49 protein-coding genes and 2 pseudogenes are annotated in these 50,207 nt (G+C 34.9%); 43 read left to right on the top strand and 8 right to left on the bottom strand.

Features of this window, described 5'->3' with window-relative positions; genetic code table 11:
• Positions 1-545 precede the first annotated feature (545 nt).
• From ABE048_RS09050 to ABE048_RS09040, 3 genes are all read left to right on the top strand, one after another.
• Entirely contained in the window at positions 546-869 is a 324-nt protein-coding gene (locus tag ABE048_RS09050) for an ArsR/SmtB family transcription factor (RefSeq protein WP_430310764.1), read from the top strand.
• Between the two features lie 20 nt (positions 870-889).
• A complete protein-coding gene (locus ABE048_RS09045) occupies positions 890-1,849 on the top strand; it encodes a cation diffusion facilitator family transporter (RefSeq protein ID WP_430310762.1) in 960 nt (319 codons plus the stop codon).
• A 176-nt stretch (positions 1,850-2,025) separates the two neighbouring features.
• Entirely contained in the window at positions 2,026-2,742 is a 717-nt protein-coding gene (locus tag ABE048_RS09040) for a class I SAM-dependent methyltransferase (RefSeq protein ID WP_430310760.1), read from the top strand.
• Positions 2,743-3,200: 458 nt separating this feature from the next.
• On the opposite strand, the gene ABE048_RS09035 is transcribed toward ABE048_RS09040, so the two are convergent.
• Positions 3,201-4,043, bottom strand: a complete 843-nt coding sequence (locus ABE048_RS09035; RefSeq protein ID WP_430310758.1) for a DUF2268 domain-containing protein — start codon at positions 4,041-4,043, stop codon at positions 3,201-3,203.
• A gap of 180 nt (positions 4,044-4,223) precedes the next feature.
• Between ABE048_RS09035 and ABE048_RS09030 the strand changes: the two genes are divergently transcribed.
• The 4 genes from ABE048_RS09030 to ABE048_RS09015 all read left to right on the top strand — a co-directional run bounded on the left by ABE048_RS09030 (position 4,224) and on the right by ABE048_RS09015 (position 8,009).
• A complete protein-coding gene (locus tag ABE048_RS09030; RefSeq protein ID WP_430310757.1) occupies positions 4,224-4,526 on the top strand; it encodes a hypothetical protein in 303 nt (100 codons plus the stop codon).
• Positions 4,527-5,022: 496 nt separating this feature from the next.
• The gene (locus ABE048_RS09025; RefSeq protein ID WP_430310756.1) at positions 5,023-5,607 is read left to right on the top strand and encodes a TetR/AcrR family transcriptional regulator; all 585 of its coding nucleotides are present in this window, start codon (positions 5,023-5,025) and stop codon (positions 5,605-5,607) included.
• 31 nt (positions 5,608-5,638) lie between these two features.
• The gene (locus tag ABE048_RS09020) at positions 5,639-7,135 is read left to right on the top strand and encodes a class I adenylate-forming enzyme family protein (protein WP_430310755.1); all 1,497 of its coding nucleotides are present in this window, start codon (positions 5,639-5,641) and stop codon (positions 7,133-7,135) included.
• 31 nt (positions 7,136-7,166) lie between these two features.
• A complete protein-coding gene (locus tag ABE048_RS09015) occupies positions 7,167-8,009 on the top strand; it encodes a 3-hydroxyacyl-CoA dehydrogenase NAD-binding domain-containing protein (RefSeq protein ID WP_430310753.1) in 843 nt (280 codons plus the stop codon).
• A 279-nt stretch (positions 8,010-8,288) separates the two neighbouring features.
• On the opposite strand, the gene ABE048_RS09010 is transcribed toward ABE048_RS09015, so the two are convergent.
• From ABE048_RS09010 to ABE048_RS08995, 4 genes are all read right to left on the bottom strand, one after another.
• A complete protein-coding gene (locus ABE048_RS09010) occupies positions 8,289-8,474 on the bottom strand; it encodes a FeoB-associated Cys-rich membrane protein (RefSeq protein WP_430310752.1) in 186 nt (61 codons plus the stop codon).
• Between the two features lie 18 nt (positions 8,475-8,492).
• Positions 8,493-10,505, bottom strand: a complete 2,013-nt coding sequence (feoB, locus tag ABE048_RS09005) for a ferrous iron transport protein B (protein WP_430310751.1) — start codon at positions 10,503-10,505, stop codon at positions 8,493-8,495.
• Positions 10,502-10,729 (bottom strand): FeoA family protein, encoded by a 228-nt coding sequence (locus ABE048_RS09000; protein ID WP_430310749.1) that lies wholly within the window; start codon positions 10,727-10,729, stop codon positions 10,502-10,504. Before ABE048_RS09000 ends, feoB begins: the two co-directional genes overlap by 4 nt.
• A 209-nt stretch (positions 10,730-10,938) precedes the next feature.
• Positions 10,939-12,321: a glycine--tRNA ligase gene (locus ABE048_RS08995; protein ID WP_430310748.1), complete on the bottom strand. Its 1,383-nt coding sequence runs from the start codon at positions 12,319-12,321 to the stop codon at positions 10,939-10,941.
• 333 nt (positions 12,322-12,654) lie between these two features.
• Here ABE048_RS08995 and ABE048_RS08990 point away from each other — a divergent pair, with 333 nt between their 5' ends.
• From ABE048_RS08990 to ABE048_RS08950, 9 genes and pseudogenes are all read left to right on the top strand, one after another.
• Positions 12,655-13,293, top strand: coding sequence for a helix-turn-helix transcriptional regulator (locus tag ABE048_RS08990; RefSeq protein ID WP_430310747.1), 639 nt, complete (start codon positions 12,655-12,657; stop codon positions 13,291-13,293).
• A gap of 12 nt (positions 13,294-13,305) precedes the next feature.
• On the top strand, positions 13,306-14,121 hold the full coding sequence (locus tag ABE048_RS08985) for a pyruvate, water dikinase regulatory protein (RefSeq protein WP_430310745.1): 816 nt from the start codon (positions 13,306-13,308) through the stop codon (positions 14,119-14,121).
• 230 nt (positions 14,122-14,351) lie between these two features.
• Positions 14,352-16,175, top strand: a complete 1,824-nt coding sequence (gene dnaG, locus ABE048_RS08980; RefSeq protein WP_430310744.1) for a DNA primase — start codon at positions 14,352-14,354, stop codon at positions 16,173-16,175.
• Positions 16,176-16,208: 33 nt separating this feature from the next.
• The gene (gene rpoD, locus ABE048_RS08975; RefSeq protein WP_430310743.1) at positions 16,209-17,354 is read left to right on the top strand and encodes an RNA polymerase sigma factor RpoD; all 1,146 of its coding nucleotides are present in this window, start codon (positions 16,209-16,211) and stop codon (positions 17,352-17,354) included.
• A 90-nt stretch (positions 17,355-17,444) separates the two neighbouring features.
• Positions 17,445-18,005 carry a hypothetical protein gene (locus ABE048_RS08970; protein WP_430310741.1) on the top strand — a complete coding sequence of 187 codons (561 nt, stop codon included), beginning with the start codon at positions 17,445-17,447 and terminating at the stop codon, positions 18,003-18,005.
• A 709-nt stretch (positions 18,006-18,714) separates the two neighbouring features.
• Positions 18,715-18,921 (top strand): annotated as a pseudogene (locus ABE048_RS08965) (acyl-CoA dehydrogenase family protein); the annotation flags it as partial.
• A 644-nt stretch (positions 18,922-19,565) separates the two neighbouring features.
• Positions 19,566-19,940 carry a cytochrome c550 gene (gene cccA / locus ABE048_RS08960; protein WP_430310739.1) on the top strand — a complete coding sequence of 125 codons (375 nt, stop codon included), beginning with the start codon at positions 19,566-19,568 and terminating at the stop codon, positions 19,938-19,940.
• Positions 19,941-20,425: 485 nt separating this feature from the next.
• Positions 20,426-21,118: a tRNA (adenine(22)-N(1))-methyltransferase gene (locus ABE048_RS08955; RefSeq protein WP_430310737.1), complete on the top strand. Its 693-nt coding sequence runs from the start codon at positions 20,426-20,428 to the stop codon at positions 21,116-21,118.
• Position 21,119: 1 nt separating this feature from the next.
• Entirely contained in the window at positions 21,120-22,238 is a 1,119-nt protein-coding gene (locus tag ABE048_RS08950; RefSeq protein WP_430310735.1) for a Nif3-like dinuclear metal center hexameric protein, read from the top strand.
• Positions 22,239-22,334: 96 nt separating this feature from the next.
• Here the strand turns inward: ABE048_RS08950 and ABE048_RS08945 are convergent, their stop codons facing one another.
• Both ABE048_RS08945 and vrrA read right to left on the bottom strand, forming a co-directional pair.
• Positions 22,335-23,318: a 4-hydroxy-3-methylbut-2-enyl diphosphate reductase gene (locus ABE048_RS08945; protein WP_430310733.1), complete on the bottom strand. Its 984-nt coding sequence runs from the start codon at positions 23,316-23,318 to the stop codon at positions 22,335-22,337.
• 78 nt (positions 23,319-23,396) lie between these two features.
• The gene (gene vrrA / locus ABE048_RS08940) at positions 23,397-24,356 is read right to left on the bottom strand and encodes a VrrA/YqfQ family protein (RefSeq protein WP_430310731.1); all 960 of its coding nucleotides are present in this window, start codon (positions 24,354-24,356) and stop codon (positions 23,397-23,399) included.
• Between the two features lie 310 nt (positions 24,357-24,666).
• On the opposite strand from vrrA, the gene ABE048_RS08935 reads away from it, so the two are divergent.
• The 10 genes and pseudogenes from ABE048_RS08935 to ABE048_RS08890 all read left to right on the top strand — a co-directional run bounded on the left by ABE048_RS08935 (position 24,667) and on the right by ABE048_RS08890 (position 33,362).
• On the top strand, positions 24,667-25,965 hold the full coding sequence (locus ABE048_RS08935; RefSeq protein ID WP_430310729.1) for a DEAD/DEAH box helicase: 1,299 nt from the start codon (positions 24,667-24,669) through the stop codon (positions 25,963-25,965).
• 17 nt (positions 25,966-25,982) lie between these two features.
• Positions 25,983-26,873, top strand: a complete 891-nt coding sequence (locus ABE048_RS08930; RefSeq protein WP_430310727.1) for a deoxyribonuclease IV — start codon at positions 25,983-25,985, stop codon at positions 26,871-26,873.
• Between the two features lie 237 nt (positions 26,874-27,110).
• Positions 27,111-28,697 carry an amidohydrolase gene (locus ABE048_RS08925; RefSeq protein WP_430310726.1) on the top strand — a complete coding sequence of 529 codons (1,587 nt, stop codon included), beginning with the start codon at positions 27,111-27,113 and terminating at the stop codon, positions 28,695-28,697.
• Positions 28,698-28,897: 200 nt separating this feature from the next.
• The gene (locus ABE048_RS08920; protein WP_430310724.1) at positions 28,898-29,656 is read left to right on the top strand and encodes an aminoglycoside phosphotransferase family protein; all 759 of its coding nucleotides are present in this window, start codon (positions 28,898-28,900) and stop codon (positions 29,654-29,656) included.
• 83 nt (positions 29,657-29,739) lie between these two features.
• Positions 29,740-30,207: a GNAT family N-acetyltransferase gene (locus ABE048_RS08915; protein WP_430310722.1), complete on the top strand. Its 468-nt coding sequence runs from the start codon at positions 29,740-29,742 to the stop codon at positions 30,205-30,207.
• Between the two features lie 22 nt (positions 30,208-30,229).
• Positions 30,230-30,922 carry a Type 1 glutamine amidotransferase-like domain-containing protein gene (locus ABE048_RS08910; protein ID WP_430310721.1) on the top strand — a complete coding sequence of 231 codons (693 nt, stop codon included), beginning with the start codon at positions 30,230-30,232 and terminating at the stop codon, positions 30,920-30,922.
• Positions 30,919-31,329: pseudogene (locus ABE048_RS08905) on the top strand (NUDIX hydrolase); the annotation flags it as partial. The gene ABE048_RS08910 and the pseudogene ABE048_RS08905, both read left to right, overlap by 4 nt.
• Positions 31,330-31,428: 99 nt before the next feature.
• Positions 31,429-32,136 (top strand): class I SAM-dependent methyltransferase, encoded by a 708-nt coding sequence (locus ABE048_RS08900; RefSeq protein WP_430310763.1) that lies wholly within the window; start codon positions 31,429-31,431, stop codon positions 32,134-32,136.
• An 84-nt stretch (positions 32,137-32,220) separates the two neighbouring features.
• Positions 32,221-32,685, top strand: a complete 465-nt coding sequence (locus tag ABE048_RS08895) for a DinB family protein (protein WP_430310719.1) — start codon at positions 32,221-32,223, stop codon at positions 32,683-32,685.
• Between the two features lie 11 nt (positions 32,686-32,696).
• Positions 32,697-33,362, top strand: coding sequence for a hypothetical protein (locus tag ABE048_RS08890; protein WP_430310718.1), 666 nt, complete (start codon positions 32,697-32,699; stop codon positions 33,360-33,362).
• Between the two features lie 368 nt (positions 33,363-33,730).
• On the opposite strand, the gene ABE048_RS08885 is transcribed toward ABE048_RS08890, so the two are convergent.
• A complete protein-coding gene (locus ABE048_RS08885; protein WP_430310716.1) occupies positions 33,731-34,072 on the bottom strand; it encodes a zinc ribbon domain-containing protein YjdM in 342 nt (113 codons plus the stop codon).
• Positions 34,073-34,531: 459 nt separating this feature from the next.
• Between ABE048_RS08885 and ABE048_RS08880 the strand changes: the two genes are divergently transcribed.
• The 17 genes from ABE048_RS08880 (at position 34,532) to ABE048_RS08800 (ending at position 49,777) form a co-directional block, all read left to right on the top strand.
• Complete coding sequence (locus ABE048_RS08880) at positions 34,532-34,942, top strand: DUF5082 domain-containing protein (protein WP_430310714.1); 411 nt, start codon at positions 34,532-34,534, stop codon at positions 34,940-34,942.
• Positions 34,943-34,948: 6 nt separating this feature from the next.
• The gene (locus ABE048_RS08875; protein ID WP_430310713.1) at positions 34,949-35,224 is read left to right on the top strand and encodes a TIGR04197 family type VII secretion effector; all 276 of its coding nucleotides are present in this window, start codon (positions 34,949-34,951) and stop codon (positions 35,222-35,224) included.
• Between the two features lie 20 nt (positions 35,225-35,244).
• Positions 35,245-36,834, top strand: coding sequence for a T7SS effector LXG polymorphic toxin (locus ABE048_RS08870; RefSeq protein WP_430310711.1), 1,590 nt, complete (start codon positions 35,245-35,247; stop codon positions 36,832-36,834).
• Between the two features lie 18 nt (positions 36,835-36,852).
• Positions 36,853-37,617, top strand: a complete 765-nt coding sequence (locus tag ABE048_RS08865) for a hypothetical protein (RefSeq protein ID WP_430310709.1) — start codon at positions 36,853-36,855, stop codon at positions 37,615-37,617.
• A gap of 455 nt (positions 37,618-38,072) precedes the next feature.
• Complete coding sequence (locus tag ABE048_RS08860) at positions 38,073-38,882, top strand: hypothetical protein (protein ID WP_430310708.1); 810 nt, start codon at positions 38,073-38,075, stop codon at positions 38,880-38,882.
• A gap of 41 nt (positions 38,883-38,923) precedes the next feature.
• Positions 38,924-39,082, top strand: a complete 159-nt coding sequence (locus ABE048_RS08855) for a hypothetical protein (RefSeq protein WP_430310706.1) — start codon at positions 38,924-38,926, stop codon at positions 39,080-39,082.
• Positions 39,079-39,711 (top strand): hypothetical protein, encoded by a 633-nt coding sequence (locus tag ABE048_RS08850; RefSeq protein WP_430310705.1) that lies wholly within the window; start codon positions 39,079-39,081, stop codon positions 39,709-39,711. The genes ABE048_RS08855 and ABE048_RS08850 overlap by 4 nt, the downstream gene beginning before the upstream one ends.
• A gap of 45 nt (positions 39,712-39,756) precedes the next feature.
• The gene (locus ABE048_RS08845; RefSeq protein ID WP_430310703.1) at positions 39,757-40,200 is read left to right on the top strand and encodes a DUF5085 family protein; all 444 of its coding nucleotides are present in this window, start codon (positions 39,757-39,759) and stop codon (positions 40,198-40,200) included.
• 3 nt (positions 40,201-40,203) lie between these two features.
• The gene (locus ABE048_RS08840; RefSeq protein ID WP_430310702.1) at positions 40,204-40,656 is read left to right on the top strand and encodes a DUF5085 family protein; all 453 of its coding nucleotides are present in this window, start codon (positions 40,204-40,206) and stop codon (positions 40,654-40,656) included.
• Positions 40,657-41,361: 705 nt separating this feature from the next.
• Positions 41,362-41,997, top strand: a complete 636-nt coding sequence (locus ABE048_RS08835; RefSeq protein WP_430310700.1) for a TetR/AcrR family transcriptional regulator — start codon at positions 41,362-41,364, stop codon at positions 41,995-41,997.
• A gap of 74 nt (positions 41,998-42,071) precedes the next feature.
• Complete coding sequence (locus tag ABE048_RS08830) at positions 42,072-43,214, top strand: acyl-CoA dehydrogenase family protein (protein ID WP_430310699.1); 1,143 nt, start codon at positions 42,072-42,074, stop codon at positions 43,212-43,214.
• A gap of 38 nt (positions 43,215-43,252) precedes the next feature.
• On the top strand, positions 43,253-44,896 hold the full coding sequence (locus ABE048_RS08825; protein ID WP_430310698.1) for an AMP-binding protein: 1,644 nt from the start codon (positions 43,253-43,255) through the stop codon (positions 44,894-44,896).
• A gap of 11 nt (positions 44,897-44,907) precedes the next feature.
• A complete protein-coding gene (locus ABE048_RS08820; RefSeq protein ID WP_430310697.1) occupies positions 44,908-46,269 on the top strand; it encodes an acetyl-CoA carboxylase biotin carboxylase subunit in 1,362 nt (453 codons plus the stop codon).
• A gap of 53 nt (positions 46,270-46,322) precedes the next feature.
• Positions 46,323-46,535 carry an acetyl-CoA carboxylase biotin carboxyl carrier protein subunit gene (locus ABE048_RS08815; RefSeq protein WP_430310696.1) on the top strand — a complete coding sequence of 71 codons (213 nt, stop codon included), beginning with the start codon at positions 46,323-46,325 and terminating at the stop codon, positions 46,533-46,535.
• Positions 46,535-47,443, top strand: coding sequence for a hydroxymethylglutaryl-CoA lyase (locus tag ABE048_RS08810; protein ID WP_430310695.1), 909 nt, complete (start codon positions 46,535-46,537; stop codon positions 47,441-47,443). Before ABE048_RS08815 ends, ABE048_RS08810 begins: the two co-directional genes overlap by 1 nt.
• On the top strand, positions 47,443-48,222 hold the full coding sequence (locus ABE048_RS08805; RefSeq protein ID WP_430310694.1) for an enoyl-CoA hydratase: 780 nt from the start codon (positions 47,443-47,445) through the stop codon (positions 48,220-48,222). The genes ABE048_RS08810 and ABE048_RS08805 overlap by 1 nt, the downstream gene beginning before the upstream one ends.
• A 16-nt stretch (positions 48,223-48,238) precedes the next feature.
• Positions 48,239-49,777, top strand: coding sequence for an acyl-CoA carboxylase subunit beta (locus ABE048_RS08800; protein WP_430310692.1), 1,539 nt, complete (start codon positions 48,239-48,241; stop codon positions 49,775-49,777).
• The last annotated feature ends 430 nt before the right edge of the window (positions 49,778-50,207 follow it).

Raw genomic sequence — 50,207 nt, 5'->3', positions numbered from 1 at the left:
CGCTTTCCCGCAGGAGTCTTCGCTAATTCCACATCAACAAAGTTAGCTATACAAAATTTTTATTATTAATTTTGATTTTTTTCCTTAATAAGCGCCTTCAACGTAGTGTTACTAAGTCAAAACTACTAGGCAAGCGTGCTAGACTTATTTAAAAAAAGAAAATGGATTAATGAGATTGATTCATTTAGATATTCAAAGATTGATGCCATATACTGATGAATAGTTCTCAATTGAGCGAAAGGCAGGCGACTCCTGCGGGAAGAGCAAGCAAATCAAGACCCCGCACGAACGAAGTGAGGAGGAGGCTTGATGCTTGCCCGCGGAAAGCGCCTGTCTGTAGCGAAATATCCAAATCAGAATAGTGAAAAGTTCATGTGCTGAAATATTCGTATTAAAAACTGGAAATTGATTTATGAAATTGATTCGCTTGATTATCTTTTAGTAATTATTTTGACATTTTTCAAATGAAGCACATATAATATGAATATATGAATAGATAATCATATATTCAATTAGTACTGTAACATTTATTGAAGGGAGCTGTTATTTTGAACGAAGAAAAAATACCGTTTGAAACTGAAGACTTAGATGAAGAAATATTATTTCTAGTTTCACAAACATTTAAAGCTATTAGTGATCCTACTCGTATTCGGATTTTAAATTTATTATGTAAAAGAGAGCATTCTGTAAATGAGATAAGTGAAACATTAAATTTAAAACAATCTACCGTGTCTCATCAATTGAGTTTTTTAAAAAATTTAAGATTAGTGAAATTCCGTCGTGAGGGAACTACACTTTATTATTCACAAGATGATGAACATGTCATGGCTATCTTACATCAAACCATTGATCATGCTAAACATAATTAGAGTAGAGGGGGAATGAGTATATGGGGCATTCACATGACGGTCATGGGCATGATCATACACATGGGGCAAACAAAAAAACTTTATTGATTGCTTTTATCATCATTACAGCTTATATGTTTGTTGAAGTTGTTGGAGGTTTTATCACAAATAGCTTGGCATTATTATCAGATGCTGGACACATGTTAAGTGATGCGATTTCGCTTGGTATAGGCGTTCTAGCATTTTCTATTAGCGAAAGGGTAGCTAATTATCAAAATACCTATGGTTATAAACGATTTGAAATTTTAGCTGCCGTATTTAATGGTGTAACATTAATTTTGATCGCAATATTTATATTTGTTGAAGCAATTCAACGCTTTGTTAATCCACCAGAAGTAGCATCAAATGGCATGTTGATTATAGCAATTATTGGACTATTAGTTAATATTCTAGTTGCATGGATCTTAATGCGAGGTGGCGATACACACGATAATTTGAATATGCGTGCAGCCTTTTTACATGTAATTAGTGATATGCTTGGTTCAGTTGGAGCTATTATAGCAGCATTGTTCATCATGTTTTTTGGCTGGGAATGGGCAGATCCTCTAGCAAGTATCATTGTCGCGGTACTTGTATTATTGAGTGGATGGCGCGTTACAAAAGATTCCGTTCATGTGTTAATGGAAGGTACGCCTTCTAATGTAGAAATAGACAATATTATTCGGACATTCCGTGAAACAGAAGGTGTCATTGACTTACATGATTTACACATTTGGACGATTACAAGTGGGCAAAACGCACTTTCTTGCCATATTGTCGTTGACGGATCATTAACCATCAAAGAGAGCCAAGATATACTTCAATCACTCGAGCATAAATTACATCATTTGGGAATTGGGCATATGACTGTTCAACTTGAAATGGATTCGCATAAACATGAAAATACAATTTTATGTAATTTGGATTCAAAACACGAGCATACTCACGACCATGAGCATTAAATCAGTTATGAATATATTGAAAAAGAATCTATCTGGAAATTATTCCGAATAGATTTTTTTTTATGATTCTCACTTGAAATGATTATATGATTTAACAGCTGCCATTAAGGTTCATTGCCTATCGATACACATCTACTACGTGCATACAATAGATGTAAAATGTGAGGGGGATATGAATGTCTAATAGCTATTTAGATTTATTGGCCTACTTTGGAATAGGCGGTGCTCATCCAGGTGGTTTTTCACTGACATTAGAAATTTTTGAAAATGAAAAAATTCAGCCACATCATCATGTGCTTGATATAGGTTGTGGTACAGGACAAACGGCAGCTTTTTTAGCAAAGAATTTTGGCTGTAAAGTGACGGCAATAGATGTAAATCAAATCATGATTGAGAAAGCAAAAAAACGTTTTGAAAATGATGGACTTGAAATCGATGTCATTTTAGGAGATGTGCAAAATATGAATATTGCAGATCATACATTCGATTTCATCATTAGTGAATCGGTTATATCCTTTACAAATATTGATAAGACACTACATGAACTATCGAGAGTATTGAAAGAAGATGGAAGCATGATCATGATTGAAATGACGGCAGAACAAATCTTATCAGAAAAATTACAAAGAAAGGTAAGTAAGCTTTATGGGATTGATAAAGTTTTAAATGAAAAAGAGTGGGTTTTACGGTTAGAACAAAATGGATTCCAGAAAATTCGAAAAATCAGCACACCTTCCATATTAGTTCCAAGTGATATAGAAGAAATGGACATATCTGAAAATATTTCGATTGATTTTTATGATTTATGGGAAGAACATATTCACTTTATTGAGCAATATGGTCATCTCATTAAGTATCGTGTATTAGAATGTCAACATGCCGCAGGAACGTAGTGAGGGTACTGAAAAAGTGTTTAAATACAAATATTAATAGTTATTAATCTGTTTTCTGCATGATGTGGAATTAGCTTCGCTTTCCGCGGGCGAACTAACGAGCCTCCTCGCTAGTGCTCCTGCATCGCTTCGCTAGCTTCGTCGCAGAGAAAATCTCGCTGTGGGGTCTCGTCTGGCTCGCTTTCCCACAGGAGTCTTCGCTAATTCCACATCAACAAATATAGCTATACAAGATATTTATATAATCTTTCATCTTTTTTTCCATTTTAAGTACCTTCAACTTAGTGCTACTAAGTCGAAGCTAGCATAGCGATGCAGAAATCAAGAAGGATACTTGCACGTGGAAAGCACCGTTTGTAGCGGAACATCCTAATCTTTATAGCGAAAAGTTAATATTTGATAATGTTCGTATTAAAAAACAGAATTGGATCTATGAAATAGATTCGATAGTAAAACCATTATTCTTTGTTAGGAAATTTCGATCCAGCTATAAGAGTGTCAGCTGATTTCTTATATAATTCATTATTTTTGAATGGACCATTTTTTTCCTGATAAGTATTCACAATTTGGTAACCGATATGATAACCAATCCATTTAGGGAGATGTCTACTTTTTTGACCATATAAAAAAGGATGATGATTGTTTAAGCCTTTCATATTTAGAGAAGGTAAAAAATGGCGCTTCCAAATATCAACAGCTTGATCAAATGGATAAAGATTTGTCCATGGTGCTAACAACTTTTCGCCATACAATTCCTTTACCGCATACTCTCCAAGGCCTTCGATGATAAGAGAATCTTTTAAAGGTGTTCTTTCGGGAGCAAGTTTGATCAGATTTATTCGGCAAACATGGTTGTATTCATGTGCAAACATGGCTTTTACTTCTTCTTTTGAGAGATCGGTAGATAAAAATAAAAAAACCGCTTCTTTATAAGCAACGCCATTTTTACGTAAATTCTTTCCAAACCCCAACATCCCTTTTTTTATCGGAAAAATATAAATTGGTACATCAGGTCCATTCCATATGTTTTTTAAGTATTGAAACTCTTTTTCTACTATTTTCCAAACGTTTTGTTTTTCGAGCTCTTTAACAACTGCCTCTATTTTATACCATTCAAATGGCCCGAATAATCCATGAATAAATAATTCATTTTGCATAGCTTGTGGATGTACTTTCGGAAATACCTTTTTTAAAGGATTACAAAGGGTTTCACATTGAATAGTAGCAAAATCTACCATTGATTTCCCACTACATTGATTCACAAATTCATATAGCCACTTTTGAGTTTGAATGACTGACAAGTACCTCATCCTTTTTTGCTTTTTATTTGTATCATATGTAGCAGTAACCGTATTGTTTTTGGAATTTTAGAAGGGTTACAACTTAAATTAATATAGACCGTTGTCCATTGGTAACAATCCGCCGCTTCATATAATAGCAAGGCATACTCGTATGTAAAAAAACTGGGAGGGGGGATAAGAATGAATCCGTCAGATGTATACAATTTATGTAGTCGTTATCACGGGAAAATGGTAAGAATTAGATGCAGAGATGGCAGTGTTCATATGGGAGAAATTACACGTGTTAATCGCGATATGGTATGGATTCGCCCACATGGGAATATGGGGGGATATGGTTTAGGATTTGGCTTTGACGGACCGGGATTCGGTTTTAATAGACCATTTTTTGGTTTCCGTAGACGTCGTGTTATTGGTGCATTCGGTATTGGTATAGCACTTGGTACAATTATTGGAATTGGTTTAGCTTCAGCATTTTTCTGGTAAGTTTACAGGAGAATTACCCATAATGTAGTTTAAGATGTAACATCCGCTTTAACACCCCTAATTTGTTTAATAAACTATATATCAATCTTCAAAGTTTGTTATTAAAGCTATTTATTTGAGAGTGTGTAATATAACCAGCGTCCGATTTATTATTTGGGGTGTTTTAAAAAAGTATAATAAACGCTTTTAAAACACCCCATATTTATATATTGCAAATATAATTACTGATTGGGAACCCCAGTTACCAGTAGTTAAGGAATTGTCCATAAGAACCATTTGGACAATTTTTTTTGTTCAAATGATATTCAATTTTCAAACAGAAACATCGCAAATTCACTTAAGGCTAATTAGATACAACAATGAACTTAGTTAGTAGTATTCAAAATTTAAACAATATCCAAAAAGTTGACATACTTAAGATGCATCATAAGTATAATAGTTCCAAAATAGAAAACTTCATATTGAATGGAGGTTATCTCACGAAAGGAGAGTCAAAATGAAGCTCTCAGAAAAAAAGTTACAAAAAAAGAAAGAAGAAATCATTTTGTCTGCTGTAAAAATTGTAAACGAAAAGGGATACCAAGGTGCAACGATGGAAGAAATTGCTGCAGAGCTTCTAATGACGAAAGGCTCACTCTATTATTATTTTAAAAACAAGGAAGATTTAATTTTCCAATGTCATGTGTTGGTTCTTGATCAAGGGATAAAAGAGTTGGAAGTAATTTTCAATAGAGAAATATCGAACGAGCAAAAGTTAAAGCTGATGATAGCTTCACATATTCGATTTGCCATTGAAAAAAAGGAAACATTTAATATGATCATTAAACCGGAAAAGACGTTTCATTCGGAGCAATTAAACCCTATTCTTCAAAAGAGAAACGAATACTCTAGTTGGTTTGATCAAGTAATTGAAGAAGGGGTAAAAGTAGGGGAATTTAAGATAAAAGAATTGAAAATTGTTCGTATGATTTTACTAGGTGCTATGAATTGGATTCAACAATGGTACAAACCAAATGGTGAAAAGAAAATTGAAGAGGTACAAGAGATTTATGAAGAGTATTTAATGAAAGTAGTTAAGTAAACCAATGTATTAAAAAAAAGGAGGAACAACAATGTCAGTTGCTGAAAAATTAGCATACCATGCAAAACAACAGCCAAATCATTTAATTACACAATTTAACGGAAGAAATACGACTTATGCAGAGTTTTATGAGCAAGCAAAACGATTAGCTGGTTATTTTCAGTTAAAAGGCTATCAAAAAGAAGATATTATTGCAGTTTACTTGAATAACTCTGATTATTTTCTTGTTTGTTATTACGCATGTCAATTAGGTGGGTTTAGTGTCATGCCAGTGAATACAAAGCTTGCAGCTCCAGAAGTAGAATATATTTTTACACATTCTGAAGCGAAAGCATTGATTTATGATACTGAAATGGAATCAATTCTAAATGAAGTGCCAGAAGCATTCACAAGATTTAAGGATTATCTACAGGTTGGTGGTAAAGATACTTTCGCAGAAGTAATAGTAGATAAATCCATCCAGTTTAAAGAACAGAAGATTGAGGATGATACAACAACGGTAGTTTTCTATACATCTGGAACAACTGGGAAGCCAAAAGGTGTCATGTTGACAGTTGGAAATGTCGAAGCAGCTGCAGAAATTTGGGGCGAATCAATGGGCTTAAATGGAGACGATCGAATGCAAATTGTCACGCCATTATTCCATTGTGCAGCAAGTCATGTATTAAGTATTCCAGTTATTTATGCTGGGGGAACCATCGTAATAGAAGAGGCTTTCTCGAAAGAATTGACGATGAATACGCTGGAACAAGAGAATATAACCATCTTTTTTGGTGTACCAGCGATGTACAGTATTTTATTGAATACACCTAGAATGAGAGAGTTACAACTACCAAATCTTCGTCTCTTTACTTATGGAGCTGCTCCAATGCCTTATGAATTAGTGAAAAAAGTAAAAACTCTTTATCCTAATGTGAAAGTTCAAAATTTATATGGACAAACTGAAAATTCTCCTGCTGCAACATCCCTACTAGACCATCAAGCACTTGAAAAAATTGGTTCAGTGGGAGCACCTCTTCCAAGAACACAAGTTCAGGTAGTTGATGAGTTTGGTAAACCATTGCCAGTTGGATTGGTAGGGGAAATCGTTGTAAAAGGTCCACAAGTGATGAAAGGATACTTGAAGAACGAAGAAGCTACCACAAGAACTTTAAAAGATGGCTGGTTATACAGTGGAGATTTGGGAAGATTTGATGAGGATGGTTTGCTTTACATTGTCGATCGGAAAAAAGACATGATTAACCGTAGTGGAGAAAATGTTTATCCAGTTGAAGTAGAGGAAGTATTGTATCAAATCCCAGAATTGTTGGAAGGCGCTGTGATAGGGATTCCACACGAAATTTACGGTGAAGTTCCAAAAGCTTTCGTTGTATTAAAAGAAGGACAACAACTATCAGAACAAGATATTATCGCTTTTTGCTCTAAACGATTAGCAAAATATAAGCTACCACATGAAGTTGAGTTGGTAGGAAGCCTTCCTCGAAATGCAAGCGGAAAAGTATTGAAGAATGTATTGCGCAACAAATAAAACTATCTATCATGATACGAGGTGCTAGAATATGAAAATGGGCGTCATAGGTTCAGGTACTATGGGAAACGGTATTGCACAAGTAATGGCAACCGCTGGTTATCAAGTTGTTTTATGTGATAATAATTCAGTAGCTCTTGAAAAGGCTAAAAATACGATTGATACGAATCTCATAAGAGTGTTTAAGAGACAAAAAAAGGATGTAAATGAAATTGGTGAAGTAATTGAGAGAATTACTTTTACCACTGACATCACAGAAATGCGAGGACAAGATTTAGTTATAGAAGCAATCATAGAAAACATTGATGCAAAAAAATCACTATTTGCAGAATTAGATAAAATATGTAAAGACAATACAATCATAGCTTCGAATACATCAGGATTAAGCATTACAGAATTAGGTGCAGTAACCAAAAGAGCAGACAAAGTAATCGGTATGCATTTTTTCAATCCGGTACCAGTGATGGGCTTAGTAGAAGTCATCCGAGGCTCTAATACATCAGATCCTACCTATGAATTTGTAATTGGATTAGTAGAATCAATCGGAAAAGAAAGTATTTCAATTTTGGATACACCGTTATTTGTAGTAAATCGAATACTTGTACCAATGATCAATGAAGCTATATTTTTGCTTAGTGAAGGAGTAGTTTCAGCGGAAGACATAGACAAAGGTATGAAGCTTGGTGCAAGCCATGCGATTGGACCTTTGGCACTTGCTGATATGATTGGTCTTGATACAATGTTATTTGTTGCCGAGACGTTATTTGAAGAGACTGGGGATCCAAAATATAGAGTTCCACCTCTTTTACGAAAACATGTACGAGCAGGTAATTTAGGTAGAAAAAGTGGTAAAGGGTTTTATGAGTATTACTAAAAATTAGATTTTAAGGTTCCATATTATTTGTTGGGGTTTCAAGTAGAAAAGTGAAGGTGATTGCCCCGACACTCCTGCCGAAATACTGGCTACCGAGCTCACGCAAAAAGCGTAATAGAATGAGGAGACTCTGTATTCGGTTGGCGGAAAGGGAGTGACATTCCTTTGTAGATATATCAAAGTATCGCCCCAAATATTTGTCATAGAAACCAATTTAAAAACTTAAAAATCCCCCATCTTACAAAAAGATGGGGGATTTAATATTAAAAGCTGATTTGCTTACGAATGTAGATTCAAATTTTGTTTCTCTTTAGGATTAATGCTTGTTAAATCACAACCAGATTGGCAGTTTTTTTTCAATTCACAAGCTGCACATTTACCTTCTTTACTTTTTTGAACATGTCGGTAGATTGTCCAACCAGCATATCCAAAAATAACGATACCAATAATTATACTTGCTGCCATTGTTCATCTTCCTTTCATTTAAAATCCTAATAATTTGCCAAATTGGTAAATGATGAACGTAATAATATAGGCTAATATTAACGCATAAATGATTGAGAAGAAGGTCCATTTGTTTGAACCCGTTTCTTTTTTTATTGTCCCAACAGTAGCCAAACATGGAATATACAATAGAATAAATACTGTAAAAGCGAATGCCGAAAGTGGCGTATAAGCTTGTGTTAATAATCCTTGTAGACTATCCATGTTCGGTGCATGATAAATAATGTTCATACTGGATACAACCACTTCTTTAGCCAAAAATCCAGTTAATAGTGATGCTCCTGCCTGCCATGTACCAAATCCTAATGGTGCAAGAATAGGAGCAAATAATCCTCCGATTATTGCTAGAAAACTATGATCCATATCAACACCAAGTCCACTAGGACCTGCGTACGAAAGCAACCAAATAATGACTGAACCACCAAAAATAAACGTACCTGCTTTACGAATAAAACCTTTACCTTTATCCCATGTGCTTCGAATCAATGTTTTTGCTTGTGGAACGCGATAAGGTGGCAGTTCCACAACAAAAATAGATGTTTCGTTTTTTAGCAATATCTTAGAAAATAATTTAGCCATTAGAAGTGCTAAAACAATACCTAAAACATAAAGAGAAAAGACAATCATCGTTTGATATTTTGCAAAAAATGCGCCAATAAATAACGCGTAAACAGGTAATCGTGCCGAGCATGACATCAATGGTGTCAATAGAATCGTAATTAAACGCTCTTTTGGTTGTTCAATTGTTCTTGCTGCCATAACACCAGGTACATTACAACCAAAACCAATAATCATTGGAATAAAAGCCTTACCGTTTAATCCGACTGCTTCCATAAGCTTATCCATTACAAGTGCTGCACGCGCCATATACCCAGAATCTTCAAGAAAAGAAATAAAGAAAAATAATATAAAGATTTGTGGAACAAACACGATTACTCCGCCAACACCAGCGACAATTCCATCTAACACTAGAGATTGAATAAATTCGGAAGTTCCCAAATTTTGGAGTAATGTAGATAACCAGGAACTCAATGGACCAGAAATAAAAGCATCAAGTAAATCTGAAAGGGGAGTCCCTAACCAATCAAATGTAAGTTTAAATATAAACAACATACATATTAGAAAGATCGGAATTCCTAAATATTTATTCGTAACAATTGAATCGATTCGATCAGTTAAAGGAATTTTATCTGAACGTTCTTTTTCAACAAATTCTTCTAAAATAGAAGAAATATAATTCTTTCTCACACTATATATCCAATGTGATAGACTTCCCACATGGTGTGAAGTCTTCACTTGACTTTCTACTTCTTCAAATAGATTATCCAATTCTTCACTGGAAGTTAAAGTATTTAAATAACTTCGTATGGTTTGGTTTCCCTCAAAAAATTGCAGTGCAAGAAAACGGTTGGGAAATTGTTGAACGTTTTGTGAAGACAAAAGAGTAAACAGCTTGTCAATTCCGTTTTCCACAGCAACTCCATAATCTAGTTTAAGTGGTTGTTGCTCCTTTGTTTCGATAGAAGAAATTTGGTCCAACATTACATTACAGCCTTTACCAGATCGAGCAACTATTGAAATAACAGGTGTTTGCAGAGCTTTCGAAAGTTTTTCTTCATTTAAAGATATACCTCTTTGCTTTGCAACGTCTGACATGTTTAATCCAATGACAATAGGTTTTCCATATTCAAGAAGTTGAATCGTTAAGATTAAATTTCGCTCTAACTGAGAGGCATCAACTATATTAACAATGCCATTAAAGGATTCTGAAATGAAAAAATTTGAAACAACACTTTCATCTTTTGAGAGTGGGCTTAATGTATAGATTCCAGGCAGATCGATGAGATGTCCTGATTTGTTTTTTAATGTGCCAACCTTTTTTTCAACGGTAACTCCGCTCCAGTTGCCGACAAATTCATAAGAACCAGTCAGATAATTAAATAATGAGGTCTTTCCTGTATTGGGGTTACCTACTAATGCAATATTCATCATGATGGTTCAATCTCAATTAGTGCTGCTTCTTGATAACGAATTCCTAAAATTTGTCCATTATGCTCAAGCATGAACGGACCATGAAATGGCATACGATTTTTAAGCATTACTTCTTCACCTTCTAATATTCCTAAATCAAGTAATCTACGTTTTACATATTTATTTAAATTTGATAAATTGATAATTACTGCTTTTTTTCCAAGTTTTAATTCATTAAGAGACATTCAAATCCCTCCAACAGTTGAGGATAGTACTTTTTATTTATTATGATAACACTTCTCAATTAGATAGTCGAGGCTATGTTTAATGAGAATTTGAATAATAGGTGAACTTGACAAAAAAAGAGAGGTGACTTGATGTCACCCCTCTAACAGGTTGTTGGTATTAACTTATCTAGTTGTAAGAGAAAAATTGGTTAGTTTAAATTTCGGTTTTAGAATGTAATATGTTTTTCAATATAGGCTTTAACATCAACGATCGGCATGCGTGTTTGTTCCATAGAGTCACGATGACGAACTGTTACTTGACCGTCTTCAACTGAATCAAAATCGTATGTGATACAGAACGGTGTACCAATTTCGTCTTGACGACGGTAGCGTTTACCGATTGATTGAGATTCATCAAAGTCTACTGGGAATGCTTTACGTAATTCAGCCCAAACATCTGTAGCTTGCTCTGATAATTTTTTAGAAAGTGGTAATACAGCAGCTTTAAATGGTGCAAGAGCAGGATGGAATCGAAGCACTGTACGTGAATCTCCGCCTTCTAATTCTTCCTCATCATATGCATCACATAAGAATGCTAATGTTACACGGTCAGCACCAAGCGATGGTTCGATACAGAATGGAACATAACGCTCGTTTGAAATTGGATCAATATAAGTAAAATCTTCACCAGAGTGTTCCATATGTCGTTTTAAGTCGAAATCTGTTCGAGATGCAACGCCCCATAGTTCACCCCAACCAAATGGGAATTTAAATTCAATATCAGTTGTAGCATTTGAATAATGAGAAAGTTCTTCATCTTCGTGATCGCGAAGACGCATAGAATCTTCATTCATGCTTAAATTTAATAACCAGTTTTTACAGAATTCTTTCCAGTAAGCATGCCATTCAAGTTCTGAACCTGGTTTGCAGAAGAATTCAAGTTCCATTTGCTCAAACTCACGTGTACGGAAAGTGAAGTTTCCTGGTGTAATTTCGTTACGGAATGATTTACCGATTTGAGCAATACCAAATGGAGTACGTTTACGCATAGAACGTTGAACGTTTTTAAAGTTTACGAAAATACCTTGTGCTGTTTCAGGTCGTAGGAAAATTTCGTTTGTAGATTCTTCAGTAACACCTTGGAATGTTTTGAACATAAGATTGAACTGACGAATTTCTGTGAAATTTTGTTCACCACAATCAGGGCAATGTACGTCATATTGATTTAAGACTTCTGCCATTTTATCGAAAGGCATACCATCAACAATAATTTCTTCACCTTTTGCAAGTGCTGCATCTTCAATTAATTTATCTGCACGGTGACGAGCTTTACAGTGCTTACAGTCAATCATCGGGTCGTTAAAGTTACCGACGTGACCAGACGCTACCCAAGTTTTTGGATTCATTAAGATGGCAGCGTCAAGACCTACATTATATTGTGATTCTTGAACGAATTTTTGCCACCATGCTTTTTTTACATTGTTTTTAAGTTCAACACCAAGTGGACCATAATCCCAAGTATTTGCTAAACCTCCGTAAATTTCAGAACCTGGGAAGACAAAGCCACGATGTTTGGCTAAGCTTACGATGCTCTCCATTGTTTTTGCCATAATAATATCCCTCCGTTAAATAATAAAGCACCCGTCTCCGGGCACAAATTTTGTACCCGGGGACGAGTGCTATTGACCCGCGGTTCCACCCCGATTGATTACCTGAAATTTCTAAGTAATCCTCTTTCAAAATGTTAGCTCCTGGCTGCCTTTTTCTGATTTCGTGTAGACTTTCACCATCTCTACTCGCTTTAAAATAGATGAAATCATACTTATTGACCGTTCATCGCTTATTCGTATTGAAGACAATTGTAACATGCGATACTTTTCTTCGCAATATATTCAAAAGTAGTATATAATAATTAGGAATTGAGTATAACACTTTTTGAGGCGGTGAGTCCAATAGAACTCAACAAACGTCAGGAAGAGATCTTAGAAATTGTAAAGGAAAATGGCCCTATTACTGGGGAACAAATAGCTGAGCGTCTTTCACTGACTAGAGCGACACTTAGACCAGATTTAGCCATTTTAACAATGGCAGGTTTTTTGGATGCTAGACCGCGTGTTGGTTATTTTTACTCAGGTAAAAAGACAAACCAAGCTGTTGTCGATAGCATGACGAACATGAAGGTGAAAGACTTTCAATCGATTCCGGTTGTAGTTTCTGAGAATGTTTCTGTATATGATGCCATTTGTCAAATGTTTTTGGAAGATGTAGGTACATTATTTGTTGTAGATCATAATTCTTATTTGACGGGTGTCCTTTCAAGAAAAGATTTACTTCGTACAAGTATAGGTAGTCAAGATTTAAATCATATTCCCGTACATATAATCATGACGAGGATGCCAAATATTGCATATTGTTTAAAAACAGACGGTTTAATTCAGGCAGCTCATAAACTTATTGAAAGACAAATAGATGCATTACCGGTAGTAATCGAACATCCAGATGGCTTCGAGGTCATAGGTCGTTTGACAAAAACAAATATTACGCGAGCGTTCCTATCGCTTGCTGAAAATCATGATTTGTGAGGTGATGCTACCATGAATAATTTATCCGTTTTTATCATTTCAGATTCTGTAGGAGAAACAGGCGATTTAGTAACAAAAGCAGCAATTAGTCAATTTAGACCGGGAATGCAGGATACTAAAATACAACGATTCCCTCATGTCGAAAGTAAGGAACAATTAACTGAAATTGTTCACTTAGCAGTTGAGCAGAATGCAATTATTGTTTACACATTAGTGAAAGAAATTATGCGCGATTTTTTACGTGACATTTGCCAAAAAAAAGAAATCCCAGCAGTAGATATAATGGGACCAATTATGGGAATGCTTGGGGATACACTACAAGTAGAACCATTAGAGGAGCCTGGATTGGTACGTAAGTTAGATGATGACTATTTCCAAAAAATAGAGGCAATTGAATTCGCCGTAAAATACGATGATGGTCGTGATCCAAGAGGATTATTAAAAGCAGATATCGTGTTGATCGGTGTGTCACGTACTTCCAAAACGCCACTTTCGCAATTTTTAGCACATAAACGATTTAAAGTAGCGAATGTGCCGCTTGTTCCTGAAGTAGAGCCACCAGAAGAATTATTCTTAGTGGATCCTAAAAAATGCTTTGGTCTTGTTATATCTCCTGAAAAACTTAATAGCATACGAAAAGAACGATTACTAGCATTAGGATTAGACGATAGTGCAAACTATGCAAGACTTGAACGCATAAATGATGAAATTGTTCATTTTAATAATGTAGTTAATCGAATTGGTTGCCAAGTAATCAATGTTACGAACAAGGCTGTAGAAGAAACAGCAAATGATATTATCCATCGTATTCAATTATCAAATCAATGATATGAGTATGAGCCCTCCTTTTCGGGGAGGTTTTTTTGTGTTTTTAAAGAAAATGACAAAAAAGTGATAGAATTTTAGTGTGAAATGATTTATAATGAAAAATTGTGGTAAAAATAATTACAAGGATTTTGCCCATAATAACGTAAATAAAAATTTTTTGTCGAAAAATGAAGGACTTTATTGTATTTATCTCGAATTGAGTATTTGAGCAAAAAAAAGTTGGTGATGAAATGGCGCAAAAAATACCTGAAGAGATTATTGAACAAATACGTTCAAAAGCGGATATTGTGGACGTAGTTGGCGACTATGTACAGTTGACAAAACGCGGAAGAAACTATTTTGGGTTGTGTCCGTTTCACGGAGAACAAACGCCTTCTTTTTCAGTTTCTACAGATAAACAAATATTCCATTGTTTTGGCTGCGGTGCTGGAGGAAGTGCCATTACATTTTTAATGGATATTGAGAATCTTTCGTTCCAAGAGGCTACTGCTAAACTTGGTGAACGTGTCGGCGTTCATGTCGATGTTTCATCAACAACGGAACATCATATTCACCCAATTTCTCCAGAAGAGGGACGTATGAAAGAAGCCCATTCTTTTGCAGCTGAATATTATCAGCACTTACTTTTAAATACAGAAGAAGGCGAGCAAGGGCTAAACTATTTGCAACAAAGAGGATTTACAAAAGAAGAGATTGAAACGAATGGGATTGGTTTTTCCCTTCCCCATTGGGATTCGTTAACTCAACTTTTAACACGAAAAGGCTTTAGCTTAGAAGAAATGGAACAATGCGGATTAATTATTAAACGAGAGGACGGTTCAGGTTATTTTGACCGTTTTAGAGGCCGCGTAATGTTCCCAATTCGTGATGAGCAAGGCAAAATCATTGCGTTCTCAGGTCGTATTCTTGACAGTGGCGGAGAAGATGCCAAGTATTTAAATAGTCCAGAATCGCCAATTTTCCATAAAGGACAAGTATTATATAACTTGGATCAAGCAAGACCAATTATACGAAAAGAACGGAATGTTGTGTTATTTGAAGGTTTTATGGATGTGCTCTCAGCAAAAAGGGCAGGCGTCTTTAACGGAGTTGCATCAATGGGTACTGCCCTTACAGTGCAACATATGACAAAGTTAAAACGTCTTTCTGATCATATAATTGTTTGCTATGATGGCGACAAGGCCGGTTGGGAAGCTGCAAGAAAAGCTGCGGAAATGTTACACGCAGAAAGATTAAACGTAGAAGTTGCAGTGCTTCCTACAGGTTTAGACCCAGATGAATATATTCAGCAATTTGGTCCAGAAGCTTTTAAAGAGAAAGTAATAAGTGAACCTCAAAGTTATGTCGCATTCATGCTGATGTATGCAAGACGTAACAAAAATTTCCAATATCAAAATGACATATTGCAATATGTAGATGAGGCTTTGAATTATTTAGTTGAAGGAATTTCGCCTATTGAAAAAGAATTATATATCAAACAGATATCAATGGACACGAATATTTCGGAAGAAACTTTACAAATGCAATTACGTCAAAAAGAAGCGCAGGTTGCAAAAGGCTCTAAACGTTTTGAACAACAAATGCAACCCAAAACTGAACAAATTACTCTTCCAAAGAAAAAAGTCACAGCGATTGATCGTGCAGAAAGACTTCTCTTAGCACATATGTTACACAACATTGACGCTGTAGATAGAATTCGCCAGGAAGAGAACACAAATCCCTTTGCACGGGATGATTACATGGCAATCTATATCCACCTTATCGGTTTTTATGAAGAACATCAAAAGGCAGATTATCAGCGATTTGCTGAAGTCATAGGTGATAGAGAGTTACGAAAAATCATCATGGAAGCTGCTCTTGTAGAGCGTGATCCGAATCATGCTGAAGAGGAAATTTCTGATTGCTTGAAACAAGTAAAGAAATTTAGAATCGAACAACAAATACAAGACAAAAACCATGCTATAAAAGAAGCGGAGAAAATGCATGATTTAAGAAGTGCATTGCAGCTTTCACAAGAAGTTATTGATTTAAAGAAATCACTATTAAGAGTGTAATTAGATAGTGATTGTTAGAAGGAGGAAACACCTGTGGCGGACCAGTCAAAACGTTCAAACGAAGAAAATGAAGTAAAAGAAGTAGAACTTGAACATACATTAGAAGAAACAAAAAAATTCTTACTAGATATAGGTAAGAAAAACGGTGAATTATCATATGCGGAAATTGCTGATAAATTGCAAACCTATGAAATGGAAGCTGACGCAGTGGAAGAATTCATTGAAAAACTTGAATCTAATGGTATTGAATTAGGTGGCAAAGATGGCGATGAAGAAAATTTGGATCGCCTACTTAAAGGTAAGGAAGATGAAACGTTTGACTTGAATGATTTAAGTGTTCCACCAGGCGTCAAAATAAATGACCCGGTTCGTATGTATCTAAAAGAAATCGGTCGTGTTGATTTATTAAGTGCAAAGGAAGAAATTGCACTTGCTGAACGAATTGAACAAGGTGACGATGAAGCCCGTAAACGTTTAGCTGAAGCAAACTTACGTCTGGTAGTAAGTATTGCAAAACGTTACGTAGGACGTGGTATGCTATTCCTTGATTTAATTCAAGAAGGTAATATGGGGCTTATTAAGGCTGTTGAAAAATTTGATTACCGCAAAGGGTTCAAATTCTCAACATATGCTACTTGGTGGATTCGTCAAGCGATAACTCGTGCGATCGCAGACCAAGCTCGTACGATTCGTATTCCCGTTCATATGGTTGAAACAATCAATAAGTTAATTCGTGTTCAACGTCAATTACTTCAAGATTTAGGTCGCGAACCAACTCCTGAAGAAATCGGTGAAGAAATGGATTTAGCTCCAGAAAAAGTTAGAGAAATCCTTAAAATTGCTCAAGAACCCGTTTCATTGGAAACGCCTATTGGTGAGGAAGATGATTCGCACTTAGGCGATTTCATCGAAGACTCAGAAGCACAATCACCATCAGATCATGCAGCTTATGAACTTTTAAAAGAACAATTAGAAGATGTCCTAGATACTTTAACAGATCGTGAAGAAAATGTACTTCGTTTACGTTTTGGTTTAGATGATGGACGTACTCGTACTCTTGAAGAGGTAGGAAAAGTATTTGGTGTGACAAGAGAACGTATTCGCCAAATTGAAGCGAAAGCTCTAAGAAAATTGCGCCACCCTTCTCGTAGTAAACGATTAAAAGACTTTTTAGAATAGGAAAAAGGACACCCCGAAAAGGGGTGTCTTTTTTAATTGAATAAGGTAAAATTATGGGTGAAAACGGTTTCTGAAGCTGGGGGTATTTAAATGAACAGTCAAAAGAAAGAAGTAATCCTAAATGAAATCTTATTCTGGAAAAAAAACAAACTATTACCTGAACACTATTGTGATTTTCTTATAACATTATATTCTCAGGGTGAAGAAGTAAAGGATCAAACAAGATTGGAAGTCAGCGCTACAAATTCCATATTAGCTTCCACAAGAAATAATTGGAAAATACTACTTTCATCTATTGCTACCGCTGTTTTAATAATTACATTATTTGTATTAAAAGCACCATTTGTTCTTATACCAGTGATATTAAGCATTAGTGCAATTATCGGTATCTTAATATTTATTTTTAAATATACAAACAATAAAACAATTATAACTACCTTTTCCTATGCAACAGTAGCATTGTTAATCTTAAGTGTCTCTATTAAATTCGTTAATCTTTTTTCAGATGTTAAAATGTCCATACTTTATGGAGTACTTGTCGGAAATTGTCTATTATGGTTGATTTTTGGTAAGTTGTTGAATTTGATTTATTTTAAAATTTCAGGAGTAGTCGGATTATTGATAATAATTTTTTATATGATATTTTATTGAGTCGATTTCATTATGCAAATTTCATAAAAAATATACGAACATTTAATGCTATCCAATTTTTTTCATTGTGGAGCGAAGACGTCGATTCCTCGAAAATGCATTCGAATTTCAAGCTTGAGTTGAAAGCCCTGCATGAACGCAGTAAGAGTCCTGAAAAAGTGTTTCAATACAAATATTAATAGTATTAATCTGGTTTCTTATGATGTGGAATTAGCTTCGCTTTCCGCGGGCGAGCGTTGAGCCTCCTCGCTAGTGCTCCTGCATCGCTTCGCTAGCTTCGTCGCAAAGAAAATCTCGCTGTGGGGTATCGTCTGGCTTGCATTCCCGCAGGAGTCTTCGCTAATTTCACATCAACAAAGATAGCTATCCAAGATTTTATTGTGAATTTTATTTGTTTTTACTTATTCAGTGCACTCAAAGTCGTGCTACTAAGTCGAAGTGTGCTACGCGATGCAGACTTCATCGAGGAGACTGAAGCCAAATCCGTGGAAAGCACCATCTGTAGCGAAACTTCCAATCTGAACATTGGAAATTTAATGTTTGAAATGTTCGTATTTAATAATTGAAATTAGATTTATGAAACTGATTCTATTGGAAGCTATTGATAAAAATAGCTTCTTTTTTTATTTTGAAACGAAATTAATTTATATAGTTTTTTGAAAGCAAATTCAATTAGAGAGATTTAGTTGAATTTAGTTCTGAGGATAAGCAAAAAATGTTGCAGATGATGAAAGAATTCGTTGATGAAGAAGTAGCACCTCGAACAGTTGAAAGAGTTCGTACGAAGCAGTTTCCAAAAAGAAATTTTGAACATTTAGGTGAAATGGGAATAATGGAATTGCATTTTGAAGAAACTTATAGTGAGGCAGGTGTAATCACAATTAGTTTTGCAATCATTACAGAAGAATTAAGTTGAACTTGTGTATCGACAGGAATTACGATACTGCTCATTATTAAATTGGGAGGTGCTCCACTCCAATTATTAAGAACATAAAAAAATTCCTAACACCTATTTGTACAGGAGGTTCTTAAGGTCCATTTGGTTTAACAGAGCCTAACGAAGGTTCTGATGCCGGAGGGAATGTAACTACGACAAAAATTGAAAATGATGTATAGAAAATTACTGGAAGTAAAGTCTATATAACAAAGGCAAGCACAAGCACAGAACTTATTTACAGGATGTGCAAGTTCCAAAAAAGTATTTATTGGGTATAGAAGATCAAGGATTTAAACTAGGAATAATCCCAAGAAAAATCATTTACGAAAGTGGCCTCAATGACAAAATTGAGATAGAGATGTTAATCTCTAATCTTGGTAAATAATGAGGGGGTACTTAAGGGGTGAAAATTTGTTGGAAATTGGAGAAGGTGCCTCTAAAGTCAATAGAATGGCAATAGTTAGACAAATTAGGTGTTAATGTACCGAATGTGTCAAATTTGACACAAAAAAGCGAAAACTTGTACTGAAGGTCTTTTCGTTTTTCCAGTAATGAAGTACAATATTAAGTGTTGACTGATTCTATTTATAGAAATAGATTGAACTTATGAGGGAGGTAATTTGATGAAAAAGAATCCTATTATTCCGTATATTTTAATCATGGCATTCGGTTTAGGTTTAATCTTCTTCATGTCTATTGACGGAGCAGATAAAAAAGCCGAAATCGCAAAAGGCGGAAAAGAAGCAAAAACTGAACAAACAGCTGGTAAAGGTGAAACAGCAGGTGCTGCAGATCCAGAAGCTATTGCAAAACAAAAATGTATCTCTTGTCACGGTGATAACCTTAAAGGTAATGTAGGTCCAAACTTACATGGTACAGGTTTATCTGAAGCTCAAGCTAAAGAAATCCTTACTAAAGGTAAAGGCGGAATGCCTGCTGGACTAGTTTCAGGTGCTGAACTTGACGCTATGGCTAAATATATCTCTGAATTAAAATAATTAATTCTTATATATTTTCCAAACCCTTATCCTCGATTGGATAAGGGTTTTTCTGTGCCCAATTGATGTGAATATGGTTTAGAAACTGATCACTTTTTGAGTCTATACAAATTGTGATTATCACACAATTTGAGAGAGCTGAAGTAGAAAAGTGGAGGTGAATTACCCCGATATTCTGCAGGAAAAACGAATGCCGAGAACCTGCAGAGAGCGAAAATTCTTTTACTCTGCAAAAGGAGTTTTCTGCGACGAAGCTAGCCAAGCGATGCAGGAGCAAAGATTTCGAAAGCGAAGGTTCGGCAATCGATCGGCAGATAGAGGAAGGGAGGGGGTATTCACCTGAACAGATTCGTTAGAATACTTCAATCAATTCCCGATAATATACGCAGAACCATAAATGTAAATCATGTGTTGGAAAACATCAATTTTCTATGAAAAAACATCAATTTTCGATACAATACTACAAGGAAGGAGTGCACGAATCTATGAATGCACAAAAATTATCAAAGCGCCTTGAAAAAGTGGCGTCATTTGTACCACGAAATGCAATTGTCGCTGATATAGGTAGCGATCACGCATACTTACCATGCTATCTAGTTTTAAATAACCTTGTAACAGGTGCAATTGCTGGTGAAGTGGTAAAGGGACCTTATGAATCAGCATGTCATGAAGTACAACAAGAAGGATTACAAAAGCAAATTACAGTACGTCTAGCGAATGGGCTACAAGCAATAGAAAAAGAAGACCATGTAACTGCTATCACAATCGCAGGAATGGGTGGACCATTAATTTCATCTATTTTAGAAAAAGATCCAGAACGATTAACAGGCGTAGAACGATTAATATTACAACCGAATATTCATGCGATAGCTATTCGTGAATGGGCAATACAACATAACTGGAAAATCATTGATGAAGCAATCTTAAAAGAAGACGACAAAATTTATGAAGTATTAGTACTTGAACTTGGCAAAGAATCGCTAACCGAAAGTCAACTTTTACTAGGTCCCGTATTAATGCAACAACAAAATGATGTATTCAAAGAAAAATGGAACCGTGAAATAACACAATGGCAGCATGTTTTAAAAGCACTCGAAAAAGCAGAACAATCGGATGAAATTATCAAAAAGGTGGAAGAATTGCATCATCGTATTGAAATGGTTAAGGAGGTTCTATAATTTGAAGCAAACAAATGGACAACAGATTATCCAGATTTTTGAATCCTGGTCTCCGAAGAAAATTGCGGCAATGGATGGAGATCCTATTGGCTTAGCAATTGGTACTTTAAATAAACCAGTTTCAAAAGTATTAGTCACTTTAGATGTAAATGAAGCTGTTGTAGATGAAGCAATTGAAAATAATTGCGAATTAATCATTGCTCATCATCCACCTATCTTTCGAAAACTGGCAAATCTACGTACGGATTCTCCACAGGGTCAACTACTTGAAAAATGTATCAAAAATGATATCGCTGTCTATGCTGCACATACAAATTTGGATGTTGCAGAAGGTGGGGTAAATGACCTTCTAGCAGAAGCATTGCAATTGAAAAATTGTGAAGTACTTGTACCAACTTTTTCTGAAAAAATGTATAAGCTAGCAGTTTTCGTTCCTGAAGACCATGCAGATGAGTTACGCCAAGTTTTAGCAGGTGCTGGTGCTGGACAAATAGGTGACTATGATTCATGTAGTTATACTATTTCTGGGAAAGGGAGATTTAGAGCATTAGAAGGAGCACAACCGTTTACTGGAGAAATTGGTAAGTTGCATACAGAGCCAGAAGTGAAAATAGAGGTAATTGTTGCAGAATCAAATAAAAATAAAGTGTTGCGCTCCATGCTTAATCATCATCCATATGAAGAACCTGCATTTGATTTATTTGCACTAGAAACACCTGCAAAAGAAATGGGTTTAGGACGAATTGGTACAGTAAACACTATGACTTTAAAAGAATTCGCAGAGCATGTAAAGACATCTTTAAATGCACCAAAGGTTCGAGTTGTGGGTGATATAAATTCGAAAGTTTCAAAAATAGCTGTACTTGGTGGTGATGGAAATAAATACATCTACGCTGCAAAAAGAGCAGGTGCTGATGTATTTGTAACAGGAGATATGTATTTTCATGTCGCTCAAGATGCTGAAAGTATGGGATTACATATAGTTGATCCAGGTCATCATGTAGAAAGCATAATGAAAGTTGGCGTAACAGAAAAAATGACGTTCCTTTGTGCTGAGCGAAAAATTGATTGCACGTTTATTCCTTCAAAACTTTCAACAGAACCATTCCAATTTATCTAATATACATGTAAAAAGAGCGTCTAATTAGTTTGAACCAATTAGACGCTCTTGTTATTTTTCACTTTTTATTTGTTTAAGAAAATGCAAAGTTATATTCTATTTTTCTGTTAAATTATAAGGTAAGATTTTCTCAACTGGTTTTGGTTGTTTTATCTTAGGTAAAATCTTTTCTAAAGTAACAGTACGAGATAAATCGTGGGTGGATGGATCATTTGGATCAAACTGTTCTAAAAATTTGATAACCTCTTTAACAATTGGTGTTGGCGTTGAAGCACCAGCAGTTACACCGACTTTTTCAATTCCATCAAGCCATTCTAATTTCAGCTCAGATAAATCTGCGATACGATGAGATGTCGTGTGTGCGATTTCTTCAGAGACTTGCGTTAAACGGTTAGAGTTATTACTTTTTGGATCTCCGACAACGATAAGTAAATCAGCATCACCAGCTTGATTTGCAACTGCTTCTTGTCGAACTTGAGTTGCTAAACAGATTTCTTTATGAACTTCAATATTTGGGAATTTTTCTTCTAAACGATCCATTAAATGAGAAACGTCCCATTGGCTCATGGTTGTTTGATTTGTAACAAGTAGTTTATCACGTTGAAGTTGCAAGTGATCAATGTCTTCAATACTTTGCACAAGATGAACATGCCCTGGAGCAACACCAATAGCACCCTCTGGCTCCGGATGCCCTTTTTTACCGATATAAATAATATCGTAGCCTTGTGCAGACTTTTCTTCAATTAAATCATGCGTTACTGTCACATCAGGACAGGTTGCATCTATTGCAATTAATCCTTTTTTACGTGCTAATTCACGAACTTCAGGTGAAACACCATGAGCGGTGAAAATGACTGTACCTTTATCTACATTTTTTAAAATATCTAAGCGGTTTTTACCGTCTAATGTGATGATGCCATCTTGTTCGAATGCATCGGTTACGTGTTTGTTGTGAACAATCATACCAAGAATATAGATTGGTCTTGGTAATGTTTTGTCTAAGGCCGCATTGCGTGCGATGACCATTGCATCAACAACGCCGTAGCAGTAACCTCGTGGTGTGATTTTTATGACTTCCATGATTCGAACTCCTTTCAATGCTCGCTACGTTTATTATAACGGACTCCTTATTTGAATACAAAATAATCGTTTAGTTTGTTAGAAAGGAGGTTGGAATATGCGAGGTTTCGAAGGCCGAGTTTGTTGTGTAAATGCTTGTGGTTTTGGTTGCTGTTGCTGTGGTTGTTGCTGTGTTCTATTTCTGCCAAATTTAAATTTAAATGGACCTCTTGATTGTCTTCCTCCATCCTGAGAAGGATCAGCAGGTGAGTTTGTGTTTGCATTAGGTATTGACTGAAAGCCTTTATACATTCGGTAAAGTGCAGGGAGATTTTGGAACATAGGTGTGAATTGCTTTACCATTGGAGTAAATTTCTGTGCAGTATTAAATAATTGATCAGCAGTATTTAAATATTGTTCTATTTTAGCGAAGCCAAAGGCGTTTCCGGCACCACCAGCCGCATTTACAGCTTCCGCCGCACCAGCCATATTACCTGCTGCATTAGCCGCTCTTGCCGCACCGCCAAAACCAGCACCTCTAGCAAATGCTCTTGCAGAACCAGCCGCGTTCCCTGCTGCGTCAGCGACTCTTCCAGCACTATTAAAATTATTTATACCCCTTGCAAGCGATTGAGCCGCACTTGCAAAATTACCTGGACCTCTAGGAATAGCTTGAGTGGGACCAGCAAAATTACCTGGGCCCCTCGGAATAGCTTGAGCGGGACCGGCAAAATTACCTGGGCCCCTCGGAATAGCCTGAGCGGGACCAGTAAAATTACCTGAACCTCTAGGAATAGCTTGAGCAGGACCAGCAAAATTACCTGGACCTCTAGGAATAGCTTGAGCAGGACCAGCAAAATTACCTGGACCTCTAGGAATAGCTTGAGTAGGACCAGCAAAATTACCTGGACCCCTAGGAATATCTTGAGGGGGACCAGCAAAATTACCAAATCTTCCTGGTGAAGGAAAAGGCATCGGACGCATCATTTGTTGCATAGGATATGGATTAAAACTTCCTTGGTAAGAGTTACCATAAGGGAAATAGGATTGGTAAACCATAAGATTCTCCTTTCATTTTGTAAAAATAATCTAATTAAGTATGACTTCACACAGGTGAAGGGCATCCTATCTAGGATTATTAGTTGAACAATTCTGTCCTTTTAAATAAATGATTTCACATCATTTTCCTCGATTTTTTTACTAAAGACTTGAAACAAGGCCGTATTACCTGTAATGCGAGATAAAGCAATTTAGGAAAAAACGTCACGAGGAATTGACGAATGTTCTATTAATAGATATCATATGCAAATGGTCTACTTAATGTACGAATCGTGTTACAATGAATGTAGTAAGTTAGGAGGGACAATATATGTCCAAATATACAGATTATAATTTCCAGCCCTTTTTACGAGAGGCTATAGAGAAATTAGGCTTTACAGAGCCAACCCCGATTCAAAAAGAAATGATTCCACTCATCCTCAAAGGTAAAAGTGCAATCGGCCAAGCCCACACAGGTACAGGGAAAACACACAGTTTCTTAATCCCAATCGTTGAACGAATCCGTCAAGATAAACAAGAGGTACAAGCTGTTATTGCTGCTCCTACTCGTGAGCTTGCATCACAAATTAATATCGAACTTCAAAAGTTAATTGAAGGAACAGATATTCAGTCAAAATTATTTATCGGAGGAACTGACAAGCAACGTTCTATCGACAAACTAAAAACACAACCACAAATTGTCGTTGGTACACCGGGACGAATTCGTGATTTAGTTAAAGAACAAGCGTTACTTGTGCATACAGCTTCAATGCTCGTTATAGATGAGGCAGATCTTGCATTTGACATGGGCTTTATCGAAGATATTGATCAATTTGCATCGCAAATGCCTGAAAATCTTGAAATGTATGTGTTCTCAGCAACAATTCCAGAAAGCTTACAACCTTTCTTGAAAAAATATATGACATCACCAATCCATGTACATATGGATGATAAAAAACCAGTAGCGGAAAACTTAGATTTCTATTTAATCCCTACTCGTAGTAAATCGAAAAACAGTAAGCTATTAGAAGTAATGCATGCTATTAATCCTTACTTAGCAATTATTTTTACGAATACACGTAAACAAGCTGATTATGTTGCTGATTTCCTATCAAATAATGGACATCGTGTTGGACGTATCCATGGTGATTTAACACCACGTGATCGTAAAAAAATGATGAAACAAATTCGCGACTTAGAATTCCAATACATCGTTGCAACAGACTTAGCTGCTCGTGGTATTGATATTCCAGGGGTTAGCCATGTTATTAACTACGAATTACCACAAGACCTTGAATTTTTCGTTCACCGTGTTGGTCGTACTGCACGTGCGGGTAATAAGGGTGTTGCGATTACAATTTTCGAACCTTCTGATGAAGATGCAATTGCACGCGTAGAAAAAATGGGTATTCCATTTGTCGCAAAAGACCTCAAAAATGGCGAAATCGTTGAAATGAAAGAACGCCATTCACGTGAAAAACGTGAGAAAAAATCAGATGAAATCGACCGTATTGCAAAATCAAAAGTACGTAAGCCGAAAAAAGTAAAACCAGGATACAAGCGCAATATGCGTTGGGAAATGGAAGAAATTAAGAAGAAAGAACGTAAAAAACGCCGCCGCCAACGCTAAAAGGAGGATAAACCCATATGTTAATTGGTTCTCATGTATCGATGAGTGGTAAGAAAATGCTCCTTGCTTCGAGTGAGGAAGCTGCTTCTTATGGTGCTTCTACCTTTATGATATATACAGGAGCCCCTCAGAATACTCGTCGTAAACCTTTAGAAGAATTGAACATCGAGGCAGGACTTCTGCATATGCAACAACACGGTTTATCGAATATCGTCGTTCATGCTCCGTACATCATTAATCTTGCGAACACTACCAAACCTGAAGTATTTGCGCTTGGTGTGGACTTCTTGCAAAAAGAAATCGAACGTACTTCGGCAATTGGTGCAACGCAAATCGTATTACACCCAGGAGCTCATGTTGGTGCTGGTGCAGATGTGGGAATCGCGAAAATTATTGAAGGCTTGAATGAAGTCTTATCTGCTGATTACCCAGTTCAAATTGCTTTAGAAACGATGGCTGGTAAGGGTTCAGAATGTGGACGTACATTCGAAGAACTAGCCAAAATTATTGATGGTGTTACAAACAATGAACGCCTATCTATATGTTATGATACTTGCCATACACATGATGCAGGCTATGACATTATCAATGATTTTGATGGTGTTTTAGAGAAATTTGATAAAGTCATTGGAGTTGAACGTATTAAAGTACTTCACATTAATGACAGCAAAAATGTCTGTGGTGCTGCAAAAGACCGTCATGAAAATATCGGCTTCGGCCATATTGGTTTTGATGCATTAAATCGAATCGTACATCATGATGCTTTCACAGGAATTCCGAAAATCCTTGAAACACCGTGGGTTGGCACAGATGCTAAAAACAAAAAAGCACCATATGCATACGAAATTGAAATGTTCCGTTCTGAAAAATTTATGCCAGAAAAAATCGACGCATTACGCGGAGAATAAAGATATAATTTACCCACTCCTTTTGTGAATTACAATGGAGTGGGTTTTTTGTATTTTTTATTAATGTACAAAGTAGCTAGAGTAGTGCATGATAAGTATTTTCTTCATCAAATTGAAAGAGAACGAATAGTTCAAAAAAATATAAACATGCAATCGTTGCCAAAAAACAATCAAAATAAGATAATATATCCAACTATAGAATTTTGAATAATTAGAAAAAATGGAGTGAATTGAAAAATGAAACAACTTTGGTATGGCGGAACCATTTATACTATGGAACAAGAAAATGAAATCGTTGAAGCTGTTCTAGTTGAAAAAGAGAAAATTTTAGCCGTAGGATTATTTGAAGAATTAAAGGGTCAGGCAGATGAACAAATTAATTTACAGGGTGCGATAATGTATCCAGGATTCGTGGATAGTCATCTCCATATGATTTTTCAAGGTGAAAAATTGATTTGGCTGGATTTATCAAAAGCAAACTCTGCTGAAGAAATGTTAGAAATGGTGAAAGAGATATCACAATCCATTCCAGAGGATAAATGGTTATTTGCTGATGGGTGGAATGAAAATAACTTTGCAGATAAACGAATTCCTACTAAGGACGAGCTTGATGCGATTCGTAAGGAACCGATTCTCTTAAAAAGAGTCTGTCATCACGTTGTATTGTGTAACACAGCAGCTCTTGAAGCAGGTGGGATCTCTGAAATAAGCGAATCACCGGCAGGAGGAGATATTGGAAGAGGCAGAGATGGTAAATTAAATGGACTGTTATATGAAAATGCAGCAGAACTCGTTACTGCGGCCATCCCAAGAGAAGGGGAAGCATATATTGATATGCTGACTTCGGAACTTAATCTTGCTGTCAATCAAATGTTGTCACTTGGTTTAACGGGTGGTCACACTGAGGATATGCATTATTTCGGAGAATTTATCAATCCATTTACTGCTTTTCGTCGTGTAATTGGCGAAAATCATCATTTCAGAGTAAATTTATTGCGTCATAATGCTGTTTTCAAAGAAATGATAGAAGCAAATGTAGAGTATGATGAGCCCTTCATCGAACCAGGTGCAATGAAAATTTTTACTGATGGTTCATTAGGAGGTTCTACAGCAGCACTTTCAGAACCATATGCAGATAACCCTGAAAATAGCGGCCTTTTAATTCATTCGGATGAAGAGCTCGAAAATTTAGTAAAGCTTGCACGCAAATATGGAGCAGCAATTGCTGTTCATATGATTGGAGATGCTGGAGCTGAACAAATTTTGAATGCTATCGAAAAATACCCAGTACCAAAGGGGAAACGTGATCGCTTAATCCATGTATCTGTATTACGTGAAGATTTAATTAGTAGGATTACCAAATTACCCGTTGTTGTAGATGCTCAACCAGCCTTTGTATCATCTGATTTTCCTTGGATTATAAAGCGCTTGGGTGAGAAGCGATTAGATTATGTTTATTCTTGGAAAACACTATTAAATAGTGGTGTCATGTGTGCAGCAGGAACAGATGCTCCGATTGAAGATATCAATCCACTCCTAACGATTTATGCAGCTGTAGAACGGAAAAAGCCAAGTGAGGAGTGTAATGGCTATATTCCAGAACAAAAACTGACACGTTTCGAAGCTATTCGAATGTACACAGTCGGCAGTGCTCAAGCAATCTGTAAAGAACATGAGCGTGGACTTATTAAACCTGGTTACGTTGCTGACTTTTCTATATTTGACCGTGACTTGTTTGAAGGATCATCTGAAGACATACTTAAATCAAAAGCAGTGAAGACCGTTGTTGCTGGACGCGTAGTATTTGATCGTGCTAAAGCCTAACTATAAATATGGTTTCTAAGAACTCTGATTGACTTGGCAAGCAATAGTTTGCTAAGTCTTTTTGTTTTTCTTTAAGTATGATAATGTAATTGTATGAATTATTGGTATATTTAACTTTATTAGTTAAATATGTATTAGATTAAGAGTCCGAAAAAATCTTTTCTAGAAAGCGAGAATTGCTAGCTAAGTTAGGAGAATATATGACTATTTTAAATAAAATATTAGAAAAATATTTAAGACTTCCATTTGAAATAACGAAAGGTTCACAGCAAGGATGGACTTCAACGGTATTTCAAGTTAGGGATGTTGAAGGTGAATATATTTTGAAAGTATGCGAAGAGCCAAAATACAAAGAATGGCTTAGAAAAGAAGCAAACATATTAGAGATGGCTCAAGATAGCTATAAGAATGTAGTTCCTCAGTTTATTGGATTTTTCGAAGACAAAGAGCGTGCATATTTACTTATGTCTAAAATACCTGGTATCAATCTAACGCAGGCAATAATTTTAGCAGAAAATGATGAAGAAAAATTCCAATTGATCGAAAGCTTTGGTACATTTTTATGTCAGTTACACAAACAACCAATTGCAAATCAAAAGATACAAAAAGAATGGTTAGATTCACAATTGCAACAAGCAAAAATTTATGCTGAAAATGGATTATGTGATGGTTCTCTTGAACTTTTAGAAAAGCTCAATAATAATCGTCCAAAACTTGTTAAACAAGTAAGGATTCATGGTGATTGCACAACAGATAATGTAATGGTTTATAACGATAAAGTGATTGCTTTTATCGATGTTGCATTTATGACAATCGGTGATCCACGATATGATGAAGCACTTGCAATAAGAAAATTTACAGAACAAGAAAAAGAGGCATTTTACAAAGGGTATACACGAAATAAAATTCAGGATAAAGAATTTACTTATTTCAATAATGGGTTATATGAATTTTTTTAATATGTTGAAATTAGAAGTATAGACTATTTGAAAATTTATTATATATAGTACAAAAAGTACAATAAAAATTGAGGGTGATTTACATGGAACTTACGATATATACAGATCAATATTATCAATTGATTGAAAATTACAAATTAACTGAAGAACAGCTGAATTTTACAGGAGCTCCAACAGAATGCATCGAATTATCTAAGAAGGATACTGATCGTTGCTCAATATTAGCTATTGAGCAAGAACAGCTAGTAACTTTCTTCGTGTTACATAGAAATGAAGGAGTAAAAGACTATAGTCAAAATAACAAGGCTATTTTATTACGTGCTTTCTCAACAGACGCAAGACATCAAGGACAAGGGTATGCGAAGAAATCTTTAGAGCAATTGCCACAGTTTGTCAAAAATGAATTTTCTAACGTTGATGAAATCGTATTAGCTGTTAATGTAGCAAATAGCGCTGCACAATCTCTTTATAAAAAAAGTGGCTTTATCGATGAAGGCGTACGTACTATGGGGAAAAAGGGCGAATTAATCGTGATGAGTTACTATTTATGAAATCATATTAGGGGGGAGAAATATGAAACAAATTATTGCTTTAGGCGGAGGTGGATTTTCGATGGAGCCGGAAAATCCTTTACTCGATCAATACATATTAAGCCAATCCCAAAAAGAGAATCCTAAAATTTGTTTTCTGCCAACAGCAAGTGGAGATGCAGAAAACTATATTAAAGGATTTTATGACTTTTTTAGAACACAAGATTGTGATCCTTCTCATTTGTCTTTATTTAATCCACCAACCAGAGATTTAGAAACTTACCTACTAGAGAAAAATATTATTTATGTTGGAGGAGGAAATACAAAGAATTTACTAGCTTTATGGAAAGAGTGGGGCTTAGACAAGGTTTTAAGAAAAGCGTGGAATAATGGAATTATTTTAGCAGGAATTAGCGCTGGAGCAATTTGTTGGTTTGAGGATGGATTAACGGATTCTTTCGGAGAGAGACTTGAACCCATACAATGTTTAGGGTTTCTAAAGGGGAGTTATTGTCCTCACTATAACGGAGAAATGAATAGAAGACCGTCTTATCAACATCTTATTGGAACAAATATGATTAAAACAGGTGTAGCAGTTGATGATGGTGTAGCTATTCACTATATTAATCAAGAAATTAAGGAAATCGTTAATTCAAGACCGAATGCAGGAGCTTACCGGGTAACTTTAAAAAATAAAGTATTAGAAAAGTCTCTTCCTGTGAGGTATTTAGGATGAAAACAATAACTGTTGATTGGGGAAGTCAAAAAGTAAATTTAACCTGGTTGCCAAATTATCAATTGCAAAAAAAAGATATCGTTACAAGTGTTCACGCAATTTGTATTGAAAATAATAAAGTATTACTCTCAAAAATTAAAGATAGAGGATTTAACTACCCTGGGGGTCATATTGAAAAAGGCGAATCACCAGAAGAAGCACTTCATCGAGAAGTCTATGAAGAAGCATATGTCAAAGGGGATATTACTTATTTAGGCGTAATAGAAGTCAATCACAAAGGAAATCCGTTTTTTGATATTCATGGAAAATACCCAATTGTTGGTTATCAAGCTTTTTATAGAATGGATATTAAAGCCTGTGATTCATTTTTAAGAGAAAACGAAGCAGAAACTCGTATTTGGGTCGAACCTTCAGAAGTCCCATATGTAATAGAAGATCATGAAATTGCGTCAATTATTCTTGAAGAGGCTTTATCTTCTAAAAAAGAACAACATAATATGAATGGAATAAAAAAAGATATTACAAATGATGAAGATCTAAAAAAGATGCTAGATTGTTCTTTACGTGATTCTGAAACATTTTGGAATGAATTTTACTCTAACCGTGAAAGAAACATCCCATTCTTTGAAAATAAACCGGATGAAAACTTAGTTAGTTATTTTAAGCTTGGATATCTAAACGCCGGAAAAGCATTAGATTTAGGATGTGGCCCTGGGAGAAATGCAATTTTCCTAGCTGAAAATGGTTATAAAGTGGATGCAGTAGACCTATCAGAACAATCCATAAAATGGGCAACTGAAAGAGCAATGGAAAGAAATCTAGAAATCAATTTTATCAATCAAAATATTTTTGAATTGAATGCTGAAGAATCCAAATATGAATTGATATATGACTCAGGATGCTTCCACCATATAGCTCCACATAGAAGAATGGACTATATTCATCTGATAAAAAAATCTCTAAAACAAGGTGGATACTTTGCATTAAATTGTTTTATTGAAAATGGACCACTAGGTGGATCGGATATTTCCGATTGGGAAGTGTATCGAGTGAAAAGCCTGCAAGGGGGTCTAGGATTTACTGAAGATAAATTAAAAGGAATATTTCATGATTTCGATTGTATTGAAATTCGAAAAATGCGGAAAGTGAATGAAGATGAACCTGTTTTTGGGGTTGAAGGATTGCTAACAGCGATTTTTCAAAAAAGAGGTTAATACAATAAGCGTGCAATAAAGTTAAAACTCCATCAAAACAATTAATCAGAAAGGGGGATAATTGAAATCAATTCGAAAGAGAAAATGCTGCATCATTATAAAACATCAATTCAATATGTTGAAGGTTTAAGAGATTTATCAGAAATTCAATGGTTTACGCCAATTGTCGAGGGAAAGTGGTCTACTTGTGAAATCATAGGGCATTTAATCTCATGGGATAGATTTCTTACAGATATAAGACTACCGAATTTATTCATTAAAAATAAAAAGGTGACAAGTCCAAATGTACATGAAATGAATACGATAGCGGCATCTGAGAGTAAAGAAAAGCTGAAAGCGGATGTTATTCAAGAATTCATAGATGAAAGATGGAAATTATTAAGAATCCTTAATGATTTGTCAAATGAAGTATTTAATCAAGCTTTCAAAATCGGTAAAAGTAATTTGGCATTGGGAGAATATTTTGAGGGTTTAATTGAACATGATTTGCATCATTTTCAGCAAATTACAGATTTCTTAAATGCTTTTGAAGAAAAGAGTGTTAAGTAGGGGAAAAAGGAATGAAAACACTAGGATGTTTACACGCACATTATTCAAATATTAACTATCTTGAAAAAGCTCTTGAAGAGTATCCAATTGCTCTACATCATTTTGTAGATCCTGGTTTGATGATACGGATAAAAAATGATCCAAACCTCACACATGAAGAAGCAAAGAGAAAGGTATTGGAACAAATTGATTGGATAGCAGCAAGTGAAGTAGATGCCATTGTTATCACATGTACAAATTATATTGCCATATTAGATGATGCAAGTAAGTGGAGTATACCTATCATCAAAATTGACGAACCATTTTTCAAAGCTTTTTCACAGTTACCTTCGCCAAGAACACTGATTTTTACCAATCATGAAACGGTTGATGGAACAACCAAAAGACTTAATCATTACTTACATCAAAACAATAAATCAAATAACTATAGTATTAAATTGATACCTAAGGCATTTGGGTATTTAATGGATGGAAATATTGATGTACATAATGAAATAGTTGTTAAGAAATTAACTGAACTTAAAAGCAATCATCCAGATTACTTAGCTCTTGCTCAGTTGTCAATGGTAGAAGCGGGGAAAAGTACGAATGAAGGAATATTAAATCCATTAGATCCATTGATAGAAGAAATTCTAACTCAGCTGCATATTTCGAACTTAAATGAATCAGTAACATAAGTCTATTTTCGATTTTAAATAAGAACGTTTCAAAACAATTACTTTTCCATATTCAGATTTTGATGTTCCGCTACAGACAGGCGCTTTCCGAAGTCGGATAGGATAAAGCTATAAAGAAATGTAAAACTAACGTTCGCAACAGTTCAAAAATTTCCAGGGAAATTAAAAAGAGCCTAAAACAAAAGAAATAGCATCTTCAAAGAAATTTGTAACGATTCTTTGGAGATGCTTTTCTTTTTCAATATTGGCAAAAGATCACTCTATAAAAAGCAGTTGTTTGGAAACAATCCTAACAAGCACCTCTCGCAAGTTATCTTTCTTATATATTCATGCCATTCTTTTTGAAGTTGAACCTTTTTATGGTAAAATTACAGTTTTTTTACATATATTGACTTGATATAAAGGGCGCCAAATCCATCAGCTTTACCTTCTACATCGTGTCCATCTACATCAACAAAACGGATATTTTTTACTTTCGTTCCTACTTTAATATTTGACGTTGCACCTTTGACGTTTAAATCTTTCACAACGGTTACGGTGTCTCCTTCTGTTAAAGGATTGCCTACGCTATCGCGAATAATGCTCGCCTCTTCTGCTTCTTGTTGCTCATGTGCTGTCCATTCGTGTGCGCATTCTGGGCAAACGAATAATGATCCATCTTCATAAGTATATGTCGATTGGCATTGTGGACAATTTGGAATTTGTTCCATCTTCTTTCCTCCAATTGATTCTATTTCCCCTCTAGCTTGCCATAAAATGCTCATTTCTACAATCTATTTCTACAATCGTCATAAAAAAGATATAAGTTTCTCTAAACAGCTTATCTTTTTTACATTTATAGATAAATATAGGGAACTTCTGTAATCCGATTAAATGAAGACGCTTTTTTATTAACGATGCAGGTTACTTGAAGATTATTCGTTGAAGGTGAATTTAAATAATAGTAGTAATCGCGTTTGAAAATCCTACTTATTTCTCAAATCAATATTTGAATAAAACGGCAATCCATAATAATGAATAAGGTAAATTACTTATGTAAATCGAAAAATATAGGAATATTTTAATTGGTAAATACATGACAAAAGTTCTGTTATTTGGAAAACTCTTGATTCAGGAAGTGTAAATGTTGGAAAATAATACATATAACCATTTTGAAAGTAGGTGTGAATTTGGATAAAGCGGAACTAATTAGTAGAAAATCTGCTTTGCAAGGACAAATAGCGCAAAAGAGACAGCAAATTACTATTTTAAGTGGCAAAATCGAACGACTTAAATCTGCAAAAGCACAACTAACCGAAGTCATACATGAAAGTAATAACTATAAAAGAAAAATTCAAAATAATACTATAGATACAACTCTTTGGAAAGGTATCACTAAAAATAAGTATGAAAATTTAGTTCATAACATTGAACAATCTTTGAGTGATTATATCCGTGATTTAAAGGGAGTCGAAAATAAAATGGAAGATGAAATTGATCGATTGACCAATCAGTTAAATCTTTGTTATTCGGAAATCGCCTCTTTACAATCTAGTATTTCAAGCCTCAATCATTCTATTGAAAAAGCAAAGGAAAGGTGATGGTACATGGGGGAAGTTTCTATAAATCAATCGGTTTTTAACTCAATGGTTAGCCATGCAAAAACGGCTAGAACTGATTTAGAGGGAGTTAAAGCGATAAATTTTACATTAAAAGATACAGATTTAAAGAGCATAAAAGAACAGCTAAACGTTATAAAGGATTTTCAAAATGCATTAACTTTATATAACAAATTACTTGAGACAGATTTAAACAAGCTGCAAGCAATAGGGGATTCTATGGTACAACAAGATGAACAACTAGCAAATCTTATAAAAAAATAACATGCTAGGAGTTGAAAATCATGAAGGTAGCGATGGAAGAATTGCTAGATCTTCAATTAGAGTTAAACAATAACGTGAAAAATATCACTGCTAAACTAGATACAATAAAACAAAAAACTAATAATATTAGCAAATTACATTCATTTCAAGGTGAAGCAGCAACTTCAACAAAAAAATATTTTCAAGTTGTTCATGGTCATACAATAGAAGATTTACAACAAACGGCTCTACATTTAAAGAAAAACTATTCTCAGATTATTACAACCTTTCAACAAATGGTAGATCATTCTTCAAGTGCAATCATAACAAAAGATTACTTGCTTGACTTAAACAATGATATGAAAACATTTAAAAAAGACGTTACAGATACACACCATGAGGGTGAGCAAATCATAACGAGTGTATCAGATATTATAGCCTTACAAGTACCTTCAATTTCGTCCTTTAATAACAATGTAGGTTATTCAAAAAAGCATGTTACGGAAGTAAATGAGAATTTTCAACATTTTGACCAAAAGGCACTAAACATTGTCCAAAACACAAAGCAAGAAGTGGAAAATGTGATGAAGAAAATTGCAGAATACGCCGCAAATAGTGTAACAGGATCAAGTAAACTTCCTCAACTAAATCCAAAAGACTTTGGAAAAGTGGATCAAAATGGAGAATTTGAGTTGGCTACTATGTTAATTGCAATGGTGGCTGGAAGTAAATCTTTTGCTAAAGTACTAAAAAATATTAATAAGGCAAATACACTGATGACTGCTGCTGCACAACTATATGTCTATTACAAGCTTGACCCAAAATCTCGGAAAATTTTAAAAAATAGAGGTGTACATGCTTTTACAAAGGAACAATATCGAGCATTTAATAACTTACTTTCAACTACTTTATATAAATTCAAAACGAAAGAATTTATGCATCATTTAGGGGGATTTAAAACAAAGGCTTTTACTGAAGATAATTATAAAGTTTTGAAAGATAGTTTAGAGGCATACGGAAAAGAACGCGGAAAACTTGCAATGCTTCGAGAGTACGATAAATTATTCGGATTAGATAAATATAGACAGTTCAATAAATTATCCCTATCCAAGAAAACTTTAAAATTGGCAACCACATTTGGTGATGAATTAGCGGGAAAAAAATATAAAGCAACCAAAAAGACAATTGAATCATTACCAAGTTGGAAAAATCCTAAAATAGCCTATAAAAATGCTGCAGAAAGTTTTAAGGAAAGTACTAAAGGTATGAATTCATTAGGAAAAAGTATGAAAGTTATGGGGAAAGGACTAGGGCCACTTGGTGTAGGAATCAGTGCAGTGGATAATTATAAAACTTACAAAGGAGATACACAAAAGGTTGTAGTTGGTACATTGGTAGATAGCGCTTTTGGTGCGGGAGCTGCAGCAACAGGTGCAACAATTGGATCTGCATTTTTCCCTCCAATTGGTACAGTGGTTGGAGCTGGAACAGGAATAGTTGTAAGTAGTTTAGTAAATCTTAAGAGAGGAAATCCACCAAAAAGTATAACAGATAAAACAAAAGATCTTGTTAACGAAGGGGTTAATACTGTAAAAAATATAAGTAAAAAAGTAGTAGGTTGGTTTAAATAAGGATTAAGAGGTGCATAAATGATACATTTGACCGAAAAAGATTGTATTAATATTAAATATGAACTACAGAAAGGTCGATTGACAATACCAGGAATTAGAACATATCTTTTGGGGGTACTTTTATATTCTGGATTTACGGTAGGTGTTTCATTATTTGCTGCAACTGGTAACAATGTAGGATGGGAAACACTCTCTAGTGGTTGGCATACGATTTACTATATTGAGATGATTTTATTTGCTATAAATATATTGATCATTTTATTTTGTTGGAAAATTAATAATATTAATCAAAAAATTTTAGTAATAGCAATTATTCTGTTTACATATAAAACAGCACTAGATCAATATATTGCTATTTTAATGTTTTCAAAAGATAGGGATATATATGATTTTTATGCCCCATTAGTATTAATGATAATTGCAATAGGATTCATAGTTCAAATAATTGTATTAAGAAATTGGATAAAAGGAATAGAGGGGATTAATAAATTAAGAAATAAAAAAACAAAAAAGAAATTATTATTTCCAGTTTTATTTTTATTTGCAGTTTTAGTTGGAACTATTTTTAACAATAATTTGTTCATGGATAAAGAAATTGCGTTTATTTTTGTAGTTGCGTCAGTAGTTTATATTGCAATGCTTATAGGACAATGTGAATTTATAATTGCAGCTTATTGTGTTTTCCGGTTCCCATCCTTTGCAGTCAATTCACCTCAGAAGAAGCAGCAATATTTAAATAATAAGAAACAAAAAAAGAAAAAAAGAAAGAGGAATAATTATTGAAAATAGTTTTAATTTGTAAAAGAATTCTATTTAAGTCCGTTAAGAGGTAGTAAATGACAAAAGTAATAATGAAAAACTTTTCAAATGTGAAATATGAAATGCAAAAAGGTAGACTATTATTATTTTTTTACTTTAACAACTATCATAACAAAAAATGAATTATTTCAAGAGCTATACCTATTATTTATGATTATATCTTTTACAATTGTGTTTACATAGCTATGCTAATTGGAAATTGTGAATTTATACAGCTGCTTATTGTATTCTTCGCTTTCCCTACTTTTTAGTTAATCCTTCTAAGAAGAAGCAAAAATATGTAAATAAAACCTAGAAGAAAAGAAAAAAATAAGATATATCTTATACCTCAATCTTTTAATTATTTGATTTTAAAAATTTTTATCAGAAACTCTTAGCATGAACTTCTTTTTAAGGGGAGCAGATATTATTGGTAACAAATGATACTGCAACAAATTTTTAAGGGTGAGAGTGAAATAATTAACAGTATTAGTGAAAAATATTTTTCAGACTTTAAAGAAATTGTAGATACTCGTCTTAATATAAAAGGTATGCGTAGATTTCTTTTTGGAACTTTCCTAGTAACATGTTTTATGGTGGGGATACCATTGTTAAATATTGCGAATTCAGAAGACTGGAAAACTATCGGTTGGAGTCAAATTTCTGATTTTTGGAAATTATTTTTTTGTTTTGAATTAGTACTAGCTTCTTTTCAAATTTTAATTCTCCTTTTTTGTTGGAAGGAAAATAACTTTAATCAAAAAATATTAAGTATCTTAATAATTATTTATGGATATAAAATGTCCATCGATCCATATGTATTTATTTCTTATGCAGCAATGGATCGGGGAGGATTCGAAAATATAAAAATCTATTTATTGTTTATTCTTTTACTAGGATTGTTATTACATTTTATTTTTCTTTATAGTTGGATAAGTAAATTGAAAAAAGGCGGTTTTTCTTTAAATGGAAATAAGGATACTAAAAAAGCTAGTAATAGTTTCAAATTTTTATTTCCTATAATATTTGTAATTCTTACATTTTCAGTTTTATTAATCCGAAGAATACCAGAATTTGAAATCGTTATTTTGGTGATAGGATCAATAATAATTCTTATTGGTATGGCTTATGCAGTATGTGAATTTATAATTGCAGCGTTTTGCATTTTCCGCTTCCCGTCCTTTTCAGTTAATCCACCTCAGAAGAAGCAAGCATTCATAAATAAAAAAAGAAAAAAGAGTAAAAGATAAAAAGTGTTTAGCTTTTTATGTAAAATGATAGTGGTGAAAAGATGAATCATTTAAGTGAAAAATATTTTACAGGTTTCAAATATGTTTCAGAAGACAGACTTAATAATGGTGGAATGTATACTTTTAATATTAGTACATTGTTATTTTCAGGTATTACGGTTGGAATTCCATTCTTTTTTATTATGAAATCCGAAAATTGAATACTATTAGTTGGGAACAATTAACTCCTTTTTTTCAAAATGTTTTTAAAATAGAGGGAGTCTTATTAATACTGCAACTATTAATCTTACTTTTTTGTTTTCTTGAAAATAATTTTACTCAGAAAATATTAAGTGTCTCAATCGTTACGTATGCTTATAAAATGGCAATTGATCCGTTTGTTTTTATTTCTTATATAGCAATGGATAGAGGGGCGTATGAAAATGTAAAATTCTATTTAGCGGTAATTTTATTAATAGGATTAATACTCCATTGTATTTTTCTTTATCATTGGATACGAAAAATTAAAAGAGGTGAGTATGCATTAAATACCTCAATAAAGAGCCAATCAAATAATAGCAACAAGAAATTTGTTTTATTCCCTATTGTTTTTGCATTCGTCATCTTTTCTTTTTTACTAATTCGTAATATTCCAGGTTCTGATAATATTATTTATTTAATTGTAGCTATTGTACTGCTTATTTGCTTGGCCTATGCAGTTTGTGAATTTATCTTCGTTTCATATTGTATTTTCCGCTTCCCTTCATTTGCAGTTAATCCACCTCAGAAGAAGCAACAATACGTAAATCATAAGAATCTAAGAAAGAAGAAAAAGAAGAACAAAAGATAACTAGAAATTCCATATACCTACTCTAGATTAGAAAGGGGATTTAAGATGATTGTACGTGAAGAATCATTAGTAATTCAGAATGTCATTTGTGTGGAGGAAATTATTCCACATGAGGAATGGTATTTACCGGCTTTGAGTTTACGTAGAAATTTAGTCAATAAAGATATTTATTATACGAGTCCAGTTGTTTTTAAAGCAGAGGAGATGAAGAATGAGCCTGCTTTTGGTAAATATACTTACTATATTGGATTAAACGCAGCTGTTGAAGTGAGCGATGATGCAGAATTTAAACAGCTAGAGTTTTTGGAGATAACACCTGCTATTTATGTGCGTTGTGCAGAAGTTGATGAATTAGAGGAAGCATACAAACTATTAAGAAATTATGCGGGTGAGAATGATTTAGTGATTGAGGAGTCTTTTTACCATGTATGTTTTGATGCATTTGATCGTGTGATTATGGATATCTATGCTCAAGTGAAAGAAGGGTGAGAAATGGTTATTGATTTCGAAACGATTATGCACAAAAACGTTGTGTGGCATACATATGAAATACATTATCGCCAATTTGAACTCGCAATGGAGGATTTTAATAACAAACTAGTTAAAGCGAATTTAACGGTTGCAGGTCCACTTTTTTACGCATTATATAACATTCCTTTTGATGAAAGAATGTTAATAGATATCTACATTCCCGTTGAACAATCCTGTGTTTCGAAAGATTCGGATTTATATTTTCAAAGTTATTTCTATATTGATGAAATGTTAATGACAAGAGTAAGAGAAGATTTTGAAGCGAAAACGGAACTAGCATACGATGATTTGTTTCAATTTGCAGCGAAACATAATTACAAGATTAACTCACCCATCTACCATATTTTAAGAGGTGACGACGAAGGGGAATGGGTAGAATTGAAAGTAAGAGTATTTAAGGAAGATGAAAGTTGAACTGTTATACATTTAATCATTATGCAACTAACTGCATTGCGGTTGTTTATTTCTAAACATAACTAAATGAATCAATTTCATAAAGCAAAATTCATATATAATATACGAACATTTAATGTTATCTCATTGCAAAGCTTTCGACGGCGACTCTTTGAAAATGCATTCGCATTTCTTTCTTCGATGTTCATTCTATTTCACTGCCGAGTAGACTTAACACTCGCCCACGAAAAGCGACCGTCTGTAGCTGAACATCCACATCTGGATATTGAAAAGTACATGCGATATAACGTTGGTGTTTAAAAAACAAAAATGGATTTATGAAATTAATTCATATTAATGATTTCAACATATTTTAAGGGGAACTAATATGTTGAAATCATTTTTTTTGCTTAGAATATGAGCTGAAGTACATATACGACATTTTATATTGTCCTTGTATCGATAGTTTTACAGTGGAAGGGAGCTTAGCGAAAGTGTCAAATTTAAAAAGTAACAAGGGATTTCATATTCAAGCAAAGAAAATTTAACAAAATAAATATAATATTCTATAGAATATAGTAGAATATTTCGTATTTTTAGAGAATAAAGTATACATATAGTAGACTTTCATTTTAGATGCTGGTGTATTTTAATTGTGTTATTAGAATTTTCTAAAAATATTTTCGCGGCATTCATACACAAGGATTTGCAAATGGGGAGATATAAATGTCCAAGCAATCGATTAAAGAACGCATTCTTGAAACAGCGTTGGATTTATTTCAACAAAAAGGTTATCACGGTGTTTCGGTAGATGAAATTGTTGAACAAGCAGGAACATCAAAAGGGGGTTTTTATCATAACTTTAAATCAAAAGATGCCCTTTTATACGAAATTCATAATGTATTTATTTCCTTTGTTTTACAACAAACAAAAGAAGCCTATGAAAATCATGATAACCCGATTGAAAAAGTGAGTGCTATGTTGTATACATTTACAAATGTATTTGATGTATATAATCGGCATATCATTGTTTTTTATGAGGAAGGAACCTATTTACCACCAGATTATAAACTGATCATGAAAGAGAAACGAACTGAGTACCGAAAGTTAATCGAACAAGTAATAGAAGACGGAAAGGAGAGTGGATATTTTCGAAAAGAAATTTCTACAACGATTACAACAATGGCGATAATTGGTATGGTCAACTGGACGTATAAATGGTACCGAAAGAATGGATCATTAACAATGGAACAAATAACCTTGTATTTTAATGATTTAATACTTAGAGGAATTCTAACAGATAAAGGTTATGAAGAAGCATTATCACTTCAACATTTACTAGTTAATGTAGCAACCAAATAAGGGGTTTATAAACAGATTTAAAAACCGACTAGTCGGTCACAAAAATAATAGGGGAAATGGAAGGGGAATTGAACATGAATTTTGAATTAACTAAAGAACAACAAATGATTCGTGATATGGTACGAGATTTTGCAAAGGCGGAAATTGAACCACATGCACGTGAACTTGATGAAACACATACTTTCAGAAAAGAAAGCTTTGACAAAATGGCTGATTTAGGACTTTTCGGAATTCCGTTTCCTGAACAATACGGTGGCTCAGGTGGTGACACTATTTCATATGCTTTAGCTGTTGAAGAAATTGGCCGTGCTTGTGGCGGTACAGGATTAAGTTATGCAGCAGCTGTAAGTTTAGGTGCAACTCCTTTTTATAACTTTGGTACAGAAGAGCAAAAGCAAGAATTTTTAGTCCCAATGGCTGAAGGGAAGACGCTAGGATCATTTGGGTTAACTGAACCAAATGCAGGTTCTGATGCTGGTGGTACAAGAACTAAAGCGTACTTAGATGGTGATGTATGGGTGATTAATGGAGAGAAATGCTGGATTACCAATGCTTCGTATGCTCGCCAAATCGTTGTAACAGCTGTGACAGGTCAAAATGAAAGAGGAAAAAATATTATTTCTGCTCTTATTGTCCCAACTGATACTCCGGGAGTAACAATTCGCTCTGATTACAAAAAAATGGGAGTTCGTGCATCGAATACATGTGAAATCATTCTTGAGAATGTCCGTGTGCCAAAAGAAAATGTGCTAGGTGATGAGAAAAAAGGCTTTGGTCAGTTTTTAAACACTTTAGATGGTGGACGTATTTCCATTGCAGCACTATCAGTTGGAATTGCACAAGCAGCATTTGATAAAGCATTGGCCTACTCAAAAGAACGCAAACAATTTGGTCAGTCTATTTCAAAATTCCAAGGAATAAGCTTTAAACTAGCGGATATGGCGATGGAAATTGAGTTAGCCCGTAATATGGTAATGAAGGCAGCTTGGTTAAAAGATCATGGTAAGCCATTTAAAAAAGAAGCAGCATTCGCAAAATTGTTTGCTTCTGAAACGGGCTTTAGAACATGTAATCAAGCCATTCAAATCCATGGGGGTTCAGGTTATATGGCGGAATACGATGTAGAACGTCATTTACGTGATATTAAGTTAATGGAAATTGGCGAAGGAACTTCTGAGATTCAAAGAGTTGTCATTTCTCGTATTTTAGGTTGTTAGTTTTAAAACAAATGAAAAAATAGGAGGAGGATATTTGCATGGCAGAACTTGTTTATCAAACTATTGGCGAGTTATTGGAAGAAAAAAAGGGATTGGATCCTGACAGAGAAGCACTTGTTTATGCTGATCGCGATTTAAGGATGACGTATGCACAGTTTAATGAGCATGCTGATGAGGTAGCAAAAGCTTTAATGGCAATTGGTCTAGAAAAAGGTGACCATTTTGCTGTATGGACAAGTAATGTACCAGAGTGGCCAGGATTACAATTTGGATCTGGGAAAATGGGGGCTCCTCTAGTAACTGTTAATACAAATTATCGTACTTCAGAATTAGAGTATTTATTGAAGCAATCTGATTCACGTGCACTTGTATTAATTGATCAATTACGGGATTACTCATTTATCGAAACACTTTACGAAATTTGTCCAGAGTTAAAAACAAGTGAGCCAGGGCAACTTGAAAGTGAACGTCTACCACTTTTAAAAACTGTTATCGTAATAAGTGATCAACATTATCCTGGTACGTTTAGTTATGATGAGTTTCTTTCAAATGGTCAAAAGATTTCTGATGAACAACTTGCAGAGCGCAAAAAGTCCTTATCCTATGAAGATGTTATTAATATTCAGTATACATCTGGTACAACTGGTTTCCCAAAAGGTGTTATGTTACGACACTCCAATTTAATCAATAATGCAATTAATATTGCAGAGTGCATGAAGTTAACAAGTGAAGATAAACTTTGTATTCCTGTACCGTTTTTCCATTGTTTTGGTTGTGTAATTGGAACATTAGCAATTGTTTCTGTTGGAGGAACAATGGTACCAGTGCAGGAGTTTAAAGCAGAAGAAGTATTACGTACAGTTGAAAAGGAAAAATGTACAGCACTCCACGGTGTGCCAACGATGTTCATTAACGAGTTGAATTTACCGAATATTAAAAATTTCGATTTATCATCTCTGCGGACAGGTGTAATGGCAGGGTCCAATTGTCCAATCGAAGTGATGAAAGATGTTATGAATATCATGGGGATGAAAGATATTACGATTTGTTACGGACAAACTGAATCATCTCCTGTTTTAACTCAAACACGAACAGAGGATCCGATTAGCTTAAAAGTTGAGACAGTTGGTCGAGCTTTGCCAAATGTTGAAGTGAAAATTATGGAGCCAGGAACAAATATTGAACTACCTAGAGGTGTGCAGGGAGAAATTTGCGCACGTGGCTATGTTGTGATGAAAGGCTATTATAAAAATCCAGATGCAACAAGGGAAGCAATTGATGAAGAAGACTGGCTGCATACCGGAGATCTTGGAACAATGGATGATAATGGCTATGTTCGTGTAACTGGAAGGTTGAAAGATATGTTCATACGTGGTGGAGAAAATATTTATCCACGTGAGATTGAAGAATTTTTGTATCAACATCCTAAAGTTTTAGATGTTCAAATTGTGGGGGTACCAGATGAAAAGTATGGGGAAGAGGCAACTGCTTGGATTATTTTAAAGGATGGTCAAACAGCATCTGAAGAGGAAATTCGAGCATTTTGTGATGGGAAGATTTCTCGTCATAAAATCCCTCGTTATATTTACTTTGTCAATGAATATCCAATGACAGCATCAGGTAAAATCCAAAAATTTAAGCTACGCCAACAGTTCGATGGGTTTGCAAAATCCCTAAAATAAGGAGGGTTCTCATGTTTAAAAAAGTGCTGATAGCAAATCGTGCCGAGATTGCAAGAAGGATAATACGAACTTGTAATAGACTAGGGATTGAAACAGTAGCAGTCTACTCTGAAGCCGATGCAGAAAGTTTGTATGTTAAAGAGGCAACAGAAAGCTACTGTATTGGGAAGCCACCGGTATCTCAAAGTTATTTAAATATAGATGCAATCATCGATATAGCTAAAAAGTCGAAAGCAGAAGCGATTCATCCAGGATACGGATTGTTATCTGAAAATGCTACATTTGCAAAACGTGTAGAAGATGAAGGACTTATATTTATTGGACCTAAATCAGAAGTGATTGAGGCAATGGGTAGTAAGTTAAAAGCACGTAGAACAATGGCAGATGCTGGCGTACCGATTGTTGAAGGTGTCAATGAACCGATTGCTGATACAGATGAAGCAGCAAAAATTGCTCAAGAAATTGGTTATCCAGTTATGTTAAAAGCATCAGCTGGTGGTGGCGGTATTGGAATGCAACTTGTTCATGATGAAGTGGAACTTCGCAAAGCATTTGAGGGAAATCAAAAACGCGCCCAAAGTTTTTTTGGAGACGGAACGATGTTTATCGAAAAATATATTGCTGAACCACATCATGTAGAGGTACAAATCTTAGCAGATCATCATGGTCATATTCTTCCAGTTTTTGAACGAGAATGTTCAATTCAACGTAGAAATCAAAAAGTGGTAGAGGAAGCACCTTCACCGTTTATTTCACAAGAAACTCGTGAAAAAATGTTAGATGCAGCAGTAAACGCAGCGAAGACAATCGGTTATACAAATGCTGGAACGATTGAATTTTTAGTTGATACTAATCAAAATTTTTATTTTCTAGAAATGAACACGAGATTACAAGTTGAGCATCCTGTTACAGAAGAAATTTCAGGACTTGATTTAGTTGAAGAACAATTAAAAATTGCAAATGGTGAGATTTTAACGGTTACTAGACAAGATTTAAAGAAAAATGGTCATGCGATTGAAGTGCGAATTTATGCAGAGCATCCGATTACATTTTTCCCTTCACCAGGTAAGATTACAAATTTAGTTTTACCTTCAGGTGATGGCATTCGTCATGAAGTGGCAGTCGAAACAGGAAGCGAAGTCACTCCATTCTATGACCCAATGATTGCCAAATTAATCGTCTGGGCTCCAACTCGTACCGAAGCTTGTGAAAAATTAATAGATGCACTTTCTAATTATGTCATAGAAGGGATTCACACAAATATTCCTATGTTATTAGATGTTATCAAGCATGAACAGTTCAAAAGTGGAGTAACAACGACAAAATTCGTAGAGGAATTTTATATACCTAATAAATCAACGATCAGTAAATAAACTAGAACTGATAAATTGCAAATAATAAACAAATTTAAATGGAGGGATATTATATGACAATGGTAAAAGCAAGTATGGCGGGGACTGTTTGGAAAATTCTTGTTTCTGAAGGGGAAAAAGTAGAAGCTGGACAAGATGTCGTAATATTAGAATCTATGAAAATGGAAATTCCAATTGCAGCAGAAGAGACAGGAACAGTAAAGCAGGTAATTGCTACAGAAGGTGATTTCATTAATGTGGATGACGATTTAGTGGAGATTGAATAATGATAGCACTTCCGAAGAGAGTTCAACTGAAAGAAGTTGGTCCACGTGATGGTCTGCAAAACGAAAAAAGTTTTATCGAAACAACAGACAAAATCGCTTTTATCGATCGTTTAAGTGAAACAGGGCTCGATTACTTAGAGGTAACGAGCTTTGTTCATCCTAAATGGATTCCACAACTAGCAGATGCTACAGAAGTATTAAAAGCTATTAAACGTAAAAAAGGCATTACATATGCTGCACTAGTGCCAAACAGTAAGGGGCTGGAACGTGCATTAGAAGCAGGCGTAGATGAAGTTAGTATCTTTATGTCAGCTAGTGAAGGACATAATAAAGCGAATATCAACAAAACCATAGATGAAACGTTTCCTATTTTAAAGGAAGTAGTAGATGGTGCGATATTTTCAGGGAAAACAGTGCGCGGTTATATTTCAACGGTAATTGCTTGCCCATATGATGGGTATGTAAGTCCTTCTCAAGTTGTAAAAGTGGCTGAACGGCTATTTGAAATGGGGATTACCGAAATTTCCCTAGGAGATACCATTGGGGTTGGTGTACCAACACAAGTCGATGCTCTTCTAAATGAGATGTTACAGTATTTTAATGTCAATCAATTAGCTATGCATTTTCATGATACTCGTGGAACTGCATTAGCAAATGTGATGACAAGTCTCTCTCATGGAATTCATAAATTCGATAGTTCAATTGGAGGACTAGGTGGCTGTCCTTATGCAAAAGGAGCATCAGGCAATGTAGCCACAGAAGATTTGTTGTATTTACTTCATGGGATGGGTATTGAAACAGGAGTCAGTCTTGATAAAATCGAGCAAAGCGCATTATTTATAGAACAAAAAATTGGAAAGCGATTAAATTCAAAGTTAGTGGCAGTTGCACGAGGGGAGGAACTATGATGTTACAGTTCGTTCAACTAGAAATTGATCAAGGTATTGCAAATTTAACATTATCAAGAGCTGAGGCGGCAAATGCATTATCTGTTCAAATGTTAAGAGAGTTAAAAGAAACACTTGAAATAATTCAATACCATCAAGAGGTTCGTGTCGTTATTGTCACTGGACAAGGAGAAAAAGCTTTTTGTGCGGGTGCAGATTTAAAAGAACGAAACGGAATGAATGAAATAGAAGTTAGAAAAACAGTTGCAATGATTGGTCAAACGGTAAATATGTTTGAATCACTAGCTCAGCCAGTGATTGCAGCTATTAATGGTGTTGCCTTTGGTGGAGGTTTAGAATTAGCGCTTGCCTGTGATATTCGGATAGCGAGTAGTCAAGCAAAATTGGGTCTTACAGAAGCTTCGCTTGGTATTATTCCAGGAGCTGGAGGTACGCAACGCCTTCCGAGGTTAATAGGGCTTGGCAAAGCAAAAGAGCTGATTTATACAGCACGTCGATTATCTGCTGAAGAAGCTAAGGATTATGGAATTGTTGAACATGTTGTAGCGCCTGAGGAATTAGTTTTAAAAGCAAAAGAACTTGCGAGTGAAATGGCGAAAAATGCACCATTATCTCTTGTTCAAGCAAAGAAAGCAATGAATCAAGGCATGCAAACTGATATTGCAACAGCTCTGCAAATTGAAACTTTAGCTTATAGTCGTTTACTCCAAACAGAGGATCGACTTGAGGGTTTAAATGCTTTCAAAGAAAAGCGAACACCAGTTTATCTTGGCAAATAAAAGGGGGATGGAAGAAATGACAGAATTAACAGCTGAAAACAAACATAAACAACTAAAAGATACAATTCTTAGTGGTGGAAAAGTAAAATATCACGAAAAAAATAAGGAGCAAGGGAAACTTTTTGTTCGTGAACGCTTAGAGCTTTTATTTGATGATGGGATACTTGCGGAAGATGGTACCTTTGCCAATGTACTTGCTGGAGATTTACCAGCTGATGGAGTTGTTACGGGAATTGGAAAAATACACGGTCGTACAGTCTGTGTCATGGCAAATGATTCAACCATAAAAGCAGGATCTTGGGGAGCACGTACTGTAGAAAAAATTATTCGTATTCAAGAAACGGCTGATAAGCTTGGAGTTCCATTATTTTATTTAGTAGATTCTGCTGGTGCACGCATCACCGACCAATTAGAAATGTTCCCAGGTCGTCGCGGTGCCGGACGTATTTTTTATAATCAAGTAAAATTATCAGGACGAATTCCACAAATTTGCTTACTATTCGGTCCTTCTGCTGCGGGTGGGGCTTATATACCAGCATTTTGTGATGTTGTTGTCATGGTAGAAGGCAATGCATCCATGTATTTAGGTTCTCCTCGAATGGCTGAAATGGTGATCGGTGAAAAAGTGGATCTTGAAACAATGGGCGGTGCTAAGATGCATTGTTCAGTTTCAGGTTGTGGAGATGTATTAGCAAAAACAGAACAAGAAGCAATTGCCTATGCACGTCAGTATATCAGTTATTTCCCAAACAATTTCAAAAACAAACCAACAATTGAACAACCGAAACTACCTGCTACATTCGAGAAATCGATTGAAGAATTGATTCCTACTAATCAAAATGTTCCATTTAATATGTATGATTTAATCAATCGTATTATTGATGAAGGGTCATTTTGTGAAGTGAAAAAATTATTTGCCGCGGAAATTATTACTGGATTTGCACGGATAAATGGGCAATCTGTAGGGATCATTGCAAACCAACCACGAGTTAAAGGTGGTGTGCTGTTCCATGATTCAGCGGATAAAGCTGCAAAGTTTATAAACCTTTGTGATGCTTTCCATATTCCTTTACTATTCCTTGCAGATGTACCTGGCTTCATGATTGGTACGCAAGTGGAGAAAGTGGGGATTATTCGTCACGGAGCAAAAATGATTTTTGCAATGAGCCAAGCAACTGTACCAAAAATTACAGTAATTGTTCGAAAAGCGTATGGTGCAGGACTATATGCAATGGCAGGTCCAGCATTTGAACCGGATGTTTGTATTGCATTAACTGGAGCACAAATAGCAGTTATGGGTCCAGAAGCAGCAGTAAATGCAGTGTATGCAAATAAAATCGCTGAACTGCCAAAAGAAGATCAAGCAAAATTCATTGAGGAACGCCGCAATGAATATCGCGAGGAAATTGATGTGTACCGTCTGGCTTCGGAGTTAATCATTGATGATGTAATTGAGCCAAATGATCTGCGAGATACGTTAGAAAAAAGATTAGAAGTTTATCAATCGAAGGAAATAACATTTACAGATCGTAAGCATGGTGTTAGTCCAGTCTAAAGATTATTCAATTGTTGTTCATCAAAAAAAGGCGAAATGCTAAAAATGCATTTCGCCATTGCACGTTTGAGGGGAGTATGTAACATTAAAGAGAGTAAATATTGAGCCATTTCCATACATAATGATTCGCTAAATAAATATTTCTAAAATACTTTGATTGACTCAATTTAATACTGCAAAATTTATAAAAAATATATAACCATTTCATGATATTCAATTTTTGTCATTTCAACGCTTTCTATGGGGATTCCTCGAAAATGCATTAGAATTTCCTTCGTGCGATGTTTATTCAGTGAGGATCATTCATAGTTCGATGAGAAAAGCTGGAACTGAATGCCCCGTGAACGTAGTGAATGCTCTGAATTAGTAATTAATATGAAATTTATAATAAAGATCTTGTATAGCTATCTTTATTGATGTGGAAATAGCG

The sequence above is a fragment of the Rummeliibacillus pycnus genome, from assembly GCF_050459865.1.
GTDB classification, from domain to species: Bacteria; Bacillota; Bacilli; order Bacillales_A; family Planococcaceae; genus Rummeliibacillus; species Rummeliibacillus pycnus_B.
This window is presented reverse-complemented; position numbering and strand designations above follow the sequence as displayed.

Excerpts from the sequence above, each read along its gene's own strand:
- ABE048_RS09025 (WP_430310756.1), top strand. The coding sequence starts at position 5,023 with ATGAAGCTCTCAGAAAAAAAGTTACAAAAAAAGAAAGAAGAAATCATT.
- ABE048_RS08915 (WP_430310722.1), top strand. The coding sequence starts at position 29,740 with ATGGAACTTACGATATATACAGATCAATATTATCAATTGATTGAAAAT.
- ABE048_RS08865 (WP_430310709.1), top strand. The coding sequence starts at position 36,853 with ATGATACATTTGACCGAAAAAGATTGTATTAATATTAAATATGAACTA.
- ABE048_RS08820 (WP_430310697.1), top strand. The coding sequence starts at position 44,908 with ATGTTTAAAAAAGTGCTGATAGCAAATCGTGCCGAGATTGCAAGAAGG.
- ABE048_RS08825 (WP_430310698.1), top strand. The coding sequence starts at position 43,253 with ATGGCAGAACTTGTTTATCAAACTATTGGCGAGTTATTGGAAGAAAAA.
- ABE048_RS08995 (WP_430310748.1), bottom strand. The coding sequence starts at position 12,321 with ATGGCAAAAACAATGGAGAGCATCGTAAGCTTAGCCAAACATCGTGGC.
- ABE048_RS08890 (WP_430310718.1), top strand. The coding sequence starts at position 32,697 with ATGAAAACACTAGGATGTTTACACGCACATTATTCAAATATTAACTAT.
- ABE048_RS08910 (WP_430310721.1), top strand. The coding sequence starts at position 30,230 with ATGAAACAAATTATTGCTTTAGGCGGAGGTGGATTTTCGATGGAGCCG.
- ABE048_RS08835 (WP_430310700.1), top strand. The coding sequence starts at position 41,362 with ATGTCCAAGCAATCGATTAAAGAACGCATTCTTGAAACAGCGTTGGAT.
- ABE048_RS09040 (WP_430310760.1), top strand. The coding sequence starts at position 2,026 with ATGTCTAATAGCTATTTAGATTTATTGGCCTACTTTGGAATAGGCGGT.
- ABE048_RS08830 (WP_430310699.1), top strand. The coding sequence starts at position 42,072 with ATGAATTTTGAATTAACTAAAGAACAACAAATGATTCGTGATATGGTA.
- dnaG (WP_430310744.1), top strand. The coding sequence starts at position 14,352 with ATGGCGCAAAAAATACCTGAAGAGATTATTGAACAAATACGTTCAAAA.
- ABE048_RS08920 (WP_430310724.1), top strand. The coding sequence starts at position 28,898 with ATGACTATTTTAAATAAAATATTAGAAAAATATTTAAGACTTCCATTT.
- ABE048_RS08845 (WP_430310703.1), top strand. The coding sequence starts at position 39,757 with ATGATTGTACGTGAAGAATCATTAGTAATTCAGAATGTCATTTGTGTG.
- ABE048_RS08930 (WP_430310727.1), top strand. The coding sequence starts at position 25,983 with ATGTTAATTGGTTCTCATGTATCGATGAGTGGTAAGAAAATGCTCCTT.
- ABE048_RS09045 (WP_430310762.1), top strand. The coding sequence starts at position 890 with ATGGGGCATTCACATGACGGTCATGGGCATGATCATACACATGGGGCA.
- ABE048_RS08875 (WP_430310713.1), top strand. The coding sequence starts at position 34,949 with ATGGGGGAAGTTTCTATAAATCAATCGGTTTTTAACTCAATGGTTAGC.
- feoB (WP_430310751.1), bottom strand. The coding sequence starts at position 10,505 with ATGATGAATATTGCATTAGTAGGTAACCCCAATACAGGAAAGACCTCA.
- vrrA (WP_430310731.1), bottom strand. The coding sequence starts at position 24,356 with ATGGTTTACCAATCCTATTTCCCTTATGGTAACTCTTACCAAGGAAGT.
- ABE048_RS09010 (WP_430310752.1), bottom strand. The coding sequence starts at position 8,474 with ATGGCAGCAAGTATAATTATTGGTATCGTTATTTTTGGATATGCTGGT.
- ABE048_RS09015 (WP_430310753.1), top strand. The coding sequence starts at position 7,167 with ATGAAAATGGGCGTCATAGGTTCAGGTACTATGGGAAACGGTATTGCA.
- ABE048_RS08815 (WP_430310696.1), top strand. The coding sequence starts at position 46,323 with ATGACAATGGTAAAAGCAAGTATGGCGGGGACTGTTTGGAAAATTCTT.
- ABE048_RS09020 (WP_430310755.1), top strand. The coding sequence starts at position 5,639 with ATGTCAGTTGCTGAAAAATTAGCATACCATGCAAAACAACAGCCAAAT.
- ABE048_RS09030 (WP_430310757.1), top strand. The coding sequence starts at position 4,224 with ATGAATCCGTCAGATGTATACAATTTATGTAGTCGTTATCACGGGAAA.
- ABE048_RS08860 (WP_430310708.1), top strand. The coding sequence starts at position 38,073 with ATGATACTGCAACAAATTTTTAAGGGTGAGAGTGAAATAATTAACAGT.
- ABE048_RS09000 (WP_430310749.1), bottom strand. The coding sequence starts at position 10,729 with ATGTCTCTTAATGAATTAAAACTTGGAAAAAAAGCAGTAATTATCAAT.
- ABE048_RS08970 (WP_430310741.1), top strand. The coding sequence starts at position 17,445 with ATGAACAGTCAAAAGAAAGAAGTAATCCTAAATGAAATCTTATTCTGG.
- ABE048_RS08925 (WP_430310726.1), top strand. The coding sequence starts at position 27,111 with ATGAAACAACTTTGGTATGGCGGAACCATTTATACTATGGAACAAGAA.
- ABE048_RS08955 (WP_430310737.1), top strand. The coding sequence starts at position 20,426 with ATGAATGCACAAAAATTATCAAAGCGCCTTGAAAAAGTGGCGTCATTT.
- ABE048_RS08870 (WP_430310711.1), top strand. The coding sequence starts at position 35,245 with ATGAAGGTAGCGATGGAAGAATTGCTAGATCTTCAATTAGAGTTAAAC.
- ABE048_RS08885 (WP_430310716.1), bottom strand. The coding sequence starts at position 34,072 with ATGGAACAAATTCCAAATTGTCCACAATGCCAATCGACATATACTTAT.
- ABE048_RS08805 (WP_430310694.1), top strand. The coding sequence starts at position 47,443 with ATGTTACAGTTCGTTCAACTAGAAATTGATCAAGGTATTGCAAATTTA.
- ABE048_RS08810 (WP_430310695.1), top strand. The coding sequence starts at position 46,535 with ATGATAGCACTTCCGAAGAGAGTTCAACTGAAAGAAGTTGGTCCACGT.
- cccA (WP_430310739.1), top strand. The coding sequence starts at position 19,566 with ATGAAAAAGAATCCTATTATTCCGTATATTTTAATCATGGCATTCGGT.
- ABE048_RS08800 (WP_430310692.1), top strand. The coding sequence starts at position 48,239 with ATGACAGAATTAACAGCTGAAAACAAACATAAACAACTAAAAGATACA.
- ABE048_RS08945 (WP_430310733.1), bottom strand. The coding sequence starts at position 23,318 with ATGGAAGTCATAAAAATCACACCACGAGGTTACTGCTACGGCGTTGTT.
- ABE048_RS08935 (WP_430310729.1), top strand. The coding sequence starts at position 24,667 with ATGTCCAAATATACAGATTATAATTTCCAGCCCTTTTTACGAGAGGCT.
- ABE048_RS08840 (WP_430310702.1), top strand. The coding sequence starts at position 40,204 with ATGGTTATTGATTTCGAAACGATTATGCACAAAAACGTTGTGTGGCAT.
- ABE048_RS08985 (WP_430310745.1), top strand. The coding sequence starts at position 13,306 with ATGAATAATTTATCCGTTTTTATCATTTCAGATTCTGTAGGAGAAACA.
- ABE048_RS08855 (WP_430310706.1), top strand. The coding sequence starts at position 38,924 with ATGAATCATTTAAGTGAAAAATATTTTACAGGTTTCAAATATGTTTCA.
- ABE048_RS08895 (WP_430310719.1), top strand. The coding sequence starts at position 32,221 with ATGCTGCATCATTATAAAACATCAATTCAATATGTTGAAGGTTTAAGA.